The sequence below is a fragment of the Streptomyces nymphaeiformis genome, assembly GCF_014203895.1.
Lineage (GTDB): Bacteria > Actinomycetota > Actinomycetes > Streptomycetales > Streptomycetaceae > Streptomyces > Streptomyces nymphaeiformis.
Genome location: NZ_JACHJY010000002.1, coordinates 918863 through 976533, shown reverse-complemented (window position 1 = coordinate 976533; position 57671 = coordinate 918863). Strand labels below are relative to the sequence as shown.

Annotated in this window: 48 protein-coding genes and 9 pseudogenes (2 of these 57 running past the window's edge); 22 read left to right on the top strand and 35 right to left on the bottom strand. The window is 69.1% G+C overall.

Features of this window, described 5'->3' with window-relative positions; translation table 11 throughout:
• Positions 1-286, bottom strand: the 5' end (the start) of a protein-coding gene (locus tag GGE06_RS10150; protein ID WP_184930582.1) for an FG-GAP-like repeat-containing protein. Its footprint begins 908 nt before the window's first position; 286 of the gene's 1194 nt are visible here — the first part of the coding sequence; its start codon is at positions 284-286; its stop codon lies off the left edge, out of view.
• Positions 287-551: 265 nt separating this feature from the next.
• On the opposite strand from GGE06_RS10150, the pseudogene GGE06_RS42435 reads away from it, so the two are divergent.
• Positions 552-794, top strand: a pseudogene (locus GGE06_RS42435) (HNH endonuclease); the annotation flags it as partial.
• Between the two features lie 91 nt (positions 795-885).
• Here GGE06_RS42435 and GGE06_RS10145 read toward each other — a convergent pair.
• Together GGE06_RS10145 and GGE06_RS10140 are read right to left on the bottom strand one after the other, a co-directional pair.
• A pseudogene (locus GGE06_RS10145) lies at positions 886-1095 on the bottom strand (helix-turn-helix domain-containing protein); the annotation flags it as partial.
• Positions 1065-1280 carry a hypothetical protein gene (locus GGE06_RS10140; RefSeq protein ID WP_221517901.1) on the bottom strand — a complete coding sequence of 72 codons (216 nt, stop codon included), beginning with the start codon at positions 1278-1280 and terminating at the stop codon, positions 1065-1067. The gene GGE06_RS10140 and the pseudogene GGE06_RS10145, both read right to left, overlap by 31 nt.
• Before the next feature lie 259 nt (positions 1281-1539).
• Here GGE06_RS10140 and GGE06_RS10135 point away from each other — a divergent pair, with 259 nt between their 5' ends.
• The gene (locus GGE06_RS10135) at positions 1540-2106 is read left to right on the top strand and encodes an SMI1/KNR4 family protein (RefSeq protein ID WP_312883081.1); all 567 of its coding nucleotides are present in this window, start codon (positions 1540-1542) and stop codon (positions 2104-2106) included.
• Between the two features lie 531 nt (positions 2107-2637).
• Here the strand turns inward: GGE06_RS10135 and GGE06_RS10130 are convergent.
• Complete coding sequence (locus tag GGE06_RS10130) at positions 2638-3504, bottom strand: DUF3592 domain-containing protein (RefSeq protein WP_116156836.1); 867 nt, start codon at positions 3502-3504, stop codon at positions 2638-2640.
• A gap of 78 nt (positions 3505-3582) precedes the next feature.
• Positions 3583-4692, bottom strand: a complete 1110-nt coding sequence (locus GGE06_RS10125; RefSeq protein ID WP_184930581.1) for a hypothetical protein — start codon at positions 4690-4692, stop codon at positions 3583-3585.
• Positions 4693-5633: 941 nt separating this feature from the next.
• Between GGE06_RS10125 and GGE06_RS10120 the strand changes: the two genes are divergently transcribed.
• Entirely contained in the window at positions 5634-6266 is a 633-nt protein-coding gene (locus GGE06_RS10120; RefSeq protein WP_116156839.1) for a WD40 repeat domain-containing protein, read from the top strand.
• A gap of 91 nt (positions 6267-6357) precedes the next feature.
• Here GGE06_RS10120 and GGE06_RS43385 read toward each other — a convergent pair whose 3' ends face one another.
• From GGE06_RS43385 to GGE06_RS10100, 5 genes are all read right to left on the bottom strand, one after another.
• Positions 6358-6492 (bottom strand): hypothetical protein, encoded by a 135-nt coding sequence (locus GGE06_RS43385; RefSeq protein WP_281402308.1) that lies wholly within the window; start codon positions 6490-6492, stop codon positions 6358-6360.
• 102 nt (positions 6493-6594) lie between these two features.
• The gene (locus GGE06_RS10115; protein ID WP_184930580.1) at positions 6595-6879 is read right to left on the bottom strand and encodes a hypothetical protein; all 285 of its coding nucleotides are present in this window, start codon (positions 6877-6879) and stop codon (positions 6595-6597) included.
• Positions 6876-7211, bottom strand: coding sequence for a hypothetical protein (locus tag GGE06_RS10110; RefSeq protein ID WP_147321018.1), 336 nt, complete (start codon positions 7209-7211; stop codon positions 6876-6878). Before GGE06_RS10110 ends, GGE06_RS10115 begins: the two co-directional genes overlap by 4 nt.
• Positions 7212-8620: 1409 nt before the next feature.
• Positions 8621-10717 (bottom strand): FxSxx-COOH system tetratricopeptide repeat protein, encoded by a 2097-nt coding sequence (fxsT, locus tag GGE06_RS10105; RefSeq protein WP_184930579.1) that lies wholly within the window; start codon positions 10715-10717, stop codon positions 8621-8623.
• A 635-nt stretch (positions 10718-11352) separates the two neighbouring features.
• On the bottom strand, positions 11353-11652 hold the full coding sequence (locus tag GGE06_RS10100) for a Tn3 family transposase (protein WP_221517900.1): 300 nt from the start codon (positions 11650-11652) through the stop codon (positions 11353-11355).
• 203 nt (positions 11653-11855) lie between these two features.
• On the opposite strand from GGE06_RS10100, the gene GGE06_RS10095 reads away from it, so the two are divergent.
• The 4 genes and pseudogenes from GGE06_RS10095 to GGE06_RS10080 all read left to right on the top strand — a co-directional run bounded on the left by GGE06_RS10095 (position 11856) and on the right by GGE06_RS10080 (position 15497).
• Positions 11856-12587 carry an AfsR/SARP family transcriptional regulator gene (locus GGE06_RS10095; protein ID WP_184930578.1) on the top strand — a complete coding sequence of 244 codons (732 nt, stop codon included), beginning with the start codon at positions 11856-11858 and terminating at the stop codon, positions 12585-12587.
• A 465-nt stretch (positions 12588-13052) separates the two neighbouring features.
• Positions 13053-13585 (top strand): annotated as a pseudogene (locus GGE06_RS10090) (VOC family protein).
• 118 nt (positions 13586-13703) lie between these two features.
• Positions 13704-14441: pseudogene (locus GGE06_RS10085) on the top strand (transposase family protein); the annotation flags it as partial.
• Positions 14442-14600: 159 nt separating this feature from the next.
• Positions 14601-15497 (top strand): polysaccharide deacetylase family protein, encoded by an 897-nt coding sequence (locus tag GGE06_RS10080; protein ID WP_184930641.1) that lies wholly within the window; start codon positions 14601-14603, stop codon positions 15495-15497.
• Positions 15498-15965: 468 nt separating this feature from the next.
• Here the strand turns inward: GGE06_RS10080 and GGE06_RS10075 are convergent, their stop codons facing one another.
• Entirely contained in the window at positions 15966-16571 is a 606-nt protein-coding gene (locus GGE06_RS10075; protein ID WP_184930577.1) for a dihydrofolate reductase family protein, read from the bottom strand.
• A gap of 199 nt (positions 16572-16770) precedes the next feature.
• Between GGE06_RS10075 and GGE06_RS43680 the strand changes: the two are divergent.
• A pseudogene (locus GGE06_RS43680) lies at positions 16771-16956 on the top strand (Ku protein); the annotation flags it as partial.
• 107 nt (positions 16957-17063) lie between these two features.
• Here GGE06_RS43680 and GGE06_RS43675 read toward each other — a convergent pair.
• The 3 genes from GGE06_RS43675 to GGE06_RS10060 form a co-directional block, all read right to left on the bottom strand.
• Positions 17064-17450 (bottom strand): hypothetical protein, encoded by a 387-nt coding sequence (locus tag GGE06_RS43675; protein ID WP_312883080.1) that lies wholly within the window; start codon positions 17448-17450, stop codon positions 17064-17066.
• 9 nt (positions 17451-17459) lie between these two features.
• On the bottom strand, positions 17460-17951 hold the full coding sequence (locus tag GGE06_RS10065) for a hypothetical protein (RefSeq protein ID WP_116156848.1): 492 nt from the start codon (positions 17949-17951) through the stop codon (positions 17460-17462).
• Positions 17952-18233: 282 nt separating this feature from the next.
• Positions 18234-18398, bottom strand: coding sequence for an integrase (locus GGE06_RS10060; RefSeq protein WP_116156849.1), 165 nt, complete (start codon positions 18396-18398; stop codon positions 18234-18236).
• Between the two features lie 530 nt (positions 18399-18928).
• On the opposite strand from GGE06_RS10060, the gene GGE06_RS10055 reads away from it, so the two are divergent.
• The 4 genes from GGE06_RS10055 (at position 18929) to GGE06_RS43670 (ending at position 26275) form a co-directional block, all read left to right on the top strand.
• Positions 18929-19705 (top strand): cupredoxin domain-containing protein, encoded by a 777-nt coding sequence (locus GGE06_RS10055; RefSeq protein WP_184930576.1) that lies wholly within the window; start codon positions 18929-18931, stop codon positions 19703-19705.
• Positions 19706-19719: 14 nt separating this feature from the next.
• Positions 19720-22137 (top strand): galactose oxidase-like domain-containing protein, encoded by a 2418-nt coding sequence (locus GGE06_RS10050; RefSeq protein WP_376773520.1) that lies wholly within the window; start codon positions 19720-19722, stop codon positions 22135-22137.
• Between the two features lie 234 nt (positions 22138-22371).
• Positions 22372-22581, top strand: a complete 210-nt coding sequence (locus tag GGE06_RS10045) for a hypothetical protein (RefSeq protein WP_184930574.1) — start codon at positions 22372-22374, stop codon at positions 22579-22581.
• A gap of 1057 nt (positions 22582-23638) precedes the next feature.
• Positions 23639-26275, top strand: a complete 2637-nt coding sequence (locus tag GGE06_RS43670) for a ferritin-like domain-containing protein (protein WP_184930573.1) — start codon at positions 23639-23641, stop codon at positions 26273-26275.
• A 308-nt stretch (positions 26276-26583) separates the two neighbouring features.
• Here GGE06_RS43670 and GGE06_RS10035 read toward each other — a convergent pair whose 3' ends face one another.
• From GGE06_RS10035 to GGE06_RS09980, 12 genes are all read right to left on the bottom strand, one after another.
• Entirely contained in the window at positions 26584-27972 is a 1389-nt protein-coding gene (locus tag GGE06_RS10035; protein WP_116156856.1) for an alkaline phosphatase family protein, read from the bottom strand.
• A complete protein-coding gene (gene eboE, locus GGE06_RS10030; RefSeq protein ID WP_184930572.1) occupies positions 27969-29138 on the bottom strand; it encodes a metabolite traffic protein EboE in 1170 nt (389 codons plus the stop codon). The genes GGE06_RS10035 and eboE overlap by 4 nt, the downstream gene beginning before the upstream one ends.
• Positions 29139-29144: 6 nt before the next feature.
• Complete coding sequence (locus tag GGE06_RS10025) at positions 29145-29993, bottom strand: TatD family hydrolase (RefSeq protein WP_184930571.1); 849 nt, start codon at positions 29991-29993, stop codon at positions 29145-29147.
• Positions 29993-30643, bottom strand: a complete 651-nt coding sequence (locus GGE06_RS10020; protein WP_184930570.1) for an EboA domain-containing protein — start codon at positions 30641-30643, stop codon at positions 29993-29995. The genes GGE06_RS10025 and GGE06_RS10020 overlap by 1 nt, the downstream gene beginning before the upstream one ends.
• Positions 30637-31479: a sugar phosphate isomerase/epimerase family protein gene (locus tag GGE06_RS10015; RefSeq protein ID WP_116156860.1), complete on the bottom strand. Its 843-nt coding sequence runs from the start codon at positions 31477-31479 to the stop codon at positions 30637-30639. Before GGE06_RS10015 ends, GGE06_RS10020 begins: the two co-directional genes overlap by 7 nt.
• Positions 31476-32408 (bottom strand): SCO3242 family prenyltransferase, encoded by a 933-nt coding sequence (locus tag GGE06_RS10010; RefSeq protein ID WP_184930639.1) that lies wholly within the window; start codon positions 32406-32408, stop codon positions 31476-31478. The genes GGE06_RS10015 and GGE06_RS10010 overlap by 4 nt, the downstream gene beginning before the upstream one ends.
• Positions 32408-33550 (bottom strand): inositol-3-phosphate synthase, encoded by a 1143-nt coding sequence (locus GGE06_RS10005; protein WP_184930569.1) that lies wholly within the window; start codon positions 33548-33550, stop codon positions 32408-32410. Before GGE06_RS10005 ends, GGE06_RS10010 begins: the two co-directional genes overlap by 1 nt.
• Before the next feature lie 410 nt (positions 33551-33960).
• Complete coding sequence (locus tag GGE06_RS10000) at positions 33961-34665, bottom strand: transposase (protein WP_184930568.1); 705 nt, start codon at positions 34663-34665, stop codon at positions 33961-33963.
• 472 nt (positions 34666-35137) lie between these two features.
• Complete coding sequence (locus tag GGE06_RS09995; RefSeq protein WP_147321022.1) at positions 35138-35371, bottom strand: hypothetical protein; 234 nt, start codon at positions 35369-35371, stop codon at positions 35138-35140.
• 195 nt (positions 35372-35566) lie between these two features.
• Positions 35567-36052 (bottom strand): hypothetical protein, encoded by a 486-nt coding sequence (locus GGE06_RS09990; protein WP_116156863.1) that lies wholly within the window; start codon positions 36050-36052, stop codon positions 35567-35569.
• Between the two features lie 7 nt (positions 36053-36059).
• Positions 36060-36278, bottom strand: coding sequence for a hypothetical protein (locus tag GGE06_RS09985; protein WP_116156864.1), 219 nt, complete (start codon positions 36276-36278; stop codon positions 36060-36062).
• 120 nt (positions 36279-36398) lie between these two features.
• The gene (locus GGE06_RS09980) at positions 36399-37628 is read right to left on the bottom strand and encodes a hypothetical protein (protein ID WP_184930567.1); all 1230 of its coding nucleotides are present in this window, start codon (positions 37626-37628) and stop codon (positions 36399-36401) included.
• Between the two features lie 228 nt (positions 37629-37856).
• Between GGE06_RS09980 and GGE06_RS09975 the strand changes: the two genes are divergently transcribed.
• The gene (locus GGE06_RS09975) at positions 37857-38222 is read left to right on the top strand and encodes a hypothetical protein (RefSeq protein WP_184930566.1); all 366 of its coding nucleotides are present in this window, start codon (positions 37857-37859) and stop codon (positions 38220-38222) included.
• A 141-nt stretch (positions 38223-38363) separates the two neighbouring features.
• Here GGE06_RS09975 and GGE06_RS09970 read toward each other — a convergent pair whose 3' ends face one another.
• The 3 genes and pseudogenes from GGE06_RS09970 to GGE06_RS09960 all read right to left on the bottom strand — a co-directional run bounded on the left by GGE06_RS09970 (position 38364) and on the right by GGE06_RS09960 (position 44134).
• On the bottom strand, positions 38364-39533 hold the full coding sequence (locus GGE06_RS09970; RefSeq protein WP_312883079.1) for a tryptophan 7-halogenase: 1170 nt from the start codon (positions 39531-39533) through the stop codon (positions 38364-38366).
• Positions 39530-42568 (bottom strand): LodA/GoxA family CTQ-dependent oxidase, encoded by a 3039-nt coding sequence (locus GGE06_RS09965; protein WP_246532401.1) that lies wholly within the window; start codon positions 42566-42568, stop codon positions 39530-39532. Before GGE06_RS09965 ends, GGE06_RS09970 begins: the two co-directional genes overlap by 4 nt.
• Before the next feature lie 328 nt (positions 42569-42896).
• Positions 42897-44134, bottom strand: a pseudogene (locus GGE06_RS09960) (IS256 family transposase).
• A 243-nt stretch (positions 44135-44377) separates the two neighbouring features.
• On the opposite strand from GGE06_RS09960, the gene GGE06_RS09955 reads away from it, so the two are divergent.
• The 3 genes from GGE06_RS09955 to GGE06_RS09945 all read left to right on the top strand — a co-directional run bounded on the left by GGE06_RS09955 (position 44378) and on the right by GGE06_RS09945 (position 46084).
• Positions 44378-44785 carry a DUF6188 family protein gene (locus GGE06_RS09955; protein WP_116156867.1) on the top strand — a complete coding sequence of 136 codons (408 nt, stop codon included), beginning with the start codon at positions 44378-44380 and terminating at the stop codon, positions 44783-44785.
• A 61-nt stretch (positions 44786-44846) separates the two neighbouring features.
• On the top strand, positions 44847-45617 hold the full coding sequence (locus tag GGE06_RS09950; protein ID WP_184930565.1) for a transposase: 771 nt from the start codon (positions 44847-44849) through the stop codon (positions 45615-45617).
• An 83-nt stretch (positions 45618-45700) separates the two neighbouring features.
• Positions 45701-46084, top strand: coding sequence for a peptide deformylase (locus tag GGE06_RS09945; protein ID WP_116156870.1), 384 nt, complete (start codon positions 45701-45703; stop codon positions 46082-46084).
• A 339-nt stretch (positions 46085-46423) separates the two neighbouring features.
• Here GGE06_RS09945 and GGE06_RS09940 read toward each other — a convergent pair whose 3' ends face one another.
• Both GGE06_RS09940 and GGE06_RS09935 read right to left on the bottom strand, forming a co-directional pair.
• Positions 46424-47359 carry a hypothetical protein gene (locus GGE06_RS09940; protein ID WP_116156871.1) on the bottom strand — a complete coding sequence of 312 codons (936 nt, stop codon included), beginning with the start codon at positions 47357-47359 and terminating at the stop codon, positions 46424-46426.
• A gap of 2 nt (positions 47360-47361) precedes the next feature.
• Positions 47362-47832, bottom strand: a complete 471-nt coding sequence (locus GGE06_RS09935) for a hypothetical protein (RefSeq protein ID WP_116156872.1) — start codon at positions 47830-47832, stop codon at positions 47362-47364.
• A 62-nt stretch (positions 47833-47894) separates the two neighbouring features.
• On the opposite strand from GGE06_RS09935, the gene GGE06_RS09930 reads away from it, so the two are divergent.
• Both GGE06_RS09930 and GGE06_RS09925 read left to right on the top strand, forming a co-directional pair.
• Complete coding sequence (locus tag GGE06_RS09930; protein ID WP_184930564.1) at positions 47895-50912, top strand: CHAT domain-containing protein; 3018 nt, start codon at positions 47895-47897, stop codon at positions 50910-50912.
• A 98-nt stretch (positions 50913-51010) separates the two neighbouring features.
• On the top strand, positions 51011-51295 hold the full coding sequence (locus GGE06_RS09925) for a DUF3027 domain-containing protein (protein ID WP_116156874.1): 285 nt from the start codon (positions 51011-51013) through the stop codon (positions 51293-51295).
• A 7-nt stretch (positions 51296-51302) separates the two neighbouring features.
• Here the strand turns inward: GGE06_RS09925 and GGE06_RS09920 are convergent, their stop codons facing one another.
• Both GGE06_RS09920 and GGE06_RS09915 read right to left on the bottom strand, forming a co-directional pair.
• On the bottom strand, positions 51303-52436 hold the full coding sequence (locus GGE06_RS09920; protein ID WP_181924373.1) for an IS630 family transposase: 1134 nt from the start codon (positions 52434-52436) through the stop codon (positions 51303-51305).
• Between the two features lie 27 nt (positions 52437-52463).
• Positions 52464-53222 carry a hypothetical protein gene (locus tag GGE06_RS09915; protein WP_246532400.1) on the bottom strand — a complete coding sequence of 253 codons (759 nt, stop codon included), beginning with the start codon at positions 53220-53222 and terminating at the stop codon, positions 52464-52466.
• A 68-nt stretch (positions 53223-53290) separates the two neighbouring features.
• On the opposite strand from GGE06_RS09915, the gene GGE06_RS09910 reads away from it, so the two are divergent.
• Positions 53291-53779: a hypothetical protein gene (locus GGE06_RS09910; protein WP_220378507.1), complete on the top strand. Its 489-nt coding sequence runs from the start codon at positions 53291-53293 to the stop codon at positions 53777-53779.
• A gap of 371 nt (positions 53780-54150) precedes the next feature.
• Here GGE06_RS09910 and GGE06_RS09905 read toward each other — a convergent pair whose 3' ends face one another.
• Both GGE06_RS09905 and GGE06_RS09900 read right to left on the bottom strand, forming a co-directional pair.
• Complete coding sequence (locus tag GGE06_RS09905) at positions 54151-54471, bottom strand: hypothetical protein (RefSeq protein WP_246532399.1); 321 nt, start codon at positions 54469-54471, stop codon at positions 54151-54153.
• Positions 54472-54505: 34 nt separating this feature from the next.
• Positions 54506-55502: pseudogene (locus tag GGE06_RS09900) on the bottom strand (IS256 family transposase); the annotation flags it as partial.
• A 230-nt stretch (positions 55503-55732) separates the two neighbouring features.
• Here GGE06_RS09900 and GGE06_RS44240 point away from each other — a divergent pair.
• The 3 genes and pseudogenes from GGE06_RS44240 to GGE06_RS42410 all read left to right on the top strand — a co-directional run.
• Positions 55733-55915 (top strand): annotated as a pseudogene (locus GGE06_RS44240) (IS110 family transposase); the annotation flags it as partial.
• 289 nt (positions 55916-56204) lie between these two features.
• Positions 56205-56573 (top strand): annotated as a pseudogene (locus GGE06_RS42415) (NUDIX domain-containing protein); the annotation flags it as partial.
• Between the two features lie 338 nt (positions 56574-56911).
• A protein-coding gene (locus GGE06_RS42410) for a phosphotransferase family protein (protein WP_312883078.1) crosses the window boundary here: on the top strand, positions 56912-57671 show its 5' portion. It continues 17 nt past the right edge of the window; 760 of the gene's 777 nt are visible here — the first part of the coding sequence; the start codon lies at positions 56912-56914; its stop codon lies off the right edge, out of view.

The window sequence follows — 57671 nt, the reverse complement described above, 5'->3', positions numbered from 1 at the left end:
CGCCCGCGAGCCCGTAGTTCTGCTGGTCGTACATACAGACGTTCAAGCCCGTGCGGTTGAATCGCATCCGGATCTTGTTGTCCCAGCTCCCCAGCGTGGGCACACTCGTCCTCGTCTTGAACATCGAGCCCGTGCCGTCGCCGTTCGCCCAGCCACAGAAGTAGCCCTGGGGGCAGTCACTGATCGCCGCCTGCGCGGGCGCCGCGCCGGCCCCGAGCACCCCCAGTGATGTGATCCCCAGCGTCGTGGCCAACGCGGACGCGCGCTGAAGCAGAGTGTTGCGCATGGATTCCCTCCCTTACGCGGCACGGAGCAGAGTCTCGACGTGCCACGCCAGGAAGATACCTCGGCCTACGGACAGCTGATCAAGCACCTCGGATGTGGTCACCGGCTGTATTGACCACGTCGTCCGCCAGTCGGCGACCGGGCTCTGCCTGGGGCATCAGCCGACGCCAAGGACGACGTCGCCCTGAAGGTCACTGAACCGCGGTCCCTCCCCCAGACACGACCCCCAGCTCCGAATATCGCGCTTGGAATGACGCTCCCTGCCGGCTGGAGCCTCCCAGTGGACAGCAGCGCGCCGCGAGGAGTACGCCAACGACCTCGGAGCTCCGGCCTCACTCGTCGCTGTGACTGCCCGGTCGAACCGGAGCAAGGCGGACCAGGACCCCGGCACCTGGATGCCTCCGGCGGAGTCCGCGTGCTGCCGATACCTGTCCGAGTGGGTGGCCACGAAGCACCGCTGGGTTCTCACCGTCGATCCGGTCGAAGCGGACAACAGGCCGCGGCCCTGAGCCCTCGACGGCAGAGGTGCTCACTGGTGCCACCGAAGCCCTCGACGTCTCACCGCTTACCGTGCACGAGCCCGTTAGGGCTCGCAGAGAATCAACATGCTGACTTGATCTTGGAGGGGTTGCTGTTCGAGAGGAACGCGGTGACGTCGGTGGGGGTGCGGAACCTGACTGTCGATGGCCGAATGGTGTAGCCGTGCTCGGCAAGGAGGGGCTGGACTTGGCGGCCGGCTCTGGTGAGGGTGCTGCCGTTGACTCCGAAGAGCTGGGCGATCAGGTCTCGGGGGCCGAGTTTGCGCAGGTAAGCGGTGCGCGGCCCTCACCGGTGTAGACCCACCAGTCGGTGAAGCTGGGGACGTGCCCGCTGCTGCCGATGTCGACGTACACCGGGCCTGGCACAGTGCCGTCCTGCAGCAGAACCCCGACCTTGCCCACATGCCCTTCCGTGCCGTCCGGCTCCCACGTGGCCGGCCTCCTCTTCTTCTGCATGTCGGTGCGGCTGCCGCTGTACAAGACGATGGCAGCTTCCAGACTTCTCACAGTGCCCGAACTACTGGGACGGGCGCAGGCGAATCCGTGCATATTCCGCAGGCGAGTGACAGGCCGGCTCCGGCGGACAGTGGCGCCGTGGGGCGCAGTGTGCTTCGACACGCCGGGCAAGATCACACGATGAGTGGGGAGATCGCCTGAGCAGGCTTGGTCGATCCAGGAGCGGCGGATCGGAAGAACGCGGTTCCCATCGCACCCCGTGCTGAGCACTCCGATATGTTCTTCCGGTCTCGCACCGGCGGGTCCCACGCGTATTCGAGGGGGAAACTTGCCTGGTCAGCGGCTTGACGCGGAGTGGGTCCGGTCCTGGTGGGAACAGGCCGATGCGGCGCTGACGAAGCTGATGCAGTCCTTCCTCTCGACACACGGCTTCCCGCCCGGCCACAACGCCGTGATGCTCGCACCCGACGACAGCCACCAGGCGACGGACGCACTCGTGGACCTGACGCCGATCCCCTCCGACCTGACCACGCTCTACTGGGTGATCGGTGAGGCTTCGCTGCCCGGCGTCGACAGCGGGTACTTCATCCACTCACCTGCGACGGCAGCGGAGCACTTCCGTGAATACGGCCCCGCTCCGATCGACGGCGAACCGATCGCGCTGGTCTTCGCCAGCGACGGCGGGGGCCATCTGTTCGCGATCGGAGACAGTGGACAAGTCTGGAAGTCCGCCACGGCCTCCTGGTTTGACGACTTCGAGGTCACCGCGTCCAGCTTGCAGGAGTTCCTCGAACAGCTCGGCCGCCGGATCGCGAACCAGACCTGATCATCGGCCGAGGACAAACCGGCCCCCGCCCATGAGGTCATTCCACAGCTGGGGAATCGCGAGCAGGTGTGGGGTCACCCCTGAGCAGGGGGTGATCAAATTTCAAAGAGCGTCATCACCCGCACCTGGCTGCTCTCTATAGCGCGGCGCACGGTCGTCGACAGCCTGCGGCACGCCGCCGCCCGGCCCCGGCTCTCCGACCGTGACGACTGGCAGACCGCCGCCGAGCACGCGCAGCCCCGGGACCTGCCCGGTTTCGAGGACGGCATCGCGCTCACCGAGCTCCTGTCTACGATCCCCGGCGAACGCCGTGACGCCTTCGTCCTCACGCAGCTTCTGGGTCTGCCGTAAGCGGAGGCCGCGGAGGCGATCGGCTGTCCGGTCGGTACGGTGCGCTCGCGGGTGGCGCGCCCGGGCCGCGCTGCTGGCGCTGCTGCGGCACGACGAGGGGGTGAGCGGCGACTCGGCAGCGCTGGCCGTCGCCTGACGTCGTATCGGCCGCGGGGCCGGTTCGTCAGGGAGCGGCGGGCGTCAGCCCGCGATCAGGATCCCTCCCGCCACGGCCGCCGCCACCCCCACGAGGAGGGCCACGACGCCGAACGCGATCTCGCCGACGCGGGAGCGGTGTTCGGCGGCGAGGTCCGTGGTGAAGACGCCCGGGTCGTCGGGGCGGTAGTGGATCGTGAGGTCCCGGCCGCGCGAGCCGACGGGGTCGCGCAGCCCTTCGGTGCGGTAGGCGGTGACGGCGGTGCCGTCGTGGGTGGTGAAGGCGACGACCGGGGTGTGGCTGGTGAGGGTGTCGCCGTCCTCGTTGACGGTGACGTCTTTCAGTACGGCGATGACGCGGCCCGGGACCGGGCCGCCGGAGGCGAGGCCCTCGATGCGCAGGCGTGTGTCGCGTACGGCTCCGGGCAGGTAGGTCGCGCCCAGCAGCGTCCAGGGCACGCCGAAGCCGATGAGGGCCCACGGCCAGCCCCAGTCGATCGAGGCGACGACGACCAGCCCGACGTAGATGAGGAAGACCGCGAAGTTGGGCCAGCCGAGTCCGCTCCGTCCGGCGTCCGGGTCGGTGGTGAAGCGGTAGGCGTGCGGGCGGCCAGGGGGGTAGCGGATGCCGATCTCCCGGCCCGTCCAGGCTGTGCTGATCCGGTCGCCGCGCTCGCCGTCGTTGGTGACGGTGAACTCCTGCCCCGTGGCGGGATCGCGGAAGGTGACGACCACGGCGATCCCCTCGCGTCCCGAGCTCCCGTGCCGGGGTTCCGCGACCCGTTCGATCCGGCCCATGACGCGGACCGCCCGCTGGGCGCGGGTCACTCCGGCCAGGGACCGTCCGTATCCGACGAGCGCGACGGCGCCGAGGACGCCGCACCACAACGCCAGATATCCGTGCCAGCCCATCTGTGCTCCTCCTGGTCCAAACCGTCTGTCCCGCCCGGCTCACCCGTTATGTCCGGGCCACCCGTCCCGTCCGTCCCGTCAGCGCGCCGGGACGCGCCGCACGGTCTCGCCGTCACCGTTCGCCTCCAGCGAGGCGGCGCCGTCGGCGCCGGTCACGCCGACCCTGAGGGTGAGGGCGCCGGACAGACTCTCGGCGGTGAGCTGCCAGGTCCGCGGGGAGCGGACGCCGAGGGTGGTCCTGGCCTCCCGGACGAGGGCGGGGATGCGCGGGTAGGGCAGGGCGTCCAGGTCGAAGCCGGGGGCCTGCGAGCCCGCGGGGGTGAAGACGACGGTGAGGAGGCGGTCCTGCACGACGACTGTGAGGGCCTGGCGCTTTTTACCCTCGCCCTTGGTGAGCGAGTCGACCGCCTGGCGCAGCCGGCCCTCGTCGAACAGGGACTGTCCGGGGCCGAGGGCGACGGTGCCGGACGCGGCTGAGACGATCGTGGTGGACGAGGTGCCGGGGTCGGCAGGCCCGGCGGCCGAGGGGGGCCGGTCGGTGGGGTCGTCCGGGCCGAAGAGTTCGGCACGGAAGACGAAGACCACGCCGGCCGCGCCCAGCAGCAGGGCGAGGAGCGTGATGTAGCCGCCGACGGTGCCGCCCGTGGTCGGCTCGCCGGCCAGGACCGGGCCGGGCGCCGAGTCGAGGCGGGCCGCGGCCGCGCGGTCCTCCCATTCCGGTGTCGGGCGCTTCACCAGCTTCACCGTCCACGGCTGATGCGGCGGGTACTGGACGACGACGATGCCGCCTGGTTTGTAGTCGGGCAGGTCGACGAGATTGACGGACTGAGTGGACTCGACGCGGTACGCCGGTCCGTCGTCCGGGGCGACGGTGAGGTCGAAGCGGACGGGCACATCGCTGGTCTCCCCGCCGGTGGCGCGCAGGCTCTCGATCATGGCAAGCGCAGTACAGGGGACGATGGCCGCCTCGCGCGCGCGCTTGGGCGCGCCGGCGGCGAGTACCAGCAGTCCGTAGGCGATGGGGACGGCCAGGCCACCGACCAGCAGGGGAACGTGCTCGAGGACGGTACCGACGACGAGTGCGGCGAGCGAGCTCCCGATCACCGCGCCCGTGAGGATCCCGCGGGCGAGGCCGAGGGGGGTGCGGCGCGTCGGCGGTGCGCTCACAGGGGCCGGCGTGATCGTCATACCGGGATTGTGGCGGTCCGGGCCGCGGTCCGGTAGGCGTCCGGACGCCCTTCCCTCCCCCAACGGCGTTTCGTGGGATGGATGTTGTCACCTGCCGGCCCACCCGGGCCACGCTACAATGCGGGCCTACTCGCAGATCATCACAGGATCATCGGGAAGGTACGCCCTCTGCGTTGCTCCCAGCGCTGATCCACAGGTTCCGAGCATTGCTCTCGGCGATGCCGCAGAACTGATACAACAGAGGCTCCTGGATCACACGTCGGCTTCGACACTCTTCGAACTATCAAGAGGCCCTGCTCTCATGCACAGCAGTCGAACCGCTTCTCATAATCGCTGGGATGGGCGAAGTCGCATTGCCATACTGGTGCGATGTGCTTCCGAGGGGGGACTCCGAACCGGCATTACGTGTGCTTGCCCTGCCGCTCTTCGTTCAAGAAGCGCGGCACGTGGGCTAGCCGATGTCCGCGCTGCGCTGGAGCGTTGATCGACGCCGGTCAGGACCTCGCTGTGCCGAAGCGGAACGACTCCGCTGGGTGGCGGACTTTGACCGCCCTGCTGAATGCGGGGGTCACGTTTCACTCTGGCTGCTGTGACGGGCCCGGCTGGCGGCCTCGAACACCGCGCGAGGTACGCGAGCGGCTGGCCGCCGCGGCCGGCACCGGCGTGCCGCTGAGCGTGGCGCTGACGACGGTCGACGTTGACGAGCTCCGTTCCGGGCAGACCTCACGCTGATCCGTCGGCCCGGCACGTCCCCGGCAGACGAGCGCCCCGAAGAGACCCTCGTTCGAATGCCATGCGCCAAGATCGGTACAGCAACGGCTTCTGAGTGCCTCAGTTGGCCAGTGAGCCGTTGAGTTGGCGAGCTGAGCTACGTGGGCGGCCATGGCCGTAAGGAGGGCCCGGCTACCCACTCCAGCGGTAACCTTGCGAGGATCCTCGGCATGACCTCGTCTCCCGCCGGCCAAGACCGCCCCGACGACCCCTTCGCCGAGATCGGCGATCCTGTCCTGGCCGTGGCGGACAAGCGGAGAGGCCTGGTCGCCGTGGCCGGCGCGCACGAGTACGACGAGGCGAAGACGGTAGGTGTCTTCCACGTCACCGACCGCGCCCGCCGCCGGCTGCTGCTGCACTCGCAGCACCCCGTGAACGCGATGGCCTTCCACCCGACCCTCCCCCTGCTCGCCGTGGGATCCGGCGAGTACGACGGCGGCTACTACTTCGAGGGAGAGCTCTTGCTCCTCCACCTGAAGACCGGCACCGCCCTGTCACTCATCGAGCACCACCTCGGCCGCCAGGTCCTCGGACTGGAGTGGCTGAACGGCCAGGACCTCCGTGTCCTGATGGCGCCACCCGACGACTGGAAGGACGGACAGGCCCACGAGGAAGGACACATCGCCGTGGTGCGCCGCGCCGACTGGACCGCAGTCGAAGCCAAGTCGCTCACCGGCAGCGACCTGGCCGGCCCTCGCGTGCCGGCGCCCCGCCCAGACCACCGCGAGGCCGCCCGCCAGGCGGTCACCCGTCTGACGGCGCCGCGGACGCGCCGACACCACACCAGCCGAGCGCACGGGTGAGGACCGGCCGACGCTCAACTCGCCAACTGGGGCCCTCAGTCACACCCCAGCATTGGAGCTGCCGGGGGGCCAGGCGTTTCGCCTCCTACGGTCAGCCGGCTCGCCGAGCGCGGCGGCGTTCCCCCCGGGTCGCCGGCGACACGGTGGCTGCCTGGGCGGCCCGGCCGAACGCCGCGAGCTTCTCCTCCAGGCGCGCGGTGTCCTCGAGGTTCCCGGCAGCGTTCATCAGCTCCTCGGTGGCGGTGACGAGCGCCGGGTCGGGGCAGCGCAGCAGCGGGGCGGCCGCGGCGGCGATCCGGGTGAAGGGTTCGCGCAGCGTGGCGGCGGCCTACTTGCTCACGATCCTCTCCTGCGCCAGCAGTTCCGCCCCGCGCCCGAGGCCCGCCAGGCCGCTCTGTGCGTCGGTGCCGCCGGCGATCCAGGCCCGGGCCGCGCCGCCCACGCAGACGAGCCCCGCCAGCAGAACGGTCCGGCCGCGCTCGGCCAGCGTCTCCCACAGCATCTGGTTGGCGGTGCCCGCCGCCCGCAGGTCCGACACCGCCACTATCAGCGCGTCGGCGTGCCCGCACAGCGCTTCCCGCTCCCGCTCCGGGCATGAAGGTGCTCGAGTCACGTTCTGTCTGTACTGCCGACCTCGACTGCGAAACGCGCCGTGTCGGAGTTGATCTCGTCCCGTGCTCGACACACCAGCCCCCACACGGAGAGAGGGGAGATCAGGTCCGCGTCTGCGGTTTCCGTCGCCCCACCACGCCGCATCTGGTCAGCGGTGAGGTAAGGGGGGATGCCGAGCTCGTTGCGCATCCGATACAGCACAGCCTGCTCGACGTCGTACGCATCCGAACCAAACATGAAGTGCTGGGTCTTGATGATCGACCAGCCATCCCGACGATGATCTGCAAGCCGCGTCGTGCCGATGTTGGTGATGCCGATCTTTACGGCGTTCATGTGGCTGTGGTGCATGACATACACGAAGGCTGGAAGGCAGTGGTTGGCGCCAAAAGGGCGACACCGCCGGCACCCTCCCGCGCCTTGAAGCGGCTTTTCCACATCAAGACCGCAAGTCAGGCACTGGAGCCGCCAGGCAGCGGTGATTCGGCCGGGATAGGGCTCAAGAGGCTTGAACCCCAGTACCCGGGCCTTCGCCTCAGCTTCGTGCGGCTCGACGAGAGGGTTGCCCGAACACTGACGGCACACCCCACGTCCGTACTTCGCCAAATGATGAACAGGGAAGACGACCCGTCCGCACGCATGCCGGCACTTCCACCGGGCGAGTGTCCCAGGACAGGGCTCCATCGGCTCCAGGCCAACGGCACGCATTTCCGCCACTGCCTGGACGGAGAAGTTGGTCCGGCGGGTCGTCTGCCGTCCGACCCTCGCGCACTCCGCGCAACCCCCACCTCTGCGTACGGTGGTGTACCGCGGCTTGACGATGGCTCCGCAGAGGAAGCACTTGCACGTCCACGGCACCTGACTGCCGGGGTAGGACTCCAGAGGATCGAAGCCGGCGGACTGCATGAACTCGACGGCTTCCTCACCGCTGACCCGCACCGAACCGTTGCAGCCCGAACAGCAGACCTCTCCCGCCCGAATCTCGGCCAACCGCGGGTACCGGACCTGACCGCACGCCCCGTGCAGAGCCTTCCAACCCTGGTGCACGCCCGGGTACGCGGCCAGCGGCTCCCAGCCGGCCTGGACCAGGTCGACGGTCGCCCGCCCCGCCTCTGCGGCCAGATACCGCGCACTCAGCTCCGCCTTCGCGCACGATCCGCACCTGTCCTGCCCTCGCTCCTGGACCTTGGCGAACGCTGGCTCCGCCTGCCTCCCGCACACACCGCAGAGGCATGGCCACGGTTCCAGCGCCCCGGGATAGGGAACCAGTGGACACCATCCGTGGTCCCGCATCAGCTGCTCGGCCTTCGCAGCCATGCCTGCCTTCTGGCGCTTGCCGCGATCTGCCGCTACGCAGAACCGGCACCCCACGTAGTCCCGTCCGCGTGAACGAACGGCCGCCTGCACCGTGCTGTAGTGCGGGGCAACTTCCCGCCCACACCGCAGGCACTGGGAAGGCCAACCCCTCCTCCCACCCACTGGGCGAGGCTGCAGCGGCACGAGCCCCGCGACACGCATGACCTCTACAGCCTCTGCCTCATCAACTCTGCGCGGCATCGATGCCCCCTCCTACAAGAACAGCACCCGCATCATGTCCGGCCGCTGGGCACCAGGCCGTACTGGCCTTCGCAGAGTGTGCGACATCCCGTGAGTTCTCCTGAGCCCTGCAGAGTCACCAACCGCGTGGCCAGGGGATTCCCCCTCTCTCTGGCGGTTCGCCGTCGCCGAAACGTTGGCGATCGCCATCAGCTCTCATCAGTGCCGGGCTCCTGGTGCCAGAGCGGACTGAATGGAAGCGGAAGATTCCCGTCGCTGTCATGCCCCAGGGCCGTTGCCAGGTCTTCGGAAATCTCGTTCTGGCCAACCATCTCGATGAAGGCGGGCACGACTCTTTCAGAGTTTCGGGCGACCCGTGCGATGTCACGTAGATCGACGTGCTCATAGACCATGGCGACTGTGACCTCGGCGGACTCGTCGGCAGGTTCCGAAGTTGCAGCGTGTTTCCGACATGCCCGGATCGCCCCATGCAGGCTATCCAGCTCAGGTGTCGTGACTGCCGTCCCCAACGTCTCGACAGCCGCTTCCATGGCCTGCATTGCCTTGATGTGCCGACCTGTTAGACAGCGGGCGTAGCCGAGATTCGCCAGAGCGAGTGCGACGTAGCCCGGCTGAGTGGCCTGGTGAAGAGCTTGCGACAATCGCTGAGCACATTCGAAGGTGTACTCAAAATCGGTAATGGTCTCGAATGACCCTTCATCGGTGAAATCCACCAAAGCGATGAGCCGCTTTACTTCGACTGGCTTTTCCGGCGGGTGGCCGTCGCGAAGCTGCTCTGCAAGGTAGGCGCCGTGGATACGCATCGCCGTCAAAGCAGAATCGTATTCCGGCTCGACAGGGAATGGCGGATACGGGTGAAGGGCGTGCACCAGAAGGTCAGCGTAGCTTCGCCAAGTTTTCGCGCGGTCCGATCCCATCTCTTGTTTTGTCGCGGCCTGGACGAGCCGGTGGATGCTCACATCTGTGTCGGTCAGTCGAGTGATCAGCCCCGTCTTGACCAACTCGCCGATGACGTCTTCCAGGTCCTCGAACGGGATCCCGCGGATCTGTTCGACAATTCCGGCCAACTGCTCGTCCAGCCCGTTGGCTGCGCTAGCGAGAGGCTCAGGCAGCAGCTGGGGTTTCGAGAGCAGCCAGTTGAGAGGGATGGAGTCGGGGCTGAGGAACGCGCACAGTCGTAGGAGTTGGAGTGCGGCCGGGCGATGCGCCCGTAGGTGATCGACGTGCAGTAACCAGGTCGTGGCAACGCTGTCGGGGTATTCGGCCGAGTGCAGACCTGTCTCCAGCAGCCGGGCTCTAACCCGTGGCGATCGGAAGAGTTTCAAATAGCCGCCGATCGATAGCTGGTGCTCCTCGCAGTAGGAGGCGGCCTGCGCCAATGCCAGCGGGAGGTGCCCCAGCGCTTCGGCAAGTTCGGCGGCTCCGGGATCGTCGCGGCCGGTCCGAGCACACAAGAATGCCGCCGACTCGGAGGGCGTGAACAGGCCGATGTCCAGTGGCTGTGCGTAGCGGCTCCAGCCACGCGACCGGCTGGTCAGGATGACGTGCCCAGACGATGGGAGCTGGCCCTCGATCAAGCCGGGGTCGGCGACGTTGTCGTAGATCAGCAGCCAGTTCGACTGGTGCCCCAGTTCCGTCAGCACCGCTTGGACGTCGGCGTTCTCGCGCAGCCCGAGCCGGGGCGCCAGCGCGAGCAGATCCTCGTTCATCGCCGCACGTTGCTCGGCTCGGACCCACCAGACAATGTCATACGTACCCGCAGCGTGGTGGTGGTGTGCGAACTCCAGGGCTAGCTGTGTCTTGCCGACACCCCCCATCCCCCGGAGTGCGACTACGCAGACCGGACCATCGCTAAGGCGAGAGCCGAGCCGTCGTAGCAGTTCGTCCCGACCGGTGAAACAGGCAGTCCGAGGCGGCAGATTGCTTTCCCGTAAAGGTAGTTCGGCTGATAGGCCGCTGGAGCAGCTGGCCGTTGCGCGCGGTTGCGGAACCCGAACTGGCTGTGCACGATCGACAAGCGTGCGCCAGTAGTTCTCGTTCGGTTCCCTCTCCTCGGCCCAGTGGCACCACAGGCGCACCACGGCCCAGACAACATCAGCGTCACGTGGGACCTTGGCCTTAGCCGCGTCTTCCGGAAGCCAGTCGCTGATGGCCTGCCCCCGGAACGTAATCGAATAGGGTGGCTTGCTCAGCGCCTTCTCCAGCTCGCGCTGCGAGAACACTTTGCCAGCGGCGCGTCTGCCAGCCTCGGCCCGGCTCTTGAGCGCGTACAGCTCGCTGTACAACCTGCGGGCGTCTCCCGCGGTGATGATGACCTCCTCGCTGATGCCTGGGCCTCCCGCCGCCCGCAGCGGGCACGGCGGGCACGACTGTGACCAGCAGCTTAGGGCGGATTCGCCCGCCCTGCCCGCTCTTCCGGACGAGCAGTCAGCTCCCCTTGGAGTCTCTCCCCATGCCGGCAACGTGCCGGAGTGAAGAGACTTGGGGGTTCCCATGAGGAAGCGCAAGAACAGCACCACGCGCCGGCTCGGCCGTGCTGCGATATTCAGCCTCGTACGTGGCATGGCGTCGGCGGCTGGAGCAGCGTTCCTGACTTGGATCACCTGGTGGATTCAGAGCCACTGAATGGGGTGGGCCGGGCGGAGGACACCGCCCGGCCCAGCGCCTCACGCTGGTCAACGTCCGCCGCCCATCGGCGACGCTGGGGGTATGGGGTCTTCAGGATGCCGACCCGGCCGCACCGGCCGCTGCCAATCGGGCGGTTTCCGCCTCGGGCGGAGTTCGAGGGCCGGGAAGAGGGGCCGCGGCGGCGAGGTCGAGGTGGGGGGTTCATGTCTAGCTCGAACCGGCCGTAGGGGTTCACGTGGGTCCAGAAGAGCGGGGACAGGGCCCGCCGGTCGGCGTCGGTGAGCCGCTTCTGCTACTTCTCCTCGCTCAGGATGTCCTGGAGAAGCAGGGTGTTGACGTGCACCAGCGCGGACTGGAGCAGGCGCAGGGCGAGCATCGAGACCTCCTGGGACTCCTTGGCTTGGAGTCCGTCGTTGATCTCGCGGCGCAGGTCGGCGTCGGCGAGGTAGTCGCAGATGAACGCCGTACGTACCGCGCGGCCCAGTTCCTCGATCGCCCGGTAGGTGGGGTGCTTGGGGCCGCCGCGGGGGAAGCGCCACGTGACCGAGCCGGCGGAGCGCGCCGTCGGCTCGGAGGGCGGCGGCGGGGCCACGGCCGCAGTGCCAGTCCTGCCGGCCTCGGCCACGCCCGGGCAGGTCGTCCTGCCCGCCTCCCGGGCTCTTCCGCAGGTCAGTATCCGGCTGTCCTCCCCCGTCCCGAAACCGCCCAGTCCCAGCCGCTCCCCGCATCGGCCGTGCCTTCCGATGGCTCGTCCGAGGCGGGTCTCCCGGACATCGACTTCCCCAGGACCGGCCCGTGATCAACCTCCTGGGCAAGGTGGAACTCTCCAAGGCCCGTGGCACCGTCGACTCCAACCGGCGCACCCGGGCTATGGAACTCGCTGCCTTCCTCGTCCTTCATCCGGGCGCCACGGCACCTCAGATCGACGAAGTCCTCTCGCCACGTGGCGGGCTGACCACCCCCAACACCCGCAACACCCGCCTGCGTGATGTGCGCCGGTGGCTCGGCCTCGATGACGAGGGCCAACCCTTCTTCCGCCGCATGACCAAGCACGCCGATGGCCACCGGCTCGTCGGAGTCGAGTGCGACTGGATCCAGTTCCAGCTCCTCCACAACGTCGCCCTCCAAGTCCCCCGCGCCCAGGGCCAGGCCCTGCTCCGCCGAGCGCTCGAACTGGTCCGGGGCCGCCCGTTCTCCGGAGTCGGCTCCACCTACCACAGCTGGGCCGAGCCGATCGTGGAGGACATCAACGACAAGGTCGTCAACAGCGCCGGCCTGCTGGCCCACTGGTACCTCGAAGCCGGTGACGGCCGAGGCGCGCTGCGGGCCGTCGGCCGGGGCCTCGAGGTCGCCCGAGAGCGCGAGGAACTCTGGCGCCATCGCTTCCGCGCCCTGGCGCTCCTGGGAGACCACAGCGGGCTCGAGGAAGCGATCCAGCGACTGGAGACCCTCCTCGTGGACAACGGGTGGACCATGGAGGAAGAGACCTACGAGACCATTCGTATGGCGCAGGTGACTCGCCGCTGACCGTTCCACAGGAAGGAAGGGGGACCGCCGGCTCGGCGGTCCCCCTCTTCATCTCGCCGGTCCAGGTACTCCCCGCTGTCCGGCGCGCGACTGTGACAAGCACCAGTCATCGACGACGCAGCCTGCCCCGGGCCACTTGTACACGAATGCACGCTATTCCGCACCGCCCGCTGCAGGCTCCTCAACTTCCTCGGACTGCATGCAGGTTCTCCCTGACACAAGGTCGGCGTCCGATCCGCGGGCGTGAGAGCGCGCGGATCACCATGCAAACAGCTCGTAGCTCATCACGTTCTGGACCACTGAGCCTGTTCCAACCTCAGGTTGCGGTGACTGAAGGCTATGAGCGGGTTACCTCCGAGCGGTCGTGAGGTAGCACCGGCACCCAGCCCTTCCATATAGGACAGAAACTGACCTGGATCCCGCCTAACGTCGTGACTGGCAACCAACATTGGCGGAAGGGCCGTGATATCTGAGCAGACCAACTCCACGCCGGCGGGCTACACCACCGTCGCCCCCTGGGTCGTCACCGACGACACTGGGGCTTTCCTCGACTTCGTCTCCCAGACGTTCGGGGGCGAAGAGCTGGCGCGAGTGCCCACCGAGGACGGGTTGATCGGTCACGGTGAGATTCGAGTCGGCGACACCGTCGTGCTGGCCTTCGACCGGCACACGAACTGGCCCACCATGCCAAGCCTGCTGCGCGTGTTCGTCACCGACGCTGACCAGGCCTTTCACAAGCCGTCGCAGCCGGCAGCCATGTCGTCACGCCTTTGGCCTACGACGCCTTCGGACAGCGCGGAGGCCGTATCAAGGACCCCGTCGGCAATATCTGGTGGGTGATCAGCCGCGTCGAGGACGTCTCGGAAGAGGAGATGTGGAAGCGGCTGCAGGACCCCGTGTACGCCGAAGTCATGCGTGTGGCTCAGGAGACACTCGACACCGAACTCAGCGGTCGAGACCACGGACGCAGCAGTGCTCCCGTCAGGACAACCAACTGATCAGTGTCCAACTTGACTGAACCGATCGCCAGTTGGCTTGGGGCGGTGTCCGGGCAGAGGTGAAGCTCCTGGTAGATGGGTTGCCGGCCAAGATAAACCTGTCTGCCCGGAGCTGCGCGTGCTCGTCTACTCATCAGGGATCGATCTGTCCAGTTCGACCCTGCGCTGTCCCTCCCGCCTGCTGACCGCCCAACGCCTGGAGCGGGGCACGCGGTGGCGTCGGCTCCCCGCAGATCGCTAGGCCCTGCTGGTCCTGGCCCACCTGCGGTGGGACACACATACGCCCAGCTCGCAGCCGGGTTCGGGGGCGGGATCGCCACCGTCTACCGCTACATCACCGAAGCGGTCGAGGTCCTGGCCGCCGTCGTACCGGACCTCGCCACAGCCGTACGCACCGCCGCACACAAGGCGTTCGTGATTCTCGACGGCACCCTGCTGCCCATCGACCGGATCGCGGCCGACCGGCCCTACTACTCCGGGAAGCACAAGAAGCACGGCATGAACGTACAAGTCCTCACCGATCCATTCGGGCGGCTGCTGTGGGCCTCCGCCGCTCTGCCCGGCCCGGTCCACGACATCAAAGCCGCCCGCACCCACGGCGTCATCGCGGCACTGGCCGAGGGCTGGCGTGCGCTGCTGGGCCGATAAGGGGTACCAGGGCGCTGGTGGCATCCTGCGCGCCCCCTACCGTGGCCGCTGGGAGAATCTCTCCGCAGGCCAGAAGGCCGTCAACGTCTCCCACGCGAAGATCCGAGCAGTGGGCGAGCAGGCAATGGCCACCCTGAAGTCGTGGCGACTGCTACGCAAGCTCCGCTGCAGCACCACCCGCATCACCGACCTGGTCAAGGCCGTCCTCGCTTCTACCTGGCAACCTCAAGCTGAGGTTGGAAAAGCCTCAGTGACCCACAGTCGCGGACCACAGAACTTGAGCCGGAACCCGGGAAATAACGGCACTGCCGTGTCGCGGCGTGCATATCCCGGTGCACGAAGTCTGGCTGGGTCCCAGACTGCGGGGATGGATGAAAGCACCGGGCCCACGGCCGTCACGTCGGCAGAGCAGTCGAGTGAGTTACTGGGACATCCGCCCGATGTCCGACTGCTGATCGTCAACTGCGATGACTTCGGGATGTATCCAGCGATCAACGCCGCGGTGATCGAGTCGGTCGAAGAGGGCATCGCCAGCTCGTGCAGCCTGATGGTCCTGTCCCCCGCAGCGAAGCAGGCCGTGGATTTGCTCATCCGACGGCCGCAGGTCCCGTTCGGGATCCACCTCACCCTGGTGTCCGACTTCCCCAGCCTGCCATGGGAACCGCTGACCGACCGGGAAAGAGTTCCCTCACTGCTCGACCCCGCGGGCGCGTTGTTTCCACCGACACCCGCCGGACGGACGGCCCTGCTCGACCAGGCTCGGCCCGACGAGGTCGCACTCGAATTCCGCGCCCAGATCGATGTCGTCGCCGATGCCGGGCTCACACCGACTCATCTGGACTTCCACTGCCTGGCCGACGGCGGCCGCGACGACATCCTCGACCTGACGGTCGAGCTGGCCGCTGAGTACGGCCTCGCGGTCCGGGTCTGGCTCGAACCCGCGCGCCGGTCGATGCGGCAACGCGGACTGCCGGTCACCGACAACGACTTCCTGGACAGCTTCTCCCTCGACATCGAGGGAAAGGCGGCCCGATACGCTCAGTTGCTGCGCGACCTGCCCGCCGGGCTCAACGAATGGGCGGTGCATCCCAGCCTGGGCGATGAGGAGTCGCGAGCTGTCGACGGCGGCTGGCTCGTGCGCCGGACGGACTACGAGTTCCTGACATCGCCGCAGGCCCGTGAGGTTCTCCAGCAAGAGGACATACGCGTGATCGACTACCGGACGATCCAGCACGTCTGGTCCCAGGGCACCAACTTGCGATGAGTGATCCGGCCCGCTGCCCTCTGGGCAGGGAGTGTCGTGCCCGCTGCGCAGGCCCCGGTCCTGGCGGCGGGCATCCTCGACGGTGATGCGGCGGCGCCGGATCTCATCGGCAACCGCGTCCGCGGCGCCCTGGGGAGCGGCGAAGCTGTTTGTCGTGGTGGTCATGACCGGATCAACGAGCGTTGGAGCCCAGGGCGGCGTTCATGAGCCAATGCGCTGGAAGCCGGGGGCGAGGCCGCGCCTTCGGGGCCGGGTGCGGCGCTTGATACGCGAGGCCGGCATCGCCCCCGGCCCGGCGGCCGCCGGTTCGGACTCGACGGGCAGGCCCAGGCGCCGACGGGCTGTGATCGTCGCAGTCCTCACTGCGGCCAGCGCTCCCCCACCCCCGGGGCGATCTGGGCGGGTGCAGCGGCCAGGGTGTCGATCGCGATCAAGGCGTCGCCGGCGGAAATTCCGTGGCATACGACATCAGTAGCTGTCGTAGCTGGGCTTGCCGTTCGGCCGGTAGACGCCGACGACGGTGCCGCCCTTCGTCGTCGAGACGCTGACCGGCTCCAGCGCCGTAGGGATCGCGCCGTCGGCGAACAGCCGCTTGCCGGTGCCGATGATCACCGGGTGGATGGTCAGCCGGTACTCGTCGACGAGGTCGTGCCGCATGAGGGTCTGGGCGAGGTCGCCGCTGCCGACCACGTTGATGTCGCCGCCGTCGGACGCCTTCAGGTTACGTACGGCATCGACGGTGTCGCCCTCCAGCAGCGTGGAGTTCTGCCACTGGACGGACGTCAGGGTCCGAGACGCAACATATTTGTGCATGCTGTTCATCCGCTCGGTGAACGGGTTGTCAGGATCGGCGGTCGGCCAGTACGACGCGAAGATCTCGTACGTCTTGCGACCCAGCAGCATCGCGTCGGAGCGCTCATACCAACCGGCAACGGCCGCGCCGACCTCGTCGTCGTCCACCGGCTTCTGCCAGCCGCCGTGCTTGAAACCGCTCTCCGCGTCCTCGTCCGGACCGCCCGGCGCCTGCATGACGCCGTCGAGCGTCAGAAACGTGCAAACGATGATCTTGCGCATGGTGCGCTCCCTTCGTTGACCGGTAGACCACACAACCGCCCAAAACTCATCGGCGCCACTTCCACGGCACAGCCCTACGGTGTCTCACCGCGATGGCGGATCCGACATTCATCCGACCTCGGGCATTTGCACGGCTTTATCCAGCCTGACGTAGCACGGGAGCGGCGGCCGGCATCGGCCGTCCGGCGCGGGGTCGTACTACCTGACCGCCGACGGCGCAGTCACAGCGAAGCCGTACGTGCTCCTTCGGAAGGCGTTGGACCGGACCGAGAAGGTCGCCGTCGCCAAATTCGTTCTCCGCGGCCGGGAGCGCCTCGGTCTCCTCCGCCCCCTTGGTGACGCGCTGCTGCTGTCCGGGCTGCACTGGGGCAACGAGATCTGCTCCCCCGCCGAGCTCTCCCCGCCCGAGGCCAAGCCGATGGTCTCGAGAGCCGTCGCGGTCACAACTGACAGCGTACGGCTCGGCGTGGCGATCTGGTCGTATTGCCAAGATCAGAGCACCTCGGCATCCACTCCGTTCAGAAATGCATCGAGGGCCTGGTGGAAGGCTTTCTCGTCTTCGGCGATCTCCTTGCTGAACTTCAGCAGGTCTTGGTCTGGTACGGGTTTTCCGGAGGCGCCTGCGACCTTGTAGGCAATTTCGCGCCAACCTTTCTCGACGTCGGTGAAGAGCGTCCGGCTCTTCTCTGTGCCCACGAGGCGGGAAGTCATGCCCGCTCGGGTCAGCCTGTCGATGGCGGGGGTGAACCGCTCCTCAACCTCGCGGCGTTTTTCCCCCTTGTCCGCTCCTTCATTGACGAGCGGCACAAGACGGATGATGGCGGCCTCGAAGGAGTGAGCCTTTTTCAACCTGGCGGCAAGGTTGGGTGGTCGTGGCACCCTGTCCGATCAGAAGGTCGATCGGAGAAATTTCTCGTAGAAGGCGTGCTTGCTCTGATCGACCTCCAGAATCTCGAGGAGTTCGCGCGCCTCCTGACTGCCCCACGGATTATTGAGGAACTCCCGGTAAACCAGGGTGAGGCCACCCCGCAACACCCGGAAGGTGCGCGCATACAGGCTGGAGGAGTCAGGATCCTCGTCCCCACCCTCTCCCGCGGCCAGTTGCAGCATCAGCCACAGGACGTCCGAGGCCTGTCGGGGTGTCAATCCGTCGGCGAGCATGCCCAGCGCCACCGCGGCCACGGCCGGCGCCGGGTCTCTCAGGAACGGGCCCTCAAACGCGTGCTTGTCCATGGCCGCCAGCGCGGCCGGGGCGCAGGTGAGGACATCCTCCATCAGCCCGTCAAGCAGGTGGGAGGCGGGCAGGCCGCAGCCGCACCGGATCGCTGCCCAGTCGCGTCGACGGATCTCCGCCCGCGCAATACTCAGCATGTCGCCCATTCGTGCGTTCCCTTGTGCTGAGCCCGTTCTCACCTGATGGTTCTGACCCCGTGCTGGAAGGATCTACGGAACGAAGAACCTGCTGGTCAGCTACTCGCCGAAGAAGCTCGGGTTCTTCTAGGGGCACGAAAAGAGGCGCCTGACCTGGGATTTTTCCCTTCAGGCGCCTCTCACTCACCACGCACATCTGGAGGGCGCGTTTGCGCCGAAACTACCAGTTCATCCCACCGGTATCCCGTTCCTGACCAGCTCTTCCGGACCAGTCACGGACCAAACCCCGGCTCATTCCCCAGGCGACTCGCCCCGGCTGACGCGGTCCCACTCCTCCATGGGCTGCTCGACGAGGCGGTTGGCCTGCTCCCGGACGCCATATAGGAACTTGGCGTAGTGACGGAACAGGACCTCGATGCTCTGGCCCGAGCTGCGAAGGAGCAGACAAGGGTGCATATTGAAAATAACAGTACTCGAACCGCACGGCCTTCAGCTTGTTGATCAAGCGCTCGACGGTGTTCCGCTCCTTTCAGAGCTCAGCATCGTGGCCGACCGGCCGGTCGCGGTTATGCGGACGCGCGCATCCATCGCGGAACTTCCATGCTGACTATTGAGCACATACCGCTGACTACGGTCGATGTCGTCACTCCTGTGGTGGTGCGTGCGTTTCAGGCGCCGCAGAGAAGAGGAGTGGCACATGGCCACGCTCGAGTACTGGATCCAGCTGGAGAACCGGCCCTGGGACGCGTCGCCGAACGGCAGGGACCGGATGACCGGCCAGACGATCGAGGCGATCACCGGGAAAGCACCGGTTACGTCTCGCTCACCTCGCCAGGTACCGGGGTCACCACGACGCGGACCATGCACAACCCCCTGCGGGACCCCCAGTCCCCTCTCAAGGTCATGGACGCTCTCATCCTGCGCCGCTACAAACCGCCGACGCGGGGGACGACAGCGAAGCGTGGACCGTCCCGGACGACCGCAAAGTGAACCCGTGGGACCTCAACGAGCCCGACCCGACGGACGCCGGGACCATGGGCACTATTCCCGGCCCGGTCATCGAGTGCGAAGTCGGCGACACCGTGCTCGTGCACTTCCGCAATATGGACATGCGAGCCATGGACCCGCAGTCGCCGAACCGGGTACACAGCCTGCATCCGCACGGGTTCGTGTTCGAGCGGGCCCAGGACGGCGCGTACCCGCTGTCACCTCCGGACCAGGACCAGCCGGTGCCAGCCGCCGAGGCGGCCGCCTGGGCGGGGGTTCTGGATCCCCGCGGAATCCTGAAGCAGGGTGACCGGGTGCCGCCGGGCGGAACCTTCACCTACCGGTGGGAGACCTTCGGCTGGCCCACGACGGCAGGTGTCTGGCTCTACCACGACCACTCCATCTGCGACATGGAAAACGTCGGGCTCGGAGCGATCGGGATCATCGTGATCCACAACCCTGCGGACGACCGGAACGAGGTGGACATCCGGCTCCCCAACGACCCGACCTCAGCCGATCCCGCCCTGCTGCCGGGAGGGTCGCCGAACGGCAGTCCGATCACCGATGACTGCATTCCACTGGGGGGCCTGCCCATTCTGCCCCACCACCTCGCGGGCCTCGGCGCTCCGCCACCCCCCGGGATGCCCGGGAACGGCGGTGGGCCGACTCCCGTGGCCGAGCACGCCAAGCATGCCGCGGGGCCAAAGGCCGCGAGCCGCGGCTGGAACGGGTCACCACCGTCGGAGGCCTACGCCTTGAGCTCGACGAGGACCTGAGGACGGCCATCGGCGTGTGGTGTCCGACCTACCATCAGCCGCCTTCCAAGGCCCTGTACCTGCAGCTGTTCCACATGCTCGCCGGCGTGGACCGGATAACGATCAACGGCCGCGTATTCCTCGGCAACACACCGACGTTGATCGCGGGGCTCGACACCCGGATGCGGTTCGGTGTGGTCGGTATGGGCGATGACATCCACACCTTCCACATCCACGGCCACCGCTGGACCATCCCCGGTCCCGACGGAGCCGATCCGGAGACGATCCAGGCCAGCCCCCAGGTGAGAGCCGTCTCCCAGTTCGAGGACACCCGCGTGTTCGGACCAGCCGACTCGATGGCCTTCACCATCGACGGTGCGCCAGGAAGCTTCACGCGCGCCGGCGGCCCCGAAGCGGACCAGTCGATCGGCGAATGGCACATGCACTGCCATGTGCTGATGCACATGATGAACGGAATGATGGGGTCGCTCATGATCATCCGAGGCGGGGAGCTCGTGGAGGGCCTGCCCGAGGGCGTCCCCTGCGAGATGGGCGGTGGCCATACGGGCGACCACCCTGACGAAGCACAGACCCACGAGGTGGTGATGCAGCACAGTCAGTACGTGCCGCCCAGCATGTCGGTCCACGTCGGGGACCAGGTCCGGTTCGTGAATCAGGACAACAACGCTCACACCGTCGACTGGGACACGGCGGGAGTGCTGCCGAATTCACCGAACATCAACGGGCCCGGCGGCCGACTTCCGGCGTCCGTCCGCGCCGAAGCCGATCATGACCGGGAGACCGCAGCAGAGCTGACCCAACTCCGCGACACCGACTTCCCGTTCGGGATGCCGCACGCGCGTGACCTGTTGAGGATCAAGCTCCCCGACACCCTCGTCGACCGGCTCGACGACCTCGCCCAGCAGTTCGGTGCGGCGCAGTACGGACGCTGGGACCTGCTCTACCCCCTCGCGCCCAACGGGGTGGCGTTCGAGATCGAGCACGCCGTACTGCTCCACACGTCGAAGGTGATGTTCCTCGCGGACGGCCCCAACACGCTTCTATGGAACCCCTCCGATGAGACGACGCCGAAGTTCGATATGCTGTCGGACTCGGAAACGGGACTGACAGTGAGCCTCCTATGCGGCGGGCACTCGTTCCTGTCGGACGGGAAGCTGCTCATGGTCGGCGGAGGCGGTTTCTCCCCTGGCGCTGCGACCTCGAACCAGGCCTGGAAGTTCGACCCGGACAGCAAGAAGTGGACCCAGACCGCCGGCCTGATGAGCACCCGACGGTGGTACCCGACCGCCGTAACCCTCGGGACCGAGGAGGGGCCGGCCGGGCACTCGGGCCAAGTGCTCATCGCCAGCGGCCAGGACGAGGAGGGGGCTGCCGCGATGGAGCTGTACTCCGAGGTCACGGACAGCTTCACCCCGGTGACCGTCACCGGGCCGGTGACGAAGGACTTCCAGCAGCTCTATCCCGGCCTGAACTTGCTGCCTGGCGGTGAAGTGAGCTACGTGCCAACAGGATTCGGCAACTGCGGCAGCGGGAGCGTCTACGGCCTCAGTGACACCGCGGCCTACTTCACCTTCACCGGCGCGGCGACCGGCCAGTGGACCGAGGTCGGACCGCCGACGAACCGGACCAAGGGAATGAGCGGTCTGCTGCTGCGCCGGAACCCGCCGTTCGTCCGAGTGATCGCCGTCGGTGGCGGCGCTCCCGGGACCAGCTCGACCGTACAGACGCTGAACCTGTCGACGTTTTCCCCGGCCTGGGACCCGCCCTCCTCGATTCCGGACGGTGAGGCGCGCGTCAACGTCGCCACCGTACTGCTTCCCGACGGCACGGTGTTCGTGGCCGGCGGCACCCAGACCACGACTCCCGCGTCGTGGATCTACGACCCCGACACCGCGGTGACGCCGTGGCGGCAGATGGACGAGCTCAACGCGCCTCGCCACTACCACTCGTGCCTACTTCTCCTGCCGAACGGCAAGGTCATGGCAGCGGGCGGCGCGAGCGCGGGCGGCTGCACGTCGAGCGTGGAGAACACCATCGAGGTGTTCAGCCCGCCGTACCTGTTCAACCCGGACGGCACCCTGGCCACGCGACCGGCCATCGTCTCGATCGACGGAAAGCCCCTGGGGGACCCTGCGATCGGCCCCACCGGGCACTATGGCGTGCACCACGGCCACAACTTCGTCATCGGCACCCCGCAGGCCGACGAGGTCGCGAAGGTCGTCCTCGTCCGCCCCATGGCGGTGACCCACCAGACCGACACCGAGCAGCGGGTGCTGGAGTGCGATTTCGTGCGGACCGGAGACCAGGAGGTGACCGCGACCGCGCCTGACGGTGGGCACTCGCACGCCATCGCGCCGCGCGGGTACTACATGCTCTTCGTGCTGAACGGCAGCGGAACGCCGTCCATGGGAAGGTTCGTCCACCTCCACTAGCCGGACGTGGGGCACCCCCGCCCGTGTGGGCGGGGGTGCCCGGTTTGCAGTCCTCGGTCAGCAGTCGTAGTGGAAGTCGGAGATGTTCCGGGTGGTCGGCTCGGTGACGCCCCCGGCTGCGGAGGAGGGCGCGGTCAGCCTCCCGGTCATGACGGACCTGGTCGATGAGGACGGAAGCTGCGGCAAGTCGGCGGCAGCACGGGCGGCAGGCCCGGGGGCGGGGTGGCAGGAGGAATGGTCACCGTCGGCCTGATCGACGGGTTCGTCAAGGCGGCGACCGGTCACGCCGACTGGGGGCGGTCGGTGGCGACAGCGGTGATCGACGGGCACCTGGTCACCGTCACCGGAGTCGACGGCAAAGCCGTGCTGGTGTGGGACCTGACTGGGTACCGGTATCAGAGACAGGTCGCACCCCGGCCGGGGGCAACAAGCAGGGGGCGCTGATCGTCGCTGTCGTCGGCGACTGCCTGGTCGTCATCACCGGCACTGGGACGGGCAGGTTCAGATGTGGGACATGGCCGCGTGCACAGAAGTCACAAAGCGTGTGCCACTGACCGGCCACACCGGTCCGGTGTGGGCCCTCGCCACGACCGTGGTCGACGACCGTCCCTCGTCGTCACCGGCGGTGACGACCGGACGTACGAGTGTGGGACATGTCCGCACGCCGTCAGGTGGCTCGGATCTGGTGTTCCCTTCGAAGGTGACCGCCGTGACCATCGGACTGGCACCCAGCTGCGCGTAAGCCCGCCAGGACTGCCGCGCAGTTGCTCGGACAGCCGGACGGATATCACGGGCCTGACCTTTGATGGGGTTGACAGCCTACGGTCACAGACCGGAGGTGCCAGTTTTGGAGCGGGTGACCGTCGGTCTCTGTGGGCTGATCTCGGCTCTGACGGCAACACGCGACGATTACTGCGCAACCAGAGACCGCGGGGAGAAGCGCGTCCGCCGGTTCGCCGACGCGGAACGGCCGAGTCTGTAGTAGTCGAGCATGTCGTCGGCCGGCCAGTACGACGGGGCACGTGCGGCGGAAACGGGCCTCCGGCGCCAGCCTTGACTCGGCGACCGCCGCGCGGTCCAAACGAGCCAGGCGGTTCCACGAGCGTTTCCGGCGCCTTGTCAGCCATTCCCCGGGATATCGGGGAATTCCACGAAAGCCTCGCCCATTCGGCTTGATTTCTTGACCGCCAGGCGAGGCATGAACGGGGCGCCTCCACCGCCGAGCCTCCGCACCGCCCATCCTGGCCAACACCGGATACGTGTCCGGTAAGCCTCCCGCGTCCGAACGGAGTTTCCGTTGAGCTACCTTCAGTTCCCGCGCCTACACTTCTCAGGAGGGTTCCTCTTCGACCCTTCCACCGTCAACAACGACCCGGAGCACTTCAACAACGACACGTTCCAACCTCGTTTTCACAGACGCTCCCGGTTCACAGAAGACGGCTGGTGGAATCCACGAGGAAGTGCCTCGTTCCGCCTGCGCGACTGCAAGGTGACCAGCGTCGTGGGGGCGGATGGCCGCCTGGTGACGTCCGGTGCGATCGAGCCCGTCGTCGACGGCTCCCTGATGGACGACGGCGATCGCGTCAGCGCAAAGATCCAGGACCTGGACCCGGTGCAGCAGGCCGTTTCCCAGATCTGGGGCCTGCGGCTTCGACTGTTCGACAACGAGCAACGGCAGGTGCTGTGCGGGGATTTCCGCCGCGCCTCGTTCGTCGACCTGTGGCCGCGCTGCCGCCAGACCACAGGTCTGGGCAGGTACTCCGCCGTCTACCAGTCCGTCATCAAGCTCAGCCCTGACCAGACGGACACGGGGTCGTCGCCGTTCCTGAAGGAACTGGTGGAGAGCACGGCCGATGACGAGTTGTCCATCAAGTTCATGCTCGACGGCTACGAAGCCGATTGGGACTCGCCGCGGTTCGGCACGGGCCGCATCGTGGGCTCCATCGGTCCGACCGCGTCTGGAGAGCCCCGGCACTTCACCGCGGCGCGCCGACTGCGCAGCCCGACCGCGGTAGGACCCTTCATGGACGCGCCGTGCCGCATCGACGGACAGGACCGGCTGCACATCGATCTGGGCAACAGCGTTCCCACCAGTGCCCCCGGCGGCCCTCCCCTCGACAGCATCGGCCTCCTTCAGGTGGTGGCCCTGCCGAAGGACGGCGGCAAGCCGGATGTGCTGGCTCAGCTCGGCCCCCTCGACGAGAGGTTCCTCACCGAGCGCGCGGGCATCGCCACCATCCACCTCGAGGAGGGCAAGGCGGCGTTCTCGGACCGTCGGCTCGCCCTATGGACTCTCGACGGCACCGTGCTGCTGGAGGAGAACAGCGACGCCAGTTTCGCCCGCGCCGACGACGTCGTCTTCCACGTCTACCCGCCGGTGCAGGCGGGGGAGGGCCCGACCACCACCGTCCACGCCACCCGATTCGGTGAGCCGGCCGCCAACGTCAAGATCGTTTTCGACAACGCCGCCATGGAAGGCGCCAAGCGGCATTCCGACGACAACTCCCTGGTCGCACCGCCGATCCCGATGGGCAAACCAGGCGGGCTCCAGCCGATCCAGCCGGTAACCACCGATCAGCACGGGCAGGCCACGGTCCGACTGGCGGCGACCGACCCGGGCAACCCGCGCGGTTACATCGACGGACAGGTCTACAGCGTCGATTACGGCCCGGAGTACTCGAGCGGCAATGGGACCGTGATGTACACGGAAGACCAGCTCAACGTGCTGGTCTGGGACGAGTACAAGGAGCCGGCCGACATCGCCTGGATCCCCGACGTCAAGCCGATCCTCCAGCAGTACGCCAACCTGTACCCGGTGATGCGGAACGTACTCGACCTGGCGAACTACCACGACGTCGTCAAGCACAAGGACCGCCTGGAGCACGTCCTCACCGAGCCCATGGATTCACCGAGCCACATGCCGGTCACCCGCGACCTGTCGCCGGGCAAGAGGGACGCGATCGTGAGGTGGCTGCGCCAGGAGCGGCCCCCCTTCCTGGCGCTCCGGAACGTCGATGACCTGCGCCACGCACTCCAGCTCGCCCTCGAGCTCGAGCACTCCACCATTCCGCCGTACCTGTACGCGCTGTTCTCCCTCAAGTCCGGCAGTAACCGTGAGGTGGCCGAGATCATCCGGGGTGTCGTGAGGCAGGAGATGCTGCACATGACCCTGGTGGCCAACATCCTGACCGCGTTGGGCGGGGAGCCCCGGATCGGTCGGCCGGGATTCGTGCCGACGTACCCGAACCACTTGCCCGCCGGGGTACTGCCCGACCTCGTCGTCTCGCTGCGCCGGTGCTCGGTCCAGCAGATCCGCGACGTGTTCATGGGGATCGAGAGGCCCGAGCAGCCTCTCACCAAGGCGAGGGCGCCTTATCCAGAGCCAGTCGTCCCCGAGCGGATCGAGCTCAACGAGCTGGGCGAGGTCACGTCCTACTACTACGAGCTGCCCCAGAACAACACCGTCAAGATGGCCCAGGCCATTTCGGCGCAGGATCTGGACACCCATCTGTTCTCCCCGCTGAGGACCTTCTTCCAGGAGGCGGAGTTCGAGGAGTTCACCATCGGATGGCTCTACACGCAGGTGGCCAGAAGGATCGACGAGCTGGGGGACGGCATCTTCACGGGGAAGGACAGGCCCCAGGTGCTGAACTGGCCCGGCGAGGCGCCGGGGAACCTCCACAGGGTGTACGACGTGGCCACCGCCCAGTCCGCGATCTACGAGATCATCCATCAGGGCGAAGGCACCATCGGCAACCCCGAGTATCAGGGGCAGCCCTCCCACTACTACCGGTTCCAGCAGGTCGTCAAGGGCAGACGCCTGGTCCAGAAGGACGGCGCATGGGTGTTCGAGGGCGAGGAGATCCCCTTCGACCCGGACGGCGTGTACCCGGTGATGGACGACCCCGATACGTCCGCGATTCCGCAGGAGTCCCCCGGCCGGCTCGCGTCCGAGCTGTGCGACCGGACGTACGGTGATCTCCTCGGGGCCCTGGACCGGGTCTTCAACGGGCACCCCGAGCACCTACAGGAGGCGGTCTCGCTGATGTACTCCGTCGAACTCCGCGCCAAGGAGCTGTTCCAGCACCCGTCCACTCCCGGCGCCGATACCGTCCTGGGACCGAGCTTCCAGGTCTGACGCGACGCCAGGCGGCCACCACCTCCATGACCACCACTCACGCATGTGTGTCCACGGCCTGGCCGGAGCATTGCCCGGCCGGGCCCGGCCTCCTGGTGCGGCGTCCGGGCCGCAGGCCGGTGTCCCTCCGGCGCCGCCGCCGACAGCAGCCGCGCAGACCACCGGCCAGGTACCTTGCGCCGGTCCCGCTGCGGGTAGTGCGCCGCGCGCAGGCCGGAGACGAATCCTCACGTGCCTTTGTCCTGGGGCGAGGAAAACTGCGGGCCCGCCGTCCCGGCAACGGGCTCCCGGTGGGGGCCGGGCACGCACTACCCGAGGCCCGCCAGCCGCAGGAGCAGCGGCTTCACATCGGTGGCCTCGACCTGACCGCAAACGGCCCCGGAAGCTGAGCACACGATGACCGGCCCGTCATCGGGGTCCTCGGGCAGGCGGCCGTGACTGCCGCGGACGGGCGACGGGTCGAGTGGTACGACTGCCATGCGGTAGCGCATGCCGAGTTTTTTGCGGGCGAGCACCCACATCGCCCTGGCTCTCACCCAGGGATCGAGGGGGTCCAAGAACAGCTCGGCGGGGTCGTAGCCGGGCTTGCGGTGGATCTCCACCGTCCGGGCGAAGTCCGGGGCGGCCGCGTCGTCCAGCCAGTAGTAATACGTGAACCAGGCGCCGGGCTCGGCCACGGCGACCAGGTCACCCGAGCGCGGGTGGTCCAGGCCGTGGTCCTTCTTGCCCCCGTCGTCGAGGAGCCGTTCCACGCCGTCGAGGGCCAGGAGCACCCCGCGGGCAGCCTCCAAGTCCTCCGGACGGCGCACATAGACGTGCGCTACCTGGTGGTCGGCCACCGCAAAGGCGCGTGAGGCCGCGGGGTCGAGATACTCCATGCCCTCCTGGGTGTGCACCTCGAGCAGTCCGGCGCGGCGCAGGGCCCGGTTGATGTCGACCGGGCGGCTCACACGGGTGATGCCGTACTCGGACAGGACGACGACGGTGCGGCCCTCGGCCTCGGCGTCGTCAACGAGCGGGGTGATCACGGAGTCGAGTTCGGCGGCGGCCCGCTGGGAGCGCGGGTCGTCGGGGCCATACCGTTGCAGGTCATAGTCGAGGTGCGGCAGGTAGGACAGAACGAGGTCCGGAGCGCTGGAGCGCATGATGTGGCGGGTGGCCTCGGCGATCCAGCGACTCGAGTCGATGCCCGCGCCCGGTCCCCAGAAGCGGAACAGGGGGAAGGTGCCGAGTGCCCGGGTGAGCTCGTCGTGGAGCCGGGGCGGGCGGGTGTAGCAGTCGGGCTCCTTGCGGCCGTCGGCGCGGTAGACGGGGCGGGGGGTGACGGCGATGTCGGTCTCTGCGCCCATCGCGTACCACCAGCAGACGTTGGCGACGGTGTAGCCGGGGTGTGCGCGCCGGGCCGCGTCCCACAGTTTGTCGCCGCGGACCAGTCCGTTGTGCTGACGCCACAGGAGCACCTCGCCGAGTTCACGGAAGTACCAGCCGTTGCCCACGGCGCCGTGTTCCGCTGGGAGCGTGCCGGTGAGGAAGGTGGACTGTGCAGCACAGGTCACGGCGGGCAGCACCGTTCCCAGGTGTGCCCATGAACCGGACCGGGCCAGCGTTGCGAGGCGGGGCATGCAGTCGAGTAGGCGCGGGGTCAGGGCCGCGACGTCGAGGACGAGGAGGGGCCGTGGCGGGCGGTGGCTTGTCATGGCAGCTCCTTGAGGCCTAGATCGACAAGGAGGTCGCGGGCGAAGGCCAGTTCGGCGGCGATGCCGTCGGCGAGCTGGCCGGGGCCGCCGGGGCGCAGCTCCGAAGGGAGGTCCTGCCAGGTGTAGGTCTCGACCTCGAGGTGGCGGCTCAGCGGCGTCGGGCCGCCGATGAGGTGTTCCAGGGTGTCCCGGAGTACGTCGGTGGTGGAGGTGAGCGGAGGGGAGGGCGGCGTGTGCAGGGGAACATGGAAGTGCGCGCGCCACGGAGACTCGTCCGGCAGGACGCCGCCGGCCAGCGCCTCCACGAGGTCGTCGGTGCCGAGCAGGCCGCCGGCGGTCCGGGTGCGGGTCTGGTGCAGGAAGCGGGGCTCGGCGAATGCCGCGAGGGCCTCGCGTACTTCGGGCAGACAGGGGTGCTCGGCGTGCAGCGCGGCGGAGAGCTGGACCTTGGGCACGGGGATCCGGGCGGCCTGGAGAGCGTTGAGCGCGGTGCGTGGGTCCTCGAAGCAGGTGGCGAGGTGGCATGTGTCCAGGCAGACACCGATGCGGTCGCCGGGGACGGTGGTGAGCTGCGCGATGGCTTCGGCAGTGGTCTCGATCACGCAGCCGGGCTCCGGCTCCAGGCCCACGCGGACGCGGCGGCCGGTCTCCGCCTCGAGGGTGGCGAGCCGTTCCGCGAGCGCGGCCAGAGCAGCACGGGCGGCCCGCGCCCGGACCGCGTCGAAGGGGGTGCGCCAGGCGACGGGGAGAGTCGAGATGGTGCCCTCTGCTGCGTCGTCCGGCATCAGTGTGGTGAGGAGCCTGGCCAGGTCGGCGGTGTGGGCCAGACGCCTGGGGTCGGTCCAGTCGGGCTGGTAGACGCGGTACTTGACCTCGGCGGCGCCGAATCCTTCATAGGGGAAGCCGTTGAGGGTGACGACCTCGAGGCCGCGCCGGTCGAGTTCGGAGCGCAGCCGACGCAGGGCGGCGGGGTGCGCGGTCAGGGTGCGGACTGCGTCTCTGGAGAGCCACAGGCCGATGCCAAGCCGATCCCGCCTGAGCAGCCGTCGCACCGGCTCGCAGTGGTCGCGGAGTTGGGCGAGCACCCCGTCGAGAGTCTCGGCCGGGTGGACGTTCGTGCAGTAAGCGAGGTGGACGACGTCGCCGTTGGGGTGGCGGAAACGCACGAGGGCCTACTCCTCGCCGCGCAGGATGGAGTTGCCCTCGTAGGGGGTGTCCGGTCTGCCGCGGTCGAGACCCAGCCGTCCGCTCATTCCGTAGAATGCCACGGGGTTGCGCCACAGCACCTGGTCGACCTCGTCCTCGCCGAACCCGGCTCTCAGCATGGCATCGCCGACCTTGCGGGTCGTGAGGGGGTCGCTCCTACCCCAGTCTGCGGCGGAGTTGACCACGACGCGTTCGGTCCCGAAGTCCTTGAGGGCGGCGACCATGCGGTCCACGTCCATCTTGGTGTCCGGGTAGACGGAGAAGCCGAGCCAAGCTCCGCTGTCCTTGGCCTCCTTGGCTGTGGTCTCGTTGAGGTGGTCGAGCAGCACCCGCTCCGGAGGGAGGGCCGACTCGCGCACGACGTCGATGGTGCGACGTAGGCCGTTGAGCTTGTCCCGGTGCGGGGTGTGGACGAGGGCGGGAAGCCCGTGGTCGTGGGCGAGCTGGAGCTGGGCTGCGAACGCGGTGTCCTCGGCGGGGGTCTGGGAGTCGTAACCGATCTCGCCGACAGCGACGACGTGGTCTTTGACGAGGTAGTGCGACAGTTCGTCGATGACGGGCACACACCGCGGGTCGTTGGCCTCCTTGGGGTTGAGGGCGATCGCGCAGTGGTGGGTGATGCCGTACTGGGCGGCTCGGTGGGGCTCCCAGCCGAGCAGTGAGTCGAAGTAGTCCAGGAAACTGGCGGGCGAGGTGCGTGGCTGACCCAGCCAGAACGAGGGCTCGACGACGGCCCGCACGCCCGCCGCGCGCATGGCCTCGTAGTCGTCGGTGGTGCGGGAGGTCATATGGATATGCGGGTCGAAGATGCGCATCAGGGCTCCTCCGCCTCTGCGGCCAGGGCTTGGACGAGGTACAGGTCGACGGGTACGGGGCGGCCGGCGGCTGTGCTTTCGCCGGTGTGGTCGGCAAGCATGCGGGCGAGTTCGGCGTCGCCGCGGGCCCGCCTGGCCAGGCCGGCGACCGCGGCCACGGAGACCCCGGTGCACAGGCACTTGAGGACCGCGTGCCGCCAGGCGTGCGGGGCGAGGTGTTCGGCGGCGTACGGGCCGACTGCAGCGGCGATCAGGCGGGGGTCGCTGGTTCGCAACGCATCCTCCACGAGCGGCAGCCCTTCCGCGGGGGCGAGCTCCAAACCGGGCAGGGCGAGCAGCACGGCGCGGCGTTCGTCGGCGGTGCCCCGGCGGTAGAGCCGCGCCGCGGTGGCGGCGCTGGCGCCTGCGGTGTGCAGCAGCAGGACGCGCGCCGTGTCGGCGGCGTCGGAACCACAGCGGCGGCCGGCCTCGGCGAAGCGCAACTCCCAGGCCGGCAGGCTCCGCCGGTGTCCGGCCGGGGCTGCGGGTGCGGCCGCCTCGGCAAGGGCCGCGTCGAGCCAGGCCCGGGCGGCGGGCGGCAGCCGCTCGTCGAGGGCTGTGGACGGCTCGTCCGCTGCCGCTCTCGTGATTGCCGGTGGGGTGGTCACCATGTGCCTCCATTCCGTAGGAAGCGCAGGGAGCGCTCGGCGAGGTCCGGGCCCCTGTGCGAGTGCCGTGGCAGTTCGACGACGGTCAAGCCCCGATAGCCCACAGCGCTCAGGGCATCGAGAACGGGCGGGAAGTCGATCTCGCCTTCGCCAAAGGGCAGATGCTCGTGGACCGCGCGGCGCATGTCCTCGATTTGAACATGTCGCAGCCAGGGTGCGGCGGCCCGCACGCAGTCGGCGGGCGGCTCTGGCTCGAGGCACTGGCAGTGCCCGATGTCCAGTGTGAGGCCAAGGACATCCGGGTCGCCGAGATCCGCGCGCAGGCGGTGGAAGTCGGCGAGGGTGCCGAGGAGGTGGCCGGGCTCGGGCTCGACGGCAAGGGGCAGCTCTTCGCGTTCCGCCGCAGCGAGTACCGGTTCGAGCGCTTGGCCAAGCCGCTTCCACGAGGTGCCGTCATCCGCTCCGTCCGGCACGGTGCCGCTGAAGCAGTGCACGGCGTGCGCCCCGAGTTCGGCGGCGATGTGCACGGCGGTCACCAGCAGCCGGGCCCTGGTGGCGCGCGCTTCGGGGTCGGGGTCGATCAGAGAGGGTCCGTGCTTGCGCCGAGGGTCGAGGATGTAGCGTGCGCCGGTCTCGACGGTCACGCCGAGGCCGAGCCGAGCGAGGCGCCGCGCCACCTGCCGGGCGCGGGCGAGCGCATCGGGGGCTGCCGGGTCGAGGTGCATGTGGTCGAGGGTCAGCCCAACCCCGTCGTAGCCCAGGTCGGCGAGGAGTGCAAGGGCGTCGTCGAGCCTGAGGTCGGTCAGGCCGTTGGTGCCGTAGCCGAGTCGCAGGCTCATGTCGGACTGACCCTCCGTGAGAGCCTCCGCGCGGCCGGTGCCAGGGTGATGATGGCCGCCGCGGCACCGACCGAGCCGTCCCGTGCCGCCAGTGCAGCTTGCAGCGGGATCATCGCCCGGATCCCGCCACCGACGGCCCGCCGAGTGAGGGCGGGCGAGGGATCGAGCACTGCACGGATCAACGGCCCCGCGAACCCGGCCGCGAACCCGGCCGCGAACCCGGCCGCGAGCCCGGCGTGGGTGAGGCCTTCGGGGGAACGGCTCCGACGACGCCCGAGCCCGCGCCGACGGCTCGTCACGATCCCCACCACTGCTGTCGTGCCGAGCGCGGCGAGGGGGGCGGTCCGCGAGCCGCCCAGCGCCTCGTGGCGGGAGACCATCGTGACGGCGAAGGTGTGCGCTCCCAGGGCGGCCGCCGGACCCAGCGCAGCCCGCGTTCCTGAGCGGGACGTGGCCACGGCGCCCAGGAGCAGGTCCAGACAACGGGCCGCCGTCATGACTGCCGGGCCGGCCTTGGTCCGCTTCAGGCCCAGGTCATACGCCCACGCCGTGGCCGCGAGGACCGCCGCGGTCCGCGCGGCTTCGCGGCCCGCCTGGCGAGCCAGCGCCAGGCCAGCCGCTGTCAGGCCAGCCGAGGCCGCGAGCGCGGTGCCCGGCCTGATCCGACCGGAGGGGATCGGGCGGTGCGGCCGGCAGGTCGCGTCCTCGTTCTGGTCCGCCCAGTCGTTGAGGGCCATCCCTGCCGCGTACAGGCACAGTGAGGCGCCCATCGCGAACCCGGTACTGCGGGTCGGCCGCTCCCCGGTGGCCGCCGCCCCGGCAAGCGCATCACCCGGAACCGTGACCAGGGCGGAGACTCTCAGGAGTTCTGCCCAGGCACGCAGTCGGGACGCAGGCCGCGCGGCGGTTCCCCGACCGTCGGCCGGCATCACCGTGGCTCCCGCAGTCGCTCGGCGAAGCCCAGCAGGGCCGTGTATTGATCGGCCAGCGCCGAGGAGCCTCCGTCGGGGTCCTTGAAGTAAAAGCCCAGCTCCGGGAGCGGGCCCGTGATCCCCGCCTGGTGGGCGCGGGCAAGCAGCCGCGCCAGATCGAGGACCAGGGGTGCGGCCAGCGCCGAGTCACAGCCCTGCCAGGTCGTCTGCAGGAACATCCGCGCACCGAGGAAGCCGTCAAAGGCGATGTGGTCCCAGGCAGTCTTCCAGTCCCCCAGCACCGGCACATCATCGATGTGCACCTTCCCTTCGGGCAGCGAACCGAGGGTGTCGTGCAGCGTCCGGTTCTTGCCGGCATTCTTGGCGGCGGCAGCTCCGGGGTCCGCCAACGCGGCGCCGTCCCCTCCGCCGAGCAGGTTCGTTCCGGACCAGGCGCGCACGTCCAGGGCGCGCTGCCGGAACATGGGCGCGAGCACGGCCCGGAGCAGGGTCTGCCCGGTCTTGCCGTCCCGGCCCGCGTGGGGCACCGTCGCGTCGCGAGCCGCCGCACGCAGCGCCGTGTGACGAAGGCCCGGGGACGGCGTGAAGTTGACATAAGGGCAGCCGGCGCGCAGCGCGGCCGCCGCGTACAGCGAACTGGGGGGCAGACGGGCCTCGCCCGCGGCGGGCGCGGGCTCCGTGGTCGCGACGTTGACCACGACCGTGCGAGCCGCACCGCATCGGCTCGCGAAGCCGGCGATGTCGGACGCGAAGCCCGCGATCAGTTCCTCGTCGCCTCGGGGGTCTGCGGGCAACGGCCCGCCGGTCCGTATCTCCGCGTCAGCGGCGTCAAGTTCGGCGTGCACCGCTGACGGCAGCCCATGTGGCAGCACTCCCGCAGCGGCCAGCGACTCCGCCTTCTTGGGCAGCGGGTAACCCGCCGTGTCGTGCCCTCCGAAGACGAACGAGGACAGGGCGGGCAGCCCGCTCCCCACGAACGGCGGGGTCTCGGTAACCATACCGGTCGGCGGCAGCAGCCCGGCGGTAACGGCGGCGCACCCCGCAACCGCCGTAACGGCGACGGAGCCCCGCGCCCCGACGAACCACACTCCAGTCCGGGATCCGTCCTCGGGCTCGGACCCGTTGGCGTGAAGGGACACAGGCTGCCTCCCAAAGGCACCGACTCTCGACGGTCTGTAACCCGGATATTACGGGATAAGATCCCATTACACCTCTATTTGATATTCATGCCCCTCTTGCGAGGATTCACGGGCCGCGACTGCGCGAACCTGTCGTCGAGTCGCACCAGCACCTGAAGACCTCCGGTCGCAGGTGGCAACGCGTACGCGACCAAGGCCGACCTGAAGCGCATCGAAACGTGACGGGCTGCCGGCGTCGCGGAAGCTCAAAAGGCCACCACAGCAGGTCAATCGGCAATAATGCTCATGGATGAGTCCGCCCGGGCCGATCGCGCCTGCGTACGTCCAACTGGAGGATCCAGTCCGGCTCGCCGGGCCTACTTGTCGCTTCGCCGCAGACGAGCGGGCAGGTTCCGGAGACTCAGGGCGGCTTACGGCCGCATGCCTCGCACGCCTGCCACACCCGCAGTGGGACGCCGGTCGCGGCGAGCACCGCCATGATCTGCGGGTAGGCCGGATGGCCCAACAACTTCGGGACTGCGGCTCGAACGGAACCGGCCCGGGGAGCTCCAGCAGCGCCTTGCGGATGGTCCGGATCCCTTCGGCGCCCCGGTGAAACTCTTCCAGCTGCGCGGAAAGCTCCACGATCCACCGCTTGGGCAGCACGACGAAGCCGCGCATGCCGTCACACTGCGCTTGACGATGGCCAGGACCAGGGCGAGGGCGGCGAGTGCGTACTCGACGAGGCTGCCGGTGTAGCCGCCGTCCGCCCAGACCAGCACCGGCCGGTGGTGCGCGGCCGCCACCTGGGCGAGCAGAACCTGCCCGGCGGCGCGGTCGCCGATGTCCGCCGAGGTGACTATCACCCCCAGCAGCAGGCCGAGGGTGTCGACCACAGCGTGCCGCTTGCGGCCGTTGACCAGCTTGCCGCCGTCGATCACACCCGCGGTCGGCTCCGGCTCCCGCCCCGCCTGCTCGCGGACCTTGCTGCGGAGCCGGTCGTGGAACTCCTTGACCATGCCGTGGTCTCGCCAACGGCGGAAGAACGCGTAAACCCAGTCCCACGGCGGGAAATCGGCCGGCATCACCCGCCACTTCGTTCCGTTGTCGACCAGGTAGCGGCCCGCGTCCAGCATCGCGCGGTGGCAGTACGCCTCCGGCTGCCCGCCCCGCCCCCCGCAGCCGGCCCGGCACCGGCACCGGCAACAGCGGCCGCACCATCGCCCACTCCGCATCGGACATGTCCGTCGGGTAGCGGCGCGCACGGACCCCGTGGTCGGCGGCGTTCCCGAACCGGTGAGCCAGGCAGTCACACGCGAGAGTGGCAGAAGTGGACTCCGCCCACGCGATGCCGTAGCACTGCGTCAACAGGGGCTCCTGGAATGCTCGTTGGCGTAGAAACCCTTGAGCTACCAAGAGGCCCTGCTTTCATGCGCGGCGGCCACCGCACTCACCCGATCGAGACTCCCCCGCTGGGAGAACGACCAGCCTCGCTGAGCACTCAGGTCAGCCAGGCTCGGCAGACAGCAACACGGCGGTCCCCATCCCCGTCCTCAGTGTCGGCAGTAGGGCCGCGGCTCGCGCCGCAGCCTCGTCCAGCATCGGGCCTCAGTGCAGGGCGCCTTCGAAGAAGGACCCATCCGGGTCCTTCGCCTTGATCACGATGTGGTCGACGGCAGAGGACCCGGCACTGCAGACCGGCGTGAGTCGACCGCCCGACGCCGTGGCTGTCCGAGGACGGGGAGGCAATCCCCGCCGGACCTCGTCGGCACCCGTCAACGGGTCAGTGGTCTCCGTGACGTAGCCGAGCTGCGCTCCGTCACCCAGCGGGTTGAACGTCATGTTCGCCATGTATGAGCTTGCGGCGTCCATGAACGGGCCGCGCCGACACCGACAGGGCCGCCGACGACGGCTGACCCCAGACGGCCGGCATCCCGTTCAGGCCGCCTCCGCAACGTGGTGGCGGCCTGAACGGGCGTCACGTCGAGCGGTGCGGACCGGCCGGGGTGCCCGCACGCCGTCCGGGGCCGAGGCGGCTCACTGTGACGGGCCGCGATCGCCGCCGGCACTTGGACCCGGCGGCGGATCGGTCTCGTTCACGATCCGTAGCATCTCCGACGATGGCCGGTGCTGCTCCGTGACGATCTGCGGGCAACGCCGGCAGAGCGAGGGCCCTTCCTGGTGGAACCAGCGGCACTGGGCACGGATCGGACACCTCGGCAGCTCGCTGACCACCTCGTCCAGCAGCACGGCGCTGCGGGAGGCGATCTGACATGCCGATTTCTTGAAGTGGGCGCAGCCCGACGTCCGGCAGGGTGCCGCGACGCGGAAGACCTCGCCGGATGACGCGGGCCGGGCGAGTTCGGTGATCTCAAGGGTGACGGGCATCGCGTGCGCGGTCGGGGTGACCCGCGGTGCGCCGGGCGTGCCCGCCACGACTCCGATCAGGACCGCCCCGGCCGCATCGGCCGGCGCGCTGGGGCAGAGCAGTTCCGCGCCGTCGTCGGCCTGGTCCTGCGGCATCGCGGGTCTACCGCGGAGTCTTGAGCGGCTGGACGTTCTCCACCGCGAGCTGTCCGTCGAAGCTCTGGGCCAGCGTCACCTCGAAGAGCTCCTCGGGGAAGAAGCCGGCGACGATGGGCCTGGAGATGTCGAACTCGCCCGAGGCCTGGCGGGCCGCGATCGCGATCGCGACACCCTGGGCCGCGGCCGCGGCTAGCTGCTTCGGTGAGATCTGCTTGGCGTTCATGAGGTTCTCCTGTGTTGCCGTTACCACGGTTTGGTGGCGTAGCAACGGTTGCACAGAGTGGCCGATGCTGCACGATCTGTCACCTGTTGGAGTGGGAACGCCCCGCCGCCGGCGGGTGGGTCAGACCTGGATCTGCTGGATGTCGGCCACCGTGCTGGTGAACCCGTTGGTCGAGATGATCCTCAGCTGGACCTGCTGGCCCGGGCGGAACTGGCTGTGGTCGACCTGGATGACCGGGTCCTTGAGACCGACGCCGACCGTCTGCCAGGTGACGCCGTCGTCGGTGCTGACCTGTGCGGCGAAGGTCCGGCCGGGCTCCGGCGCCTCGTCGAAGTCCAGTGCCAGCCCGAACGCCCCGTTGTCGGCCCCGGCGTGCCGGGCGGTGCGCAGGGCCGGGGGTGCGCCGGCGGCTCGGAAGGCGTCCACGACCTGCCCACCGACGATCAGCTCGATCGCCGCCGGGCTGGGTCCGACCGGCACCACGGCGTCGACCAGGCCGGTACGGTCGGCTCCCGGGGCCAGCTCGGACGCCAGCTTGACCGGGACCGGGACCTCGCGGGGCGCCCCGCCGTCCGCCTGCTTGATCCGCAGGACCACCGGGGTCTCCCCGTTCGGGCCGGGTTCGCCGGAGACGGCGGGCTGAGCGGCCAGCGGTGACACTGGGTTGACGAAGCGGATGCCGCCCTCACGCCTGGTGAGGTTCACCGTGCCGACGACGCTGACGAGCTGCTCGGCCCCCGCGAGCGCGCCACCCGCCCGGGCGATCATCCCCGCCTCCGGAGCAGCCGCGCGGGTGACCGACAGTTGCGGGAACCGTTCGTCGGGGCGACCGCCGGTGGGCGCGGCGGGCCCTGCGGACCCGGCGACCGGGACGACTGGGAGCGGTGCCGGGGCACCCTCGGGCAGCGGGGCCGGGGTGGCCGTCGAGCCCTCGGGTACCGGGGCACCAGCCGTGAGCGCCTTCTCGGCCATCAGGCGCTGACGGATGGCCTCATAGGTGTAGCTGCTGATCCACTGCTGGTCGCAGTAGGTCATCACGTCGTGCCACTGCACCCCGGGCCTCACCCTCATCGGCAGGTTCAGTGCGAGGTCGCCGACGTCGAATCCGACGAAGGTGTCCGGTGAGTCGGCGAGCTGCCCCTTCTGGAAGGGGTGGTTCTGCAGGTCGTCCGGGGACTCCCCGCAGAACCCGGGGTGCCGACGGCCGAAGGTGTGGCCGAGTTCGTGGCCCCCGTACCAGTCGCTGTAGGCGCCGTCGAAGTCCCAGCCCCAGTCGGCCGCTCCGCACGGTGACGACGCGACGGTCGCCGGGTCCGGCGCCGCGGGGACGCCGGAGGAGCAGCCACGCATGAAGAACCGCCGTCGGCCACCTGACCGAGGTAGTGAGTGCGCGGGTCCCCGCCCCCGCTGATGTCCAGGGCGCGGATGGCGGCGAGCTGCGCGTTGGTGTCCTCGCACGTGAACGGGGCCGGGGCGACCACATCGATGACGGTACGTGAGCTGATGACGTCGGGCACCAGGTAGGCGCGCTCGAGCCAGCTGATCAGCGCGGTGTGGTCGAGGTCCCGGGGAGTGTGGGTGCCCGGCACGTCCCCGCCCTCGTACCGCAGCCCGAAGACCTTCACCCGTAGTGGCGGTGAGTTGTGGAACCAGACGGTCGGGCCGTTGGCGGGCGCGCTGACCCGGACGGGGTTCCCGCTCACCGTGTCGGTGAGGGTGAGCGACCTCACGCTGAGCGCCCCCTCGGTCGTCAGCGCGGGCGGCAGCAGGAAGTTGAGGCTCAGCGTGACGTCGCCACGGCGGGTGGCCAGGTCCTGGGGCACGCTCGGATTGACCGAGACGGTGTTGGCCGACAGGACGGTGAAACCGGGATCCGTGGGGGACCTGACCAGCTTGAGGGCGCCGCTCACCACGGCGGCGGGGCCGAACGTGCCGCTCACGTAGGCGCGGATCACGGTGGCCTTCCAGCGATCAGGGTGACGCTGTGCTGGAGGTCCTGCACCGCCTGGGTGATCTCGGTCGCGTCCAGTACAGCGGTTGTCGGAGTAGTCATGGCTGACCCATTGGACGAGCGTTCCGGTTCCTTCAGGCTATGTCCGGCGAGGGCTGCCCGCCCGTCCTGCGGCGCTGCCAGAAAGGGCTCAGGGGCCAACGCTGCTCCTGTCCGTACGCGTACGCATGATTGTCGCGGTAGGCCGTCGCGACCCTCTCCAGGAACGCTGTGTAGTCGGCGAGGGCGGTGGTCGTCGCGCCCTCGTCGGCCAGGCAGTCGGCGACGGCGCGTCCGGCGCGGGCGCCAGTGTGCAGCGCGGTGAGGATGCCCTGCGAGGAGAGCGGGTCGAAGGCGATCGCGGCGTCCCCGGCCGCCATCCAGCCGGGGGCGGCCGCCGGGGTGAGCCGCAGGCCGTGGGCGGGTGCCCAGCGCGGTACGGGAGTGGCAGCGGGGTCGTGGTCGGCCAGGCGCCGCCGTAGGTGGCTGGTGCGGGTGAGCGCGTGCCAGAATCCGTGCGGGGTCTTCATGGACGGCTCGGCGAGGTCGACGTCGGTCAGGTGGGCGACCAGACGTCCGGCCGGGATCCGGGTGGTGTACCACCAGCCGTGCGGCGCCGCCTCGACCAGGGTACGGGCCTCGGCGGCCGCCGGGTGGTCCCGGCCCGCGGCATCCCGGTCGGGGAACACTGCGTACGCGGCAACCAGCCGGTCCTGCCGCCGGCGCCGGCCGTGGCGGCGGCCGATGACGCAGCGTCGGCCGGTGGCGTCGATCACCCAGCGGGCCGGCAGTGCCGTCAGGGTGCCGGCGGCCTGCTCACGGACGATCAGGCGCCCAGCCTCCCGGCGCAGCGCCGTCGCCCGCAGCGGCTCGGCACCGGCCGCGACGGCGGCCCCGCGCAGGAAGGCGTCGAAGCGGAGTCGGTCGAGGTGCCAGCCGTGCCCGTACGGGTCGAACAGGTGGCTGCGGCCGTGCAGCGAGGCCGAGCCCCAGGCGGCGTAGGTGCCGGTGGACACGGGGTGACCGGCGGCCAGGAAGCCGTCCAGCAGCCCGAGGTCGCGTAGCAGCGGGCGGGCGACGGGCGGCAGGAACTCGCCGATCTTGAAAGCCGGCCCGGCCGTCTCCCCCCGCCCGGGCCCGCCGTCCTCAAGCAGCAGCACGCGGTGGCCGCTGCGCGCCAGGACGAGCGCCGCGACGGCACCCGCCGGGCCGCCGCCTGCGACGACGGCGGCGGGCGGCCTGGGCGGGCGCAGGCGGGTGGTCACCGGTGCGTCCGGAAGCGCTTGACCTTGTCGATGAAGCCCACCGAGACCTCCTCGTCCGGGACGTCCGCCATGGTGACCGCGGTGGCCATGGCGGACGCGCCGAGGACCGGGTCGGCTGCGCGGTCCACGTGCACGGTGACCAGGTTTCGCCCCGCCGGCGGGGCGGGCTCGCGCGGGAAGCTCACCTCGGACTCCACCAGGAGCTCCGCCGGGAACCGGGGGTCGTCCGTCGGCCCCGGTCGGCGCTCGACCACGCCGAGCTTGCCGAAGTCCTGCACCATCGCGTTGATGGCGTCGAGGTAGGGGGCGGGCAGCCAGCGCAGCCAGGTCTTCCTTGTCCCGAAGGCGGCCAGCCGCTCGCTCATCGGGCGGGAGGTGTCCAGGACGACCTCGTAGTCCTCCTCGGCGAGCACGTGGTTGGGCACCCGGGCCGGCCAGAAGGTCGGCAGGTACGGGTCGTAGGGACCCAGTCCGAGGGTGACGCTGTACTCGTAGCCCGAGCGGCAGCTCGCGGTGTCGGTCTGCCACGGCACGGCCATCCAGCGGGTCAGGTCGCCCGGGCCCTGGGCGTGCAGCGGGCCGTCGAGGGAGAGCGCGACGTCCGGGGTGAGCGCCTGGCCGTAGAAGGGCGGCGGGGGCGCGGCCGGGTCGCGGTGGCGCACCCGGAAGGGGCTGCTGTACAGCGTGGTGTGACGCATCGGCCAGGTCAGCTCGCAGCCGGGGTGGAAGGCGTCGGCGAGGCAGAACGACAGGGCCGCCCGGTCGAGGGTCTCGGGCCGCTGGGCGAACGGGACGTCGTCGATCGTGGCGGGCGGCTTCTGCGCCGGGTCGTAGTCGTTGGCGAAGTCCCCGCGGGCCCAGCGCTGCAGGAGGCGGTACTGCAGCGGTGAGAGCGTCATGTGCTGGCGCACCGACTGAGGCGGCAGGTTCATCGCGTCGCCGTAGACCGCCGGCCACGGCACGGGGGACACGCCGTCGCGGTCGTAGTCGCGCACGGAGAGCCAGACCTGGCGGCGCAGCTCCCTCTGGACGGGCGAGGGGTCGGCGAGGGCGGCGAGCCGGGCCGGGCCGAGGAGGTCGTCACGCCCGCCGTGGCCGAACTGGACGGCCAGGCCCTTGTTGACCCACTGCAGGCCGGACAGCCGGCGCAGCACGGGCAGCACGTCGCGGGTGAACGACACCTGCTGCGGTTCGGGAAGCAGGCCCGCCTCGAAGAAGGACCCGCGCACCAGGTCGTACATGGTGCGCACCGAGGTGAGTTCGGGCGCGTAGTTGGGCGGCGCGGTGACCACCCAGCCCGGGTCGACGGGGATCTTCCGCCCGTCGATGCTGACCTCGGCGGTGACCGGGCCGTCGGATACGTCGTCGTACCAGCCGTCGTTGTTGGCGAAGGTGTCGGCGGGGGCATCGGCGGCCGAGGCCGAGGCGCCGTGGCCGCCGAGGAAGATCAGCCGGCCACTGTCGTCGGTGCGCACCTCGCCGAGGTAGACCCGTCTGTCCATGAAGGTGCCGGTGTCGAAGCGGTACTCGGGCTTGCCGGAGCGGTTGCGCCCCCGCACCGAGCGGGGTCCGGGGTTGATGGTCAGCAGGCCTCGCTGGTCGGCCGGGATCTTGGCGTTGCGCAGGTTGCTGGTGTCGGCCTGGCCCGCCTCGGGGATGTCCAGGGCGATCTGGAACTGGTACCAGGCGGCCTTGGAGTTGGCGACGTGCACCGTCCAGCGCAGGTCGGCGTTGTCGGCGGTCAGTTCGGCGACCGGCTCACCGGCGGCGTTGTAGCCGTAGACCCGGAAGCGGACGGCTTGGCGTTTGAGGGCGCCGGTGACGTCCTTGTAGCTCCCGGTGGGCGGCAGGTCCGGGTGGTCGACCTCGGGGGCGAGGATGAAGTCGTCCATCATGCTGTCGCCGACCCGGGCCACGCCGATCGCGGGGTGGACGGCGGCTCGGACGATCCGGGTGTCGCGGCCGGACGGCGGGGTGATCTGCGGGCGGGCCGGGCCGGGTTCGGCGGCCGGGACGCCGTTGACGTCGCGGCGCTGCTCGGCCGAGGCCTGGTAGACGGTCCTGCGCACCTCGGCGATGCTGCCGACGGGTCGGTGCTCGGCGAGGCTGTGCCACGGGTTGTAGGCGAGGTTCTCGCCGTAGGCCGCCTGGCCGCGGGAGGTGACGTCCTGCTGCTGGAGGGTCAGCCGGGCGACCTTGACGGGGGTGCTCGCGGTCTCCTCCCAGCGCACGGTGGCCTTGTCCAGGGGCATGGCCTCCGGGTCGGTGCGGAACTGGAGCAGCAGGTCGAAGGCGGCCGGTCCGGCGGCGAGCCGGCGGGCGAGGTCGGTGCCCAGGTAGGTCGGGTCCTCGTCGGGCGGCGTCGCCGCCGGGTCGCCCGATGCGCAACCGGCTGGCACCAGCTTGTACTTGACGAAGCGCTCGGGCCCGAATGCGTACGGCAGCACGCCCCAGTAGGTGGTGGTCAGGACGCTCTCCTCGAACACGGCCATCGCGTCGAGGATCTCCTTGGTCACCGGGTGGTCGGCCAGGTACCGGTCGTAACTCCCTTCGACGACACCGGCCTTGGTGAACTCGCACATGTCCTGGGCGGTGTCCACGAAGAAGACGTCGTGGTTCTGCATCAGCAGGTCCTGGGTACCGGCTTCGGTGTCGCCCTCCAACAGCTTCGGCCCGGGCACCCCGAACAGCTTGATGCCGATGCCGAGGGTGGTCATCAGGTCGGGGCTGCCGGGCACGGTGTCGCTGGAGAAGCGCACCCAGGCGGTCAGGCCGCCGGGCTGCTCCTGGGCGCTGCGCAGGAAGCCGACGCGTAGCTCGGCCGGCAGGTCGTCGGCGACGGTGAGCACGCCGCGGGCGACGCCGTGCGGCTTGAGGAAGACCGGCCGCTTGACCGGGTCCTGGCCCCGGGCCATCCGGACGCCCTGGGTCATGTCCACGAACATCTGCTTCAGCGCGGCGGCGGCGTCCTCGGCGCAGTCCGGCAGCGGAGGAGCGCCTTCGGCGTCGTCGAAGGGTTCGGGCTTCCCGATCATGCTGTGCTCCCGTCAGTGCGGCGATTGGTCCGGGGGCCCGGTGAACGCCGCTTCCCGGCTGCTCGGCCCCAGCCAAGCGTGCACAGAGCGTCCGGGATCCGCGCGCCGACGTACGCCCGAACCGAGCATTCCCGCAGCCCGGCGCAGGCCGAGTCACTCCGATCGCCCAGCACCGCTTGCGGCCGACGCGGTCGACAGGGGCAGCGTCGGAGGAGTTCCGGCGAAGGGAAAGGGGATGAGCGAGGAAGGGCTGCGCGTCACGGGGGCAGGGTGGGGTCACGTCCGCTGGAGTGGTGTATCGACGGCCACTCGGTGATCTCGTCAGAGGCTATGCGGTGAGTTCGGCCGGGATGGCGGGTTCGTCGGTTTCTGACTCGATCGGGTGGAGGCGGGCCTTGGCGAGGAGTTCGCGGCCCATGTAGCGGCGAGCCTCGGTCCACTCGCCGTTCTGCTCGGCCAGGACCGCGCCGACGAGCCGGATCACAGCGGTGCGGTCGGGGAAGATGCCGACGACGTCGGCGCGGCGGCGGATCTCCTTGTTCAGCCGTTCCTGTGGGTTGTTCGACCAGATCTGCTTCCAGATCTCGCGCGGGAAGGCCGCGAAGGCCAGCAGGTCATGCTGGGCGGCGTCCAAGTGCGCTGCCGCCTTGGGGAACTTGGCCTCCAGCGCGTCCGGGACCTGCCGCATCTGTGCTTTCACCGTGTCGGTGTCGGGCTGTTCGAAGACCGTCCGCAGCAGCGTGGCCACCCAGGGCTGGGCCGATTTCGGGACCTGGCTCAGCAGATTCCGCGCGTAGTGGGTGCGGCAGCGCTGCCAGGACGCGCCGGGCAGGGTGGCGCCGATCGCGTCGACGAGGCCGGCGTGGGCGTCGGAGACGACGAGCTGGACGCCCGTGAGGCCGCGGGCGATCAGGGAGCACAGGAAGGCGAGCCGGCCGGCGACTCCTCGCTGGAGGCGACGTCCAGGCCGAGGATCTCGCGGTGGCCGTCGGCGTTGGCGCCGACCGCGATCAGTGCGTGGACGTTGACGATCCGGCCGCCCTCGCGGACCTTCTGGGTCAGCGCGTCGACCCAGACGAACGCGTAGGGGCCGGCGTCCAGGGGCCGGTTGCGGAAGGCTGCGACCTGCTCGTCCAGATGCCGTGCCATCGCGCTGACCTGCGACTTCGACAGCTGGGTGACGCCGAGGGACTCGGCGGGTTTCTCCACCCGGCGGGTGGAGACGCCCAGCAGGTAAGCGGTGGCGACCACCGAGATGAGGGCCTGTTCGGCCCGGCGGCGGCGTTCGAGGAGCCAGTGCGGGAAGTAGCTGCCCTGCCTCAGCTTGGGGACGGCGAGCTCGACGGTGCCGGCGCGGGTGTCCCACTCGCGCGGGCGGTAGCCGTTGCGGTGGTTGACGCGTTCGTCGCTGACCTGCCCGTATTCGGCGTTGCAGAGCGCGTCGGCCTCCGCGGACATGAGCGCGTCGGCGAACGTCTTGATCATCGCGCGCAGCAGATCGGGACTCGCCGCGGCGAGGTTGTTCTCGGTGAGGGCGTGCAGGGGCAGACTGCCTGGTGCGGTCATCGTGCTGATCTCCTTCGAGGCTTCGACACTTCGAAGATCAGCCGGTGGCCGTTCGTCTATGCGGGCACCATCCTGACGCCGGAGCAAACCCCCGGAGCAGGTCGAACCCGTACACCACTTCCTTGGACGCAACCCACCCCTGATGAGCCATCAGCCAACTACACTCCCGACGATGCCTCTGACCAGGCCAGCTAAGGGTTGTCCCGCAAAGATCTCGGCTCCGGGGATCGGTAGGGTGCCGTCATGACTCTGGGCATAGTGCGGGTGGATGATGGTTGGCGCGTGCCTGCGCTCCGCGGGCTGGGCGTGTCAGAGCTCGTCATCGACGACCGGCTTCGGCTCCGCATCGAGTCGAACGAGATCATGCTGTGCTCGGGGGCGGAACTTGTGGCTGACGAGCGGGCGTACGGGCTTTCGGCGTGGCCGCAGACGAACCTCGGCAAGGCTACGGAGCTGTTGCGTCAGGCTGTTGCCGAGGTCAGCGTTTCCGATCAGGGAGCTCTCCGAGTCCTGTTCGCGGGCGGTTGGCGCTTGCTGGTGCCGGTCAATGACGAGCGGTCAGCATGGAGAGTGACGGTCCGCGACCATGGAGTTCTCACCGCCAAGCCCGGCGGCGGGGTGGCAGTAAGCGATCCCGGCTCCGAGACGTAGTCCGGCCTCGTTCGATGACCCGGGCTTCGAGCATGGACCGGCCCTGATCGATGATCATGATGTGGCGAGTGTGATCACGGCATCGGAGCCGTCTTGGATAACCCCATTCGCAGGGCTGAGCCCGCGCTGCTTCAGCAAACTGCTGACGGCGTTGCGGCGCGATGGAGGAGATGTGATCCACCGAGGTCGGCCGTGGAGTCTGCCGCTGGAGGATCGGGTGCTGCTGGTCACGGCCTATTGGCGTACCAATCTAACGTTGCGGCAGCTCGCTCCGCTGTTCGGCGTCTCGAAGTCCACAGCTGGCCGAGTCATCAACCACCTCGGACCCCTGCTCGCGCTCCGGCCCCGCAAGCGGTTCGCGAAGGACGCCGTGCTCATCGTGGACGGCACTCTGGTCCCCACCCGCGACCACGTCGTCGCCGAGCGTTCGAAGAACTACCGGTACTCCACCAACCACCAGGTCGTCATCGACGCCGACACCCGGTTCGTCGTCGCCGTCGGCCGGCCCCTGCCAGGCAACCGCAACGACTGCAAGGCATGGGAGCTGTCCGGTGCGAAGGCCATCGTTGACAGGGCAACTGTGATCGCTGACGGCGGTTACCGCGGCACCGGCCTGATCATCCCGCACCGCCGGGAACGCGGTCAGGCCGAACTACCGGCCTGGAAAGAGGAGCACAACGCTTCCCACCGCAAGGTCCGGGCTCGCGTCGAGCATGCCTTCGCCCGTATGAAGGCGTGGAAGATCCTCCGCGACTGCCGCCTCAAGGGCGAGGGTGTTCACCACGCTATGCGCGGCATCGCCCGCCTCCACAACCTCACCCTCGTCGGGTAAGACACAGCGCCGCTGGTCGATTGGCACGCCGCAGATCATTTACGGGACAGCCCTTAGCGAACCGCTGCTGGAGTACTAAGGGCATGGGGGTGGCCGCCCCTCAGGTCGGCCTCGCTCGGCGTGCGGCGATCGTCCGGCCGCCTGAAGGGGGCGTGATCGTTCTCCTGAACCCGACCGTAGTGGAGGCGTCACCGGAGGTTGATGAGCACTACGAAGGCTGCCCGTCCTTCTTCGACGTCCGCGGGAAGGTTCCCCGTCCGCGTGCGTTGCGGGTTGAGCATCAGGACTTCGACGGCAAGGCCCGGACGGCGATGTTCACTGATGGGCTCGCCCGACTAGTCGCGCATGAACTCGATCATCTGGACGGCGTGCTGTACGTGTCGCGGATGCTTCCTGGCTGCGAGGTGATCCCGGTTGCTGAGTACAAGGGGACTGGTAGGCAGTGGCAGTACGGAGAGAGCCAGTAGCGCGCTGGTCGACATGGGGACAGTGCCATCCGGGTCGAGTCTGTTGACGGTGGTTCGCTGGTGTGAGACATGACGTTGGGCATCGCGGATCAGGCTCCGTACTGACACAGGGGCCCTCGTGGTGTTCCAACGCCGCTCGGGTTAAAGAACGCCGAAGGGGCCTCGGGTGACGGCGGCCATGACCAGCTGGATCTGGCAAGATTCTCGTAGCCGGAAATTATCTCGGTGAGATAGTCGGCTGATCGGCATAGCGTCGTCGGAGGTGTGCGATGAGGACGGCGCGGTGACTGGGAAGCCGTCGGCCGGTCCTGGCTGCGCGCCGACGACCATCGGGGGAGATCAGCGCGGCGGAGACGTCCGGGGCCGGAGGCGGGCTGTGAGGGCGTCGCCCAGGGCCGTGTCCGGCGGGCCTGGGGGGTCAATCCGGAGCTGGTCGGCCAGGTCGCCGAGGTGCAGATGGACTGCGGCCTCCAGGAGCTGGGCGTAGGCGTCCGTGGCGGTGCGGATGCGGTGCCTGGCGACCAGCGTGAGCGCCACGGCCAACGGAGCGGCGGGCCACCACCACATGGTCAGCGGGGCGTACAACAGCGCCCACCCGGCCAGTGCGCCCGCGCGGGTCAGCGCCTGTTCAGCGACGGTGACCTCGGCGCGAGCGGTTTCGGGCAGGGTCAGCCACAAGTGCGGCCACACGAAGGGCAGATCCACGTGATGGTCGCGCTCCAGGCGGACGACCACGGCGTGCAGGCGGTCGCCGCTCCAGGTGGGCCGGTCTGGCTCCTCGGCGGCGACGCGGAGCAACGCCCGGTGCAGGGCATGCCGGACGGCAGGGTCGGCGCGTCGGCCACTGTGCGCCAACTCCATGGCGTCGCGGTCCAGTTGCCGATGGTAGCGGGTGGCGGTAGAGGTCCAGCGGGCACGGCGGCGGGCAACCAGGGCGCGAGCTCCCCGGCGCAGCGGACGCGGCCAGGAGTGCCAGTCGGCGGCCAGTACGGTGCGTTGCACCAGCGCGCCCGCGCCCTGCGCAGCAAGCCCGGCGGCCGCCGCGGCTGCGAGGACCGCGCCGAGCAGGACGACCTGCCCGCCGACCGTGCTCGCCGCGGGCTCCTCGGCCCACTCCGTGACGCGGGAGACGAGCAGTCGGCGGTCAAGGGCGTGGGCCTGACCAAGAGTGTGTGCGGCGGTCGCGACGGCCAGGAAGAGGGCTCCGGGCAGCACCAGAAGCGTCAGCCAACGCTCGGCGAGCTTCTGCCCCAGAGCAGTAAGGAATCCGCCCACCGCTACAGCCGTTCGCGGCGCAACGGCTGACCGGTGATGCGGCACCCGGACGGCTCCTGAGCGTCCGGCCAGGCATAGCGTGCGCACTGCCCGGTGGGGCATAACAGCAGCCAGCCGTCGGGACGTTGGGCCCCGACCCCGATCGGGAACAGGCCACGTCCCTGACCGCGCACCCCCGTCGCGTCCCCGGCGAACAGCAGCGCCTCGTGCAGCGCGTCTAGCGGCGCGGTGGGATCCTGCCCGGCGCGCACGGCCGCCACCACCCGCTCCAACGGCTCGGCGCCCTGCGGCCCATAAGCCTGGAGATCCTCGCGCATGCGGTCCAGCTGGGTGCACACGTAGGCGATGTCGTCGCCCGTGCCCCCGGTCCGCGCGTCGTGCCGGTCGTCCATCGTATCCCCCGATCGCCGAAACCCGCTCCGGCGGAACTGGAAGCGGACCTGTGCCGTCATGATGTAGAAGAAGGACCACACCGGGCAACCTTCAGTTCCGGTGCCTCGTGACCGTTCGGCCACCGCAGGGAGCACGGATGAGTATGCGTGACGCATTACTGGAGTCGATCCGCGCCAGGCTCAACGAGGTGGTGGCCACCGGTGACCGATCGCCCGTCATGGAACAGGCCGCGATCGGCGATGCCATGAAGCTCATGCAGTACGGGGTGAACGAGACGGCGGTGGACGCCGAAGTCCTAGTCGCCCTGGGCTGGTTCTACTTCTGGCGCTCCCAGGAGCTTCCCGAGCCGCGTGCCGAGGCGGAGCGTGGGGTCGCGCTCCAGCTTCTCGCGATCCCGTTCCTCGGCGGCGAGCAATTGCTTCCGGAACCACTGCTGCTCCCCCTGGCCGAGTCGGCGATCCCCGAAGCCACCAATATGCTCTTACGCACCCTGCGGACGCCCGTGGGCGTGCGGGATGCGGCCCTGACTGTGGCGGTGTGGAGCCGGATCACCCTCCATCTGCCGGAGGACCACGTGGCGTATTACTCGGGCCTGAGCAGCCTGGGCCTGGCCTGGCGGCGCAGGTGGGAGATCGCGGGCGATCCCGTCGACCTGAACTGTGCTGTGGAGGTCGCCCGCGAGATCGCCGAAACCCTGCCCGCCGGCCGGCCGGGTCGGGCCACCTACTGGTTCCACCTCAGTACTGCCCTGCACCTGCGCTTCGAACAGGGAGAGGACGCCGAGGACCTGGACGGCGCCGTCGAGGCCGGTCGCGAGGCTGTCCGCACCGCGACGGATGACGACCCCGACCGCTGCCTCTACCTGACGGGCCTGTCCAAGGTGCTGCTGACCCGCTACGCCCGCACGGGAGACCGCCTCGACTTGGGTGCGGCACTGCAGGCTGCCGGTGAGGCTATCGCGCAGGCGCCCGAGCGGCATCCCGACCACACCATGCTCCTAACCAACCACGCCAACGCGCTTCTCGCGCGGTACGCGACTTACCTAGAGGCCGACGACATCGTGGAGGCGGCACGGATGAATCGCTTCGTCGTCCGGATCGCGCCGCGCACCCATTTCGAGTATGCCCGGTACCTCTCCAACGCCTGCGGGGTGCTGCGGCTGCTCTTCGCGCACACCAAGAACGCCGAGGACGTGAATGAGGCGATCGAGTACGGCTACCGTGCGGTGCGGGCCACGCCTGTCGGTGATCCCGAGCGGACCATGTACCAGATCGGGCTCGTCGAGGCGCTGCGGGACCGCTTCGACGCTCTGGGTGACTTCGGCGACCTCGATGAAGCGGTGGCGGTCTGCCGTGCGGCGGCCCGGGGCGCGGCCCAACTCGACCACCCGGACCAGGCGATGGTCATGAGTGTGCTGGGGAGCGTGCTGCAACAGCGGTACGAGCGCGACGGCACGAGCGAGGACCGTGACGAGGCGTTGGGGGTGTGGGAACGCACCGTCGCGATGAGGACGGCCCCGCCGCTGTTGCGGGTGGGCACCGCCCGGCTGGCCGCCGAGCTGGCCGCGCCGTCCGAGCCCGGGCGCGCGGCCCGGTTCCTCGAGCAGGCCATCCTGCTGCTGCCCGAGGTTGCTCCGCGCCGACTGCGCCGAGGGGACCAGCAGCGCGCACTGGGCGCCCACGGCGACCAGCTAACCGCGGACGCGATCGCGCTTGCCCTGTCCGACACCGGGGTGTCCGCACCGGAGCGGGCCTCGAGAGCGCTCCGCCTCGCGGAGGCCGGACGCGCGATCCTGCTCGCCCAGTCCCTCGACATCCGGGGCGACGTGACCGAGCTGCGGGACCAACACCCGGATCTGGCACGAGAGTTCGTCGACCTACGCGGCCGGCTCGATGAGGACGCCGACACGGTCGGAGCGTCAGCCGCCGTGCCGGGGGCACCCTCGCACTCCGCACACTTGAGGCTAGCCAAAGAGATGGAGGCGCTCCTGGGGCGCATCCGCGCCCACGACGGCTTCACCCGCTTCGGGCTGCCTCCTACTTTCGACGAACTGGCCGCGCAGGCCGGCCGCGGCCCCGTCGTCACCCTCAACGTGAGCCGCCACCGCAGCGACGCCCTGATCCTCACCCCGGACGGCGTCACCGCCTGCCCCCTTCCGGGGCTGGCGTTCGAGGAAGTCGCTCGCCAGATCGGCCAGTTCCACCTCGCGCTGGTCGCGGCGACCGCCCCCGACGCCGACCGAATCGCCGCCCAGCGCATGCTGCACGAGGTACTGGAATGGCTATGGGAGGCGGCTGCCGAACCGATCCTGACCGCACTCGATGCCCTGGGTCAACTCCCCGACGGACAGGACGCGTTGCCCCACGTATGGTGGGCTCCGGGCGGGATGCTCGGCCTGCTGCCCCTGCACGCGGCCGGGTTCCACCGGGACCCCGGCCGCGTGCAGGGCCGGCGCACCGTGCTCGACCGTGTCGTCTCCTCCTACACCCCGACCATCCGCGCCCTGCGCCACGCACGCGCCCACCGCCCCGCCGCCACCGACCGGCCGCGGCCCCTGATCGTCTCCATGTCGACCACACCCGGCCACGCACCCCTGCCGCACGCGGCCCAGGAGACCGACCGACTCCGGGCCCTGCTCAAGGACCCGGTCGTCCTCAGCGCGTCAGGGGAACGGCCCGCGACGAAGGCGACCGTCCTTGCCCAACTCGAGCACTGCACCATCGCCCACTTCGCCTGCCACGGCATCACCGAGTCGACCGATCCCTCGCAGAGCAAGCTACTCCTCCAGGACCACGCCGAGACGCCGCTGACGGTCTCCGCGCTGTCCCGGGCCGACCTCACCCACGCCCAGCTGGCCTATCTCTCCGCCTGCCGCACCGCGCACCCCGGCAGCCCCCGGCTGCTCGGTGAGGCCATCCACCTCACCAGCGCCTGCCAACTCGCAGGCTTCTCCCACGTCATCGGCACGATGTGGACCATCGACGACCGCCTGGCCGCCGATATCGCCGAGTCCTTCTACACCCACCTGGCCGACGGCCTGACCGGCGCGCCCGATCCCGCACGGGCCGCAACGGCCCTGCACCGAACCGTCAAAGACACGCGCGACCGCTTCCCGGCCACCCCGTCCCTCTGGGCGGGCTATCTCCACTCCGGCGCCTAGTGCCGCATCAGAGAACCTCCGCCCTGTTTCTCGGTGAGAGGATCACTGGCAAGCGCCGGGACTGACAGTCTCGGATCGAACGGGGGGAGACATCGAGAGTGGCCGGGGATGAGCCTTGGACAGGTGACGATCAAGATCACAATGATCGGTGTCATGCGCGTTGGCGAGCGTCGTTGAACCGCTCGACGGCTCAGTCCGGCTACCGGGACGAGTGGTATGACGCCCAGTGCGGAGGATGCCGCTTCTGGATCCCGTTGAGCGGGCAGCTCGGCCGGGACTACGGGGCGTGCAGCAGCCCTGGCTCGTCATTCGATGGGCGAGTGCGGTTCGAGCACGACGGCTGCGAGAGCTTCGCCGACCGCGCCGACGGCTCATTCGGGTAAAGACCGTTCAGGCAACGATGACTCTGGCCACGACCCTACGGAGGCGCTCATCGGCGGCGTGCTTGTTCCGCCAGATGATGTAGCGGCGGATCATGCTGCCCTGGGCTTGGTGGCTGTGGTGGTCGGTGCCGTCGAGGGCGAAGTAGCGCAGGGCGGTGAACTGGGCCTCGATCCGGTTGAGCCAGGAGCTGTTGGTCGGGGTGTAGGCGATCTCGACGTTGTTCGCCGACGCCCAGGTCCCGACCCGCTGGCACCGCTTGGTGGTCAGGTGGGGTGAGTAGTTGTCGCAGACGATCGCGATGCGCACGTCCAGCGGGTGCAGCGAGCGCAGGTAGCGGCAGAACTCCAGGAACTTCGATCGGTTCTTCGTCTTCTTGATGTGTCCGTAGAGCTGGTCCTTGGCCAGGTCGTAGGCGGCGAACAGGTGCCGTACACCGTGCGGGCGGGTGTAGGTCGCCCGGCGGCGGGGCCTGGGCTCCCGGTCGGGATCCTTGTGCCAGCCACCGCGTTCCGCCCACTGACATCCGGGGTGGGGTTGGAGATTGAGTGGCCCGAATTCGTCCAGGCAGAAGATGACTGCGGGCTCGCCTTCCTCGGGTATGACCTCGCCGTCGGCGATCGCGTAGAGGTGTTCGACCCGGGCCTTCTTCGTCGCGTAGTCGGGGGCGCGGGAGGTCTTCCAGGTCTTCACGCGTTGAAAGGAGACGCCCTCCTCTCGGAGCAGGATGCGCAGGCCCTCGGGGCTGATGTCGTCGACCACCCCCTCGGCGACCAGGAACTCCGCCAGCTTGGTCAGACTCCAGGTCGAAAAAGGCAGGCCGTGCTCGGCCGGCCTGGACTTCGCGGTCTTCTTGATCTCCCGGCGCTCGGGCAGGGTGAACGTCCTGGGTCGGCCGCCCTTGTACTTCGGGTAGAGCGACTCGAAGCTGTCGGCGTTGAAGTTGTGGATCACGTCCCGGACCCGGTCCGCGCTGGTGAACGTCACCTCGGCGATCTTCACCACCGGCATGCCCTGCGCGGACAGCAGCACCATCTGGGCCCGCCGCCAGGTCACCACCGAACCGGTGCCTCTGCGGATGATCCGCAACAGGCGCTGCCCCTCGTCGCCATCGATCTCGCGAACACGTACCCACTCTGCCATCCGCACATGATCTCGTTCAGTGCACGATCATGCGGGTATCCCAGGCGGCGCATAGTGGCGCAAGTAGTCACGTACCTGAGGCTCGAGTCCGGACAAGTCATTGCCGTTGAGGGCATGCCAGAGACGGTTCTCGATCCAGAACCGATGGGCGAACTCCTCGAACGAAGATGCACACCAGAGGATTGCGGCCCTTTGCTCCTCCGGATCGTCGAGATTGGTCTCCGTCTCTTCCCCGTCGCGCCGCGCCTCGTACTCGTATTCGTAGTCGAGATAGGAGTGCACCACGAAGGCCTCACCCGACGGACGGAGGTAGAGGTACCAGATGACGCAGTCCTGTTGATCCCGCAGGAATCGCACAAGGAAGGCATCAGGCTCGACCGGACTGGGCAGGGGCTCTGAGATATCGGTCCAGCAGCACGTCACCGAGACCTCATCCAGCGAGCAGTGCAGCTTCGAGTCGGCCTGGAAGGTGACGAAGTCCCGAGGCAGCGTCAAGCCCTTGGCCGCCAGGCTCTCTGCCAAGCGATTGAGCACTGTGACCTGTTCGGGAACAGGTTCGCCGGTACCACCGAGCCGTTGAAAGGCGCCCGTGAACTCGGTGGAGTCGAGAGGCGGCAGGCTTTCGTAGGGGTAGTACTCATAGGTGTAGCGGCAGGGGCGGTATTCACCCAGGTCGGTGGCACACCAAGCAGAGTCGAAGCCGACCGAGGACAAGTCAGACCCTGATCGTTCACCAAGCATCGGTCCCCCATTGATCACCGTGAGCGGAGTTGTCGGCGTCAGCATCGCACTGCCTACTGACACTCCCCCACCCCGCCGCTCTGCCCTCCCTGAGCAGCAACGATGATGGCCTCGTGGTGACAGACCTTGAGCTCTTCGCGGACTACTTCCAGATCCACCTCCTGGGCGACGAGTCCGAGGGTGACCTGAGCGAGGTGTGGACCGAACAAGCCGTCCGGGACGGGCTCGGCGTCACTGAAGATGCCCTGGCCATCGGCACTGACGTCAACATGACCGTGGCAGTCAGCGTCCACCTCCTCGCGCAGCAGCCGGACGACGACCGCGACGACTTCGACCATGTTGTCGAAGCAAGCCTCAATCTGGTCTCGGGACGGCTGGTCGTGCTGGGCTGCACCGACTACCTCCCCGATGCGGCACGCTTCGACATGCCCACCGGCTGGACCCGCATCCGCGCTTCTCGACGGAACCTCGCTGCCGCCGCTTTCCCTGACCCCGATGGCGAGGACGAGCCGGAGGACACCGAGGAGATCCGACTGCAAGCCTGGCCGGCCCCGTACTCCCAGCCGCACATCATCAAGCGCTGGGCACGCCCCGACGCGTAGTCGCTGTCGCGAGCCGCTCTACATGTTCACCATGTCGTCGCGCACGAAGTCGTCCGAGGCATCAGAGACCTCGCCTGAACGTCTCCACCGTGAGTGTCGCCAAGCCTCTCGTTGCTGTTGATACAGAACGTCGCTCAACACCCTGGCGAGGGCGAACGTTGCCTGATGCGGCACTAGTGTCCTGGTGTCGGCGTACGGGCTCAGGAGCTATCCGGCTGGAGGACGACGTCACACGGCCCACCCCTACCTCTTCCCTCCCGACGTACCGACACCGAAGCGGCCTCGGGCCTGGCGCCCTCGCAGGTCAGCGGCTCGCCACTCACCGCTAACGGAGCAATAGTCAAGACTTGTGGATCGGCAGTTGCTCAGCTTCAAGTTGATCGGAGCCTGGTGAGTCCTCCGACCGTCGAGAGTTTGTCGTTGAGAGGCTCGGCGGCGGCCGGCGAGGTGATGAGCAGGAGTACCGACACGTCGGGGTGCTCGTCGTCGTAGAGATCGTCTTCCCCGTCGTCTCCGGGAATGGCGTTCGGCTGGATCTGGAGGCGGGTCGTGTCGGCGAGGGTGGCCAGGAAGTAGACGCCGAGGTAGTCGCTCTCGTGTTCGGTGAAGGTCACGTCGAGTCGGTCGGCGAGCAGGCTGGCCAACTCCTTGGTCATGTAGAAGTTCGTGCCGTAGGTGTCGGAGACGGTCATCTGGGCATTCTCCTCAGGCCGCATGGCTTTCGGTGCGTTCGACCAGCAGGCCGTTCTCGAACCGGGTCCCGGCCCGGACGAGTGGGACCAGGTGGGCTCCGGCGATCGCCCGCCAGCGGGCCTGGGCGGATTCGACGAGCTTGAACACCATGGCCAGGGCCGCGGCCGGGCTGCCGGCGCCTCGGGTGACCTTGGTCCGGAGCTTTCGGAAGACAGTTCGTCACATTACGGGCTTTATGGACCCAGCAGCGCTGGTGCCGAGCGGTCGGGAACACCTCGATCAAGGCTTTCCACAGGCCCATCGCGCCGTCGCCGATGACGAGTTCGGGGTCGCGCATGCCGCGGCGGCGGCAGTCGCGCAGCAGGTCGGCCCACGACTCGGTGGACTCCCGCAGTCCCTCGGCCAGCGCGATCAGCTCCTTGGTGCCGTCCAGGCGGACGCCGAGGAGGACCAGCACGCACGAGTGCGCCTGGCCGAGCCGCACCTTCGGGTGGACCCCGTCGGCCCATACGTAGACGAAGTCGCGGTCGGACAGGTCCCGGTCCTGGAAGGCGGCACGGTCGTCGCTCCATTGCTTCGTCAGCCGGGTCACCGTCGCGGCCGACAGTCCGGCCGTGCCGCCGAGGAACTGCTCCAGCGCGGGCACGAAGTCTCCGGACGACAGTCCGTGCAGGTAGAGCAGCGGCAGCACCTCAGAGAGCTTCGGTGACTTGCGGCACCACGGCGCAAGGATCTTGGAGGAGAACCGCTTGCGCTCGCCGGTAGCCTCGTCGACGCGGCGGTCGTTGACGCGCGGCGCGGTGACCTCGACCGGCCCGGCCGCGGTGACGACTGTCCGGGGCCGGTGGTGGCCGTTGCGTACGACCAGGCGCCGTCCGCGCTCGTCGGTCTCGGCAGCTAACTCGGCTATGTACCGGTTGACTTCCGCCTCCAGCGCGGCGGCCAGCATCCGGCGGGCGCCCTCGCGGACGATCTCGTCGATCAGGGAGCCGGACGCGATACTGCCGTCGGCGTTCACTACGCTCAGCACGGGCGTGCCTTCCCGACCCGCGCTGCGAACGCGGGCCTACTCGGAGACCTTCAAGGGATCATCGGGAAGGTACGCCCTCCGCGTTCCTCCCGGCATCGATCCACAGGTTCCGAGCATTGCTCCGCGACGACTCGGCTGCTGATTGGGATGCGCGCATCGAATCGCTCGTATGGACGTGACAGCGAGGTCGTCTGCTGGGACGGAACAGGAGAACGACGAAGGAGGCTCTCGTGCCCGAACCGTGGGCGGGAACGGACGCGGGCAAGGAGGAACACCACTGCACCGTGATCGACATGGACGGCGTCAAGCTGCTCTCGCGCCGAGTGGCGAACAGTGAGGACGAGCTGTTGAAACTGCTCAGTGGCGTCCTGGACTTGGCTGACGGTGGCACGGTGACCTGGGCAGCGGACCTGAAGCGCCTGATCCAGTCCTACCTCGGTGCCGACCGCCGAGCCGGCACCACGGGCATGTACAGCGGACCGAAGCGTTCCTACGAGGACGACCTCGCCGAGTCGGCCTTCAGCGACATCACCAAGCGCCGTTCCCCGGTCCGCCGCACCTGGACGCCGACCGGCGTGGTCGCCTATCTGCGCAGCACCAGCTTCGCCCGCGCCGATCTCTTCAAGGACCGGCACACCCGGTTCGAGTCCGAGGCGCCGGCGCTGCTGGAGCAGCACGCCACGGACGGCGTCCTCATCGAGGATGCCGTGTTCGACGTGCTGCTTGCGCGCCGTCCGGGAGGTGCCCGTTGACCGGCGGCGAGCGGTACACGGTGCCGGTCGATGTCCACCTGGTCGCCGTCCGCGACGGGGGGGGGAGACGGGTCCGGAGGTGCTGCTGTCGCACCGTGCCGGCTCCGTCTACGCCGCGGGGCATTGGCATCTTCCCTCTGGGCATCTCGACGGGCCTTTCGAGGACGCCGTCACCGCGCTCGTCCGCGAGACCCGCGAGGAGACGGGCCTTGTCGTGGATCCGGACGACGTGTGCGCCGCGGTCACCGTGCATCACCGCGCGCCTGCCGGAGACGCGCGGATCGGCGTGTTCTGCGAGGTCCGTTCCTGGTCCGGGGTGCCGGAGGTCATGGAGCCGGTGGTCTGTGACCGGATGGAGTGGTTCGGGTTCGATTCCTTGCGGGTGCCGATGGTGGCCTACTGCCGGGCCGGGCTGGACGCGTACCGGGCCGGCGCGAGGATGGCGCTGCACTTCCAGGAGCCCGGCGGCCCGATCGGCTACGACCCGGCCGTCGACCGACTGCGCCTCTTACCCGCGCCTGGGTCCGACGGGCCGCAGCCTGCCCAGGAGGTGCGGGACTTCGCTGAAGGGTCGGTCGGCCGGATCACCCGTTGGTCCGACGCCTCTTGGGCCCGGGCACCAGCCAGGTGTGGCGGGTCACCGGCGCCGGCGGTGGGGTGTGGTTCGTCAAGGTGCACCAGAACGTCAAATTCCACGCTCGGGAGACGACCGCACTGCGTACATGGGTCCCGGGTTTGGGCGGCGCTGGGCCCCGCCTGGTTGCCGCCGACCCCGCGCTCCTGGCGGTCGTGGTGACCGCCGTCGAGGGACGTCCCCTGCACGGCGCGGTCCTGACCGGCGCCGAGGAGGAGGCCGTTTTCCGGTCGCTCGGCGTGCTCGCGGGCCGGATTCACGCCGGCCCTCCTTCTCCCTCCCCTACGGCCGTCGCCCCGGTGACCCGCGCGGACCGGTACGCGAAGGTGGACCGGCACCTGGAGGCGGCCCGGCCTCATCTGGCTCCCGGTGATGAGGAGCACGTGCGGGCGGTCGTGGAACAGGCCGTCGTTCTGGAGCCGCTGCCGCTGGTGGTGACCCATGGGGACTTCCAGATTCGGAACATCCTGCTTGCGGCCGGCGGAAGCCTTCGAGTCGTGGACTTCGAGCGCTCCGCACCGCAGCCCGTGGTGCGGGACCTTGTCCGCCTCCCTGACCACTTCGACGGCCGAGAGGACCTCCGCCGGGCCTTCTTCGACGGGTACGGCCGGCTCTTTACCGCGCTCGAACAGGCACATCTAGCGACGGAGGCGGTCCTGGACGCCGTGTCCGGCATCGGCTACGGCACCGCCCACGGCGATCCCGAGCTGGTGGAGCGCGGTCGCCGCATCCTCGCCCGCAGCCGCGCCGGCACGCTCTGCCCTGCCCCGACACCGCCCGCTG

Coding starts and splice junctions, on each gene's coding strand:
- GGE06_RS10130 (WP_116156836.1), bottom strand. CDS start 3,504: ATGGGCTGGCACGGATATCTGGCGTTGTGGTGCGGCGTCCTCGGCGCC.
- GGE06_RS09920 (WP_181924373.1), bottom strand. CDS start 52,436: ATGGCAGAGTGGGTACGTGTTCGCGAGATCGATGGCGACGAGGGGCAG.
- GGE06_RS10080 (WP_184930641.1), top strand. CDS start 14,601: ATGGATGAAAGCACCGGGCCCACGGCCGTCACGTCGGCAGAGCAGTCG.
- GGE06_RS43385 (WP_281402308.1), bottom strand. CDS start 6,492: ATGAACGCTGCCGGGAACCTCGAGGACACCGCGCGCCTGGAGGAGAAG.
- GGE06_RS10020 (WP_184930570.1), bottom strand. CDS start 30,643: ATGGTGACCACCCCACCGGCAATCACGAGAGCGGCAGCGGACGAGCCG.
- GGE06_RS10015 (WP_116156860.1), bottom strand. CDS start 31,479: ATGAGCCTGCGACTCGGCTACGGCACCAACGGCCTGACCGACCTCAGG.
- GGE06_RS09930 (WP_184930564.1), top strand. CDS start 47,895: ATGCGTGACGCATTACTGGAGTCGATCCGCGCCAGGCTCAACGAGGTG.
- GGE06_RS10000 (WP_184930568.1), bottom strand. CDS start 34,665: ATGCTGGACGCGGGCCGCTACCTGGTCGACAACGGAACGAAGTGGCGG.
- GGE06_RS10125 (WP_184930581.1), bottom strand. CDS start 4,692: ATGACGATCACGCCGGCCCCTGTGAGCGCACCGCCGACGCGCCGCACC.
- GGE06_RS10045 (WP_184930574.1), top strand. CDS start 22,372: ATGGTCACCGTCGGCCTGATCGACGGGTTCGTCAAGGCGGCGACCGGT.
- GGE06_RS09955 (WP_116156867.1), top strand. CDS start 44,378: ATGACTCTGGGCATAGTGCGGGTGGATGATGGTTGGCGCGTGCCTGCG.
- GGE06_RS09905 (WP_246532399.1), bottom strand. CDS start 54,471: ATGACCGTCTCCGACACCTACGGCACGAACTTCTACATGACCAAGGAG.
- GGE06_RS10075 (WP_184930577.1), bottom strand. CDS start 16,571: ATGCGCAAGATCATCGTTTGCACGTTTCTGACGCTCGACGGCGTCATG.
- GGE06_RS09990 (WP_116156863.1), bottom strand. CDS start 36,052: ATGCCGCAGGACCAGGCCGACGACGGCGCGGAACTGCTCTGCCCCAGC.
- GGE06_RS10060 (WP_116156849.1), bottom strand. CDS start 18,398: ATGCACCCTTGTCTGCTCCTTCGCAGCTCGGGCCAGAGCATCGAGGTC.
- GGE06_RS09915 (WP_246532400.1), bottom strand. CDS start 53,222: ATGCTGACGCCGACAACTCCGCTCACGGTGATCAATGGGGGACCGATG.
- GGE06_RS10025 (WP_184930571.1), bottom strand. CDS start 29,993: ATGCGCATCTTCGACCCGCATATCCATATGACCTCCCGCACCACCGAC.
- GGE06_RS09945 (WP_116156870.1), top strand. CDS start 45,701: ATGGGGGTGGCCGCCCCTCAGGTCGGCCTCGCTCGGCGTGCGGCGATC.
- GGE06_RS10110 (WP_147321018.1), bottom strand. CDS start 7,211: ATGAACGCCGTAAAGATCGGCATCACCAACATCGGCACGACGCGGCTT.
- GGE06_RS10010 (WP_184930639.1), bottom strand. CDS start 32,408: ATGCCGGCCGACGGTCGGGGAACCGCCGCGCGGCCTGCGTCCCGACTG.
- GGE06_RS09995 (WP_147321022.1), bottom strand. CDS start 35,371: ATGACGTTCAACCCGCTGGGTGACGGAGCGCAGCTCGGCTACGTCACG.
- GGE06_RS09965 (WP_246532401.1), bottom strand. CDS start 42,568: ATGATCGGGAAGCCCGAACCCTTCGACGACGCCGAAGGCGCTCCTCCG.
- GGE06_RS10035 (WP_116156856.1), bottom strand. CDS start 27,972: ATGACAAGCCACCGCCCGCCACGGCCCCTCCTCGTCCTCGACGTCGCG.
- GGE06_RS09980 (WP_184930567.1), bottom strand. CDS start 37,628: ATGCGTGGCTGCTCCTCCGGCGTCCCCGCGGCGCCGGACCCGGCGACC.
- GGE06_RS09985 (WP_116156864.1), bottom strand. CDS start 36,278: ATGAACGCCAAGCAGATCTCACCGAAGCAGCTAGCCGCGGCCGCGGCC.
- GGE06_RS10120 (WP_116156839.1), top strand. CDS start 5,634: ATGACCTCGTCTCCCGCCGGCCAAGACCGCCCCGACGACCCCTTCGCC.
- GGE06_RS10065 (WP_116156848.1), bottom strand. CDS start 17,951: ATGGGCGACATGCTGAGTATTGCGCGGGCGGAGATCCGTCGACGCGAC.
- GGE06_RS10140 (WP_221517901.1), bottom strand. CDS start 1,280: ATGCAGAAGAAGAGGAGGCCGGCCACGTGGGAGCCGGACGGCACGGAA.